This is a genomic window from uncultured Eubacterium sp., from assembly GCF_934295145.1.
GTDB lineage: Bacteria > Bacillota > Clostridia > Lachnospirales > Lachnospiraceae > Eubacterium_I.
In genome coordinates this window covers 57,672-115,342 of the sequence record NZ_CAKRAS010000001.1, presented here as the reverse complement: position 1 = coordinate 115,342, position 57,671 = coordinate 57,672, and the positions used below count along the sequence as shown (strand labels likewise).

Here is a 57,671-nt window from a genome sequence, read left to right as displayed (position 1 = left end):
CTGATTATTTCCTGCCTGTCCGGAATGCTTGCAGGTCTGGTAACCGGCTTCTTGCATACCACTCTTGGTATTCCTGATATCCTTGCCGGAATTTTATCGCAAATTGCTTTATATTCCATCAATCTGAATATTATGGGATGTTCGAATGTCGCTGTCAGCGTCGACCAGTACCCTCTGGTTATATCCTTACGTTACATTCCAAAAACAATCGCAACGATTGCCATCTTCTTAGTTATTATCATTGCGGTATTATACTGGTTTTTCGGTACAGAACTCGGTTTTACGATTCGTTCCACAGGATGCAATCCAAATATGTCCCGTGCGCAGGGTGTCAATACCAACAAGGCAAAACTTGCTGCCCTTATTATTTCCAATGGTCTTGTAGGACTCTGCGGTGGATTATATGCACAATATCAGGGAAATGCAGACGTTAACATGGGACGTGGTGCTATCGTTATTGGTCTTGCTGCTGTTATTATTGGTATGGTTCTGGCAGAATCATTATTTGGGAAAAAATTAAACTTTATCGGAAGAATGGCCTTTGTAATTCTCGGAGCTGTTATCTATTATGTAGTTATCACTTTTGTACTCTGGCTCGGTCTTCCATCCGAAGATATGAAACTTTTCTCAGCAATCGTAGTTGCAGTTTTCCTTGCTGTTCCTTACGTTCGCGGAAAACAAAAATCATCTTTCCGTAAAGCAGGAGGTGCAAAATAATGCTGAATATTCAAAATGTACATAAAACCTTCAACAAAGGTACAATCAACGAAAAAGTTGCATTAAACAACCTCAATCTCACATTGCAAACTGGTGATTTTGTCACTGTCATTGGTGGCAATGGCGCCGGGAAATCAACCATGTTGAATATGATTGCCGGTGTTTACCCGGTAGATAAGGGGCAAATCATTATTGACGGTGTTGACGTTACCAGACAGCCAGATTACAAGCGTGCCACTTATCTTGGACGTGTATTTCAGGATCCGATGATGGGTACAGCTGCAGATATGGAAATTCAGGAAAATCTTGCCATGGCCAGCCGCCGCGGCAAAAAAAGAACACTTCGCTGGGGAATCACCGCTCAGGAAAAAAAGATATATCAGGAAAAACTCGCACAATTTGACTTGGGATTAGAAAAACGCATGTCCTCAAAAGTAGGGCTCCTTTCCGGCGGTCAACGACAGGCAATTACTTTACTGATGGCAACACTTCAGAATCCGAAAGTATTATTATTAGACGAACATACTGCTGCCCTTGACCCGAAAACAGCAGCCAAAGTTCTAAAATTAACCGAGACAATTGTTGCAGAAAATAATCTGACCACCATTATGATCACCCACAATATGCGTGATGCTATTCATTATGGCAACCGGCTTGTCATGATGCATGAAGGACAGATTATCTATGATGTCAGAGGCGAAGAAAAATCCGCTCTTCAGGTCTCTGATCTGATGGAAAAATTTGAGACAGCCAGCGGAGAGGAATTTTCCAATGACCGAATGATTCTCTCATAGATTTTAACCAGATATTTTTCTGAAAATTCAAGTCGAACGCACCAAGTCTTACGTGCGTTCGACTTGAATTGTTTACAATTTAATGTTTTTCAATGCGTCCAGCATTGCATTACTGCCGGTCTCCTGCTTCGCCTCTTTCTGTTGTTTCTTCAGATAATTCTGTACATCCCGTTTGGAAACTCCTGCGCCTTCTTTTTTCCGGCGCTCCTGGAATTTACTCAGACGCTCCTTATATCCACACTTACATACAAAAGAAGCATTTTCACCGCTTCCGATCAGTTCCATTCGTTTATGACACTGCGGACAGCGGGCATTTGTCGTCTTTGCGATAGTCTGCCGGTATCCGCATTCCCGATCCTGGCATACAAGCATCCGACTGTTTTTGCCATTTACAGCAAGCAGACGTTTCCCGCAATTCGGGCAAAGCTTGTTTGTCATATTGTCGTGACGGAAGGTTCCTTCCGCTGTCTTGATCTCTTTTACCAGATCCGTTGAATAGGTCCGAATCTCATTCATAAACTTTCGGTCAGATAGTTTTCCTTCCGCGATCCTAGACAGCTTCATTTCCCACTCTGCCGTCAGCTCCGGCTTGCGCAGATCTTCCGGAACCAGTTCCAGAAGCTGACGCGCCTTCGCTGTCGTATAAATATCTTCACCCTTTTTCTCTAATAAAAAACTGGAAAACAATTTTTCAATAATATCTGCCCTGGTAGCAACTGTTCCAAGTCCACCGGTTTCTCCCAGTGTCTTTGCCATTTCTTTGCTGCCACTTTCCATATAACGTACCGGATTTTCCATTGCAGCGATCAGAGTGCCTTCGGTAAATCGTGCCGGTGGCTTTGTCTTACCTTCTGTAAGACGGATATTGGAGATAGAAAATTCCTGCCCTTTTTGCATTACAGGGAGATTCTGGCGTTTTAATTCCTCTTCTTCCTCATCCTCGGACTGATTTTCATAAACCGCTTTCCATCCCATATGCAACGGACGGGTTCCTCTGGCGTAAAAATGTTCTCCTTCCACTGCTCCGGTCAATACAGATTCTTCGTATTCATACGCCGGATACATAACTGCCAGAAATCTGCGCACTACCATATCGTAGATTTTTCGTTCCTCATTACTCATATGGATATAATTTGGTGCCTGCTCCGTTGGAATGATCGCATGATGGTCGCTGACTTTTGCATCATTGACAAATGCAGGTTTCTTCGGCAGTTCGCGGCGAATCAGTGGAGCCGCAAATTCCCGGTAAACCCCTGCATTGATGGCCTGCAAACGCTCTTTGATCGTTCCCATGACATCTGCCGTCAGATAACGGGAATCCGTGCGCGGATAAGTCAGGACTTTATGATTTTCATACAACCGCTGCATGATATTCAACGTTTCTTTTGCAGAAAATCCAAATTTCTGATTCGCTTCCCGTTGCAGCTGTGTCAGGTCATATAATTGTGGTGCACCCTGCTTTTTCACCTTTGTATCTGCTTTTGTGATCTGCAGTTTCTTTCCGGATAATTTTTTCTGAATATTCGCTATCCGTTCCTTCTGAAAGCTGCGATAACTGCCACTTTTTTCATCTTTCCATGTAAATGTCACGCCCTCTGCCTGCAATTGCAGTCCGTAATATGGTTTTGGAACAAATTTCCGAATTTCTTCTTCCCGCTTTGCAATCATTGCAAGTGTCGGCGTCTGCACACGACCACAGGACAACTGCGCATTGTATTTGCAAGTCAATGCTCTGGTAGCATTTAATCCCACCAGCCAGTCTGCCTCTGCACGGCATACAGCTGCATGATACAGATTATCATATTCTTTTGCATTTTTCAGATGCTCAAATCCCTGGCGGATTGCTTTGTCTGTCACAGAAGAAATCCACAGACGTTTACACGGCTTGTGATTGTCCGCTTTTTTCAAAATCCAGCGGGCAACCAGCTCACCCTCTCGTCCGGCATCGGTGGCAATGACGATATCTGACACATCCTTACGGTAAATCTGTCGTTTCACTGCCTGATACTGCTTCCCCGTCTGTTTGATGACCTCAATATCCATCTTCTCCGGAAGCATTGGCAAATCTTCCATCTTCCAGTCTTTGTATTTTTTATCATAATGCTCCGGATCTGCCAATGTAACCAAATGGCCTAATCCCCAGGTTACGATATACTGACTGCCTTCCAAAGCTCCGTCAATTTTCTTTCCACATTTCAAAACTCTGCCGATATCCCGTCCAACGGAAGGTTTTTCGGCAATGACTAACGTTTTTCCCATATTCTTGCTAATTCTCTTTCTACTTTTTATTCTATTCTTCTTAGCCTTTGTAAAAGGGATATTTAAGAATTATTCTGTGAACAATTTGCCGCATCAATGGCCAATACCAGTAACAATGCCGGAATTTCATGCTTCGGATCATCAAATTCAATGGCATAGGTGTCACCCCAGCTCAGGATTTTTTTATGTACATGAACGACTGCACTGCATGCTTCATACACATCGTAATCCCAGCCCATGAAATCACCTTCTGCACGCCATCCCATGAAATCCACATCATATTTTGGGCGGAACAAAGTAAAACGCTGCTCTATGTGACCCATCAACTGTCCGTTCCATTCGATTTCAAAAGTTGGAAGTAAACAGAATAATTTCTGTTTGATAAATCCGATCTCATTGTGCGCCGCATCGTATACATGCAGGCGATGTCCTAATGAGATAAGTTCGTTTTTTACAAAATACTTCTGATTTCCCTGTTCATCGTAAATATCATATGTATCTGACCAGGAAAATACACGTTGTTTGATTAATAATTGCATATGTACTCCTTCTTATTCTTAACAGTCTCTAAGGGTCTCTTAAGAGATCTTTAGAGATCCTTAGAGAGCTTTAAATTTAGATTCTGTCGTAATTTTACCATTTTCATAATATTTTCACAATATTTGTCCTAAAAGATGAATCATCCAAACGTAAAAATAGCACCCATAACAGCCATACACTGTCACAGGCACTATTTATCCCACTATATTTTCTTAGAAATTATTTCTACTGAATAAACATCGCATCTCCGAAGGAGAAAAATCTGTATCCTTCCTTCACTGCTTCCTCATAAGCCGCCAGCACATGTTCTCTTCCTGCAAGTGCAGAAACAAGCATCAGCAACGTTGACTCCGGCAGATGGAAGTTTGTGATCAGACAATCCAGCACTTTGAATTGATAGCCCGGATAGATGAATATCTCCGTCCATCCGCTGCTTTCTCTCAGCATACCGTTTTCGTCTGCTGCAGACTCAATGGTACGGCAGCTTGTAGTTCCGACGCAGATCACACGATGTCCGTTTTTCTTCGCATTGTTGATCTTGTCAGCGGCTTCCTGTGTCACCATATAGAACTCTGAATGCATATGGTGTTCCAGGATATTGTCCACTTTTACCGGACGGAAAGTACCAAGTCCGACATGCAGGGTTACCTCCGCAATGTCCACGCCCATATCTTTCACCTGCTGAAGCAGTTCCGGTGTAAAATGTAAACCTGCTGTCGGTGCTGCTGCAGAACCGTCATATTTTGCATAAACAGTCTGATAACGGTTCTTGTCCTTTAACTGATGTGTGATATATGGCGGTAACGGCATCTGACCTAACTGATCCAGAATTTCTTCAAAAATCCCTTCATAAGTAAATTTGATCAGACGGTTGCCCTCTTCCACGATATCAATCACTTCACCGACTAAAAGTCCACCACCAAAAATAATCTTTGTGCCGACTTTTGCCTTTTTACCCGGTTTTACCAGTGTTTCCCAGACATCGTTTTCCTTGCGTTTCAGCAGAAGAATCTCAATTTTTGCCTGAGTCCCCTCTTTTTCACCAAACAGACGGGCAGGGATTACTTTTGTATTGTTTAAGACAAGGCAGTCCCCTGGTTTCAGAAATTGTGTGATCTCCCGGAACACATGATGGGAATACTCGCCTGTCTCTTTATCCAGAACCAGCAGTCTGGAGGAAGAACGATCCTCCAGCGGGTCCTGCGCGATCTGCTCCTGCGGCAGATCAAAATAATAATCTGTTACCTTCATTTCGTTTTCGTTCAATACAGACACCAACTTTCTATTGGCGCAGCTCGATACCCAGACGCTCCAGACCGTTCATGATCTTCTTCATGGCAGATGTGATATCTGCTTCTTCTAAGGTACGGTCTTTTGCACGGAAGGTCAGTTTGTAAGCCAGAGATTTGAATCCCGGTTTGATCTGTGCGCCCTCATAAATATCAAATAATTCATAAGACTCAAGAATCTTGCCGCCTCGCTCGTCAAATACCTTCTCAATATCGCCTGCAAGTACATGTTTCGGAACAACCATACTGAGGTCGCGGCTGACTGCCGGATATTTTGCAATGCCTTCGTATTTGCGGTCAAAAGTTGCACGGGAAACGATTTCCGGCATATCAATGACAGCAACGTATACGCGATCTTTAATGGAGTAATTTGCTGCAACAGTCGGATGAACCTCACCGAGGTAGCCGATTACCTGACCATCATAAATAACATTTGCCTGACGTCCAGGATGTAAAAAGGACAGTTCCGACTCCGGATCATACTCCGGTTTCAGATTCATACCTACTTTATACAGAAACTCCTCAATAACACCTTTCATGGTATAGAAATCGCCATCACCGTAGAATCCCAGTGTAAACTGCATGCGCTCTTCCGGAAGCTCTGTTACCGGCTCCTGTTTTGGCAGATAAATATTTCCTAATTCATACAGACGAACATCTTTGTTTCTACGATTGAAGTTGGTAGAAAGAGATGTCAGCATTCCATTTAAGGAAACGGTACGCATAATACTGAAGTCCTCTCCAAGCGGATTGGAAATAGTTACGGTATTACGCAGTGGACTGTCTGCCGGAAGTAATAATTTATCAAATACCTTCGGACTCTCGAAGGAATATGTCATTCCCTGTGAAAATCCACAGAACTGGGCAACTTCTCTTGCTACTGCCTCTACACGAAGTTTAAAGGAAAGTTTACCTGTTGTGGATTCTCCGGATGGAAGTGTGGTCGGAATATTGTCATATCCATAGAATCGTGCCACTTCTTCTGCGATGTCTGCATCACGGAGCAGATCCTGTCTCCAGGATGGAACGATGACTTCCTGTGTCTCCTCATCAAATCCAAGATCGATTTTTTTGAAATATCCAATCATTGTCTCTGCAGAAATATCAGTTCCAAGCAGACCATTGATCCAATCCGGATCAAATGCGATTCTTCTGCCTGTCATTTCTTTCTGGTATACATCAACGATACCGCCAACAACTTCACCTGCACCAAGTTCTTCGATGAGCTGGCAGGCACGGTTCATAGCCTCAATCGCATTGTTCGGATCCAGACCCTTTTCAAATTTGGAGGAAGCGTCAGTACGAAGACCTACTTTTTTGCTGGACAGACGGATGTTTGTTCCATCAAAGCAAGCTGCCTCAAAAAGCATTGTCTGAACATTGTCTGTGATCATGGAGTTTTCGCCACCCATGATACCGGCAAGTCCAATTGCTTTTTCGCCATCACAGATCATTAAAATACTGTCATCTAAGGTACGCTCCTGTCCATCTAAAGTAACAAATTTCTCTCCTTTAGCAGCACGACGTACTCGAATCTCATGGCCGGAGATTGTATCCATATCATAAGCATGCATTGGCTGTCCAAACTCTTCCATGACATAGTTTGTGATATCTACGATATTGTTGATCGGACGGATACCGTGGGAAGCCAGTCTGTGCTGCATCCACTTCGGTGACGGTGCGATCTTAATATTTTTTACTACACGGGCAGTATAACGCGGGCAAAGATCCGCATCTTCTACTGATACTTTAATGTAGTCGTTTACATCCTCTGAATTTCCAGTCTCTGTTACTACTGGCGGAATAAACTCTTTTCCGAAAGTAGCTGCTGCCTCACGGGCAATACCAAGGATGGAAAAGCAATCTACACGGTTAGACGTAATCTCGTACTCTACAACTACGTCATCTAATCCAAGGTAAGAGACTGCACTCGCACCAACCGGAGCATCTTCCGGTAAAATATAAAGTCCGTCCTCAGCCGCATCCGGATACATATCGGTAGTAGATCCAAGTTCTTCGATGGAGCACATCATACCATTGGACTCTATACCTCTTAATTTACCTTTTTTGATTTTGATGCCGCCTTCTACGACTTTTCCATCATGACCGCCGGCAACACGTCCGCCGTCTAATACGACCGGGACTTTTGCGCCTTCAAATACGTTTGGTGCGCCGGTTACAATCTGTGTGGTCTCGCCACCGATATCTACCTGGCAGATTACCAGTTTGTCTGCATCCGGGTGTTTTTCTACTTTTAATACCTGACCGATGACGATTTTTTCCAGATCCTCATCTAATTTTTTATATCCTTCTACTTTTGAACCGGAAAGTGTCATCGCATCCATGTATTCCTGCGGCTCTACTTCTAATTCCGGAACATATGCTTTTATCCAAGATAATGAAGTTGTCATGTTTTTTCTCCTACTAATCTATTATTCAAAAATGGTATTTCGCTTTGCTCGTGCAGTTTCGAAATTCTTTTTCCGTCGAAGTTTTCCAATGCACTTCTTTCGTGCAGATTCGAAAATCTTTTCCCTCAAAATTTTTCCTATGCACTTCTTTCGTGCAGATTCGAAAATCTGCGATTTTCTCATTGTCCGGCATTCGCCGTACAATCAGAGCTTTGACCATAAATACTCATTCAAGCCAGCTTGATTCGTATTTATGTTCCAACCTCTATCTGCACTTCTCAAAGCTAACGCTAAAATTGTTTTAAAAATCTGTCGTCATTCTCGTAAAGGAGACGCATGTCGTCGATTTCATATTTTAACAGTGCGATACGCTCCAGGCCTACACCAAATGCGAATCCGGAATATTCCTTTGGATCAATTCCGCTCATCTCAAGTACGTGCGGGTGAACCATTCCACAGCCGAGGATCTCAATCCATCCTTCACCTTTACAGAAACGGCATCCTTTTCCACCACATTTGAAGCAAGTCACGTCTACTTCTGCACTCGGCTCTGTGAACGGGAAGTGATGCGGACGGAATTTTACTTTTGTCTCCGGTCCGAACAATTCTTTTGCGAACTCCTGCAGGGTTCCTTTCAGATCTGCAAATGTAACACCCTTGTCAATTACCAGACCTTCGATCTGATGGAAAGACGGAGAATGAGTTGCATCTACTTCATCGGCACGGAATACACGTCCCGGTGCGATCATACGGATTGGCAGTTTGCCCTGCTCCATCACTCGAACCTGTACTGGAGATGTCTGTGTACGAAGCACAATCTTGTCATTGATATAGAAAGTATCCTGTTCATCTTTTGCCGGATGATTTGCCGGAATGTTCAGAGCCTCAAAGTTATAGTAATCATACTCTACTTCTGGTCCTTCTACGACTTCATATCCCATACCAACAAAGATACGCTCAACTTCTTCTAAAGCGATAGTATTCGGATGACCATGACCCACGCGGTTTTTCTTTGACGGGAGTGTTACGTCAATGACTTCTTTTTTCAGTTTATGCTCCAACTCCAGAGCTTCCATTTTCTTTTTGGTTTCTTCTAATTTCTGTTCGATGGCTGCTCTTGTCTCATTTACCATCTGACCAACCAGCGGACGCTCCTCCGGGCTGACATCTTTCATTCCTTTTAATACAGCAGTAAGTTCACCTTTTTTTCCAAGGAAAGCAACACGGACATCATTTAATCCGTTTAATCCCTCAGAATTTTCGATAGAAGCAAGTGCTTTTTCTCTGATCTGCTTTAACTTGTCTTTCATCTTTAATCTCCTTCTTTAATATAAATAAGTTCTTCTTATACATACGCCCGTCCTTTACACAAAGTACTTTTCACAGGAAATCCAAGGTAAGTTATCAGCCCATAAAAAAACGTCCCTTCATAAAAAAGGGACGAAAAATTTCCGCGTTACCACCCGGCTTCCCGACATGCATCGGACACTCTGATGCGTAACGTGCATGACCCGTCTGTTCCTACTTGACGTTCCGTTGTTCAAAACAGCAGCTCCAATGGGAAGTTCACCAGATGTCTTTCCTTAAGTGTATTCTCAGCCAATGTACACTCTCTCTGTAATCCGATCATCTGCCTACTAACATCTTCTCAGCTTTTAAAAATATCAAAACTAGCATTTATTCTAGCATAGCTTATTTAAAACATCAAGCGTTTTTATCCTGTTCCCGCTCTTTTTTTCTCTGACGCGCTTCCTGAATCTCCACCAACAAAATTTCAAAAAGGTTGTTGACCTCCGCGCACACCAGAAAAATATACATGCTGATATAAAGCCAGAACATCAATAACAAAATGGTTGTCAGACTTCCATACAGGGAAAATCCATTGAAAAAATTCACATAAACTGATAATCCAAAGGAAAAAACATACCATGCAGCAGAGCATCCTACAGCCCCGATCAACTGACTTTTAAATGTGGCTGTGCGGTTTGGCAGTACTTTATAAATAAACATAAAAAATAAAATCAGCACAAAAAATAAAATGAGCAGACGCAATTTCAAAATAATATCTGTCACAATGGACAAAATCGGTGCATACTGCACCAGCATGTTCTGAATCTTCTGACCAAATACCAGAAATACCATCAGTAAAATAATGACCAGAATCAGCACAAACGTCTCGATCATTGCGCGAAATCGCAGTACAAACCAGTTTCGTGTTTCATCAGTATCATAAACGATATTCAATCCATAACGAAGACTCTGAATGGATTTTGCTGCAGAATAAATCGCAAAAATCACCGCGATCGGCAATATCTTTGCAGAATTGGTATACACTTCATCCACCACGTTGATCAGCATCGGTGTGATCTTGATCTGTCCCGGAACCACCATCTGGATCACAGACAGCACGGTACTCTCACTCACCGGAGTAAATCTCAGCAACGACAGAAATACCAGTAAAAACGGGATTGCTGACATAATGATAAATAACGCCGCCTGTGCCGCATAAGCTCCAATATTATCTTTTTTCAATTTTGCTAAAAAGAAACGTATCAAATGCTTATAATCCATAAGTTCTCCCCTTTTGTATACAAAATTCCAGTCTCTTGTATATTCACATTCCGATAGGATATCAGATTTTTCCAATTTCAGCAAGTTTTTTCTCACAGCCTCTCTTTTTCCGCTCTTAAACTATATTTTCTGCAATACTGGTCTGCTCAAAATTTCATTATCCCACATTTCGGCAAACACACATTTTCCATTATTCACTTTCATCTTTATACAACACCGTCCCCGGGAAAAATTTCTCCAGAATATCCGTATACATCATTCCGCTTTTTGCCATGCCATCTGCACCATACTGGCTCATGCCAATACCGTGGCCAAGCCCTCCGCCATAAATCTCGTAAGTTCCATTTTCTTTTGCATCTATCGAAAAAAAGGCACTCGGAAGCATAGTAAGAGTATCTGCACTGTTTCCATTTTTATCCGTCAGGGAAACACATGCACTCCACAAAATTTTCCGGATTGCATTTTCATTGTAAATATGCGCTGTTCCGCCCGCAAAATCCAGGCACAGATCTATGATGCAACCGGATTCCGCCCGGTTCACTAAGCTTATTCCCGTACAAACTCCAAACGTCGAGGTATCCTGTGTCTGCGTTCCCGCCGCATCCGTCAGATACACTTTTCCATCTCGCTGATCTGCAGCAGTCTGAATACTCTGCAGCAGCTTTCCGTCATCCACTGCTGTCTGCAACACTGCTTTCCATCGAAAAAAACGGCTCTCACTGTCATATGCTGTCACCTGTCCATTCCGCAAAAAAGCATCCATATCTCCCGTTACTGCTGCGCCTGTCACAAGACTCTGTGTTCCAAGATACGCCACCGGCTTCTGCTGCCAGGCTTCCAGACCTACAGTATAGCCACAGGATGTAGAAAAATAATATACCGATGCGATCATCCCCTGATAGGTAAGTATCTGGCCCGCCGTGGCATTTACCGCATCTGTCGCTGTTTGGTTTTCATTTTCCGGCAGATACACCTGACAGGCCGTGGTATCATCCACATCCGCATGATACTGCTCATAGGACGTGCTCAACACCTGTAATGCGGCGTAGGTTCTGGCACAGACTGCCTGTGCTTTTAATGCCTCAGGCGCAAAAGATGCCGGCATTTCGCCTGGAACCACACCATACAGATAGGCTTCCATCCCAAGCTCATTTACCACCCAGTAAACAGACCCGCCCGCGCTCTGATAAATATGTAAGGTACCATTGTAACTTCCTTTTACTGAACCATTCTCATCCGTCAGACATATTTTTCCACCATCCACTGCTTCTGCTGTCACTTCTGATGTCCCATGTTCTGTCATCCATGCTCCGCAGTCAGAAACCACATTTTCCTCAAAAACCTGTTCTGTCTGTCCTGAATTCGCGTGTAGTTTCCAAGTTCCTGTCCCCGTCACAAATACAGCCTGCCGCTCCGGCTTCTGCCCGTGATCCTGCGACAGAAGCACGCGTACCGTTTGTGGAACTGAGATAGTAAGAGTATCTTTTCCCTGTCCGTTATTTTCCTTTTCTCCACTGTTTGCCGCCTCTTCACCTGCTTCGCTTTTTCCCTGCTCCAGTTCACTTTTTATCCCCAGAATCAGATTTTCCTGTACATAGACGATATAGCGTTTTCCATATGTCATCTGACAGCTTTGCAGATCACAGTCATAATTTCCGTTATCCGCCATGATCCGCTGTTCTCCCGGCACTTTTCCCAAATATTGAAGTTCCATTTCCGTCACGGAATCTTTTACCTGAAGCTTCTCTAACAGCAACTCATAACATTGGCACCACGTCTCTCTTGTCAAGTTCTGCTGTGATACCACTTCCTGTGAATCAGCACCATTTACTTTCAGCAGCCCCTCAAATTCCTCCCAGCTGTTCTCCATTCCAAGTTTTTGCAATACCACCTGAACATCTTCACCTGTCAGGGGATCATGAACCTCCGGAAGCACCAGTTTCCTTGTTTCCTCCGGGGTCAGAAAAGCAGCCTGAAGATATCCCGCCAGTTCTGCAGCCGCCACCTGATCCTCCTTCACGTTTTGTACTTTCAACTGTTCCTTTTTTCCTGCACTTATCACAATTACTCCCGCAAAAATAAACATACACGCAAGAAAGATTTTCATCTGCCATTTGCGTCTGCGCTTTTGGCGTATTCTTTGTTCCACGTACCTGCGTCCATAATTCTGCCTTGTCTTTATACCCATACACCGCCTGTCCCTTCTGCAACATCATATGCTAGTGTATGCAAAAAAATCAGGCATGATGCTTTCACATCATGCCTGACATTATCTTTTGTATTTTATTATTTTCTCTTTTGTAAAGTAAATCTTTTTCTTTCGTGATCCCAGAGTGCCGTTCCTGCAATTTTGACTCCTAGCAACGCTAGGGGGGCTTCCGCAACCAGTCTTCTGCCTTCCACTGCGAATTCGGTGGCCTGGCATCCAGCCGGCAATATAAGATTCCCATAAAAGAAAATGTAGGTTCAAAATAGCAGGGTTCTCGTACACCCCAGGAATTGCTTTCGCTATATCTGATTATACTTTACTATGTGCATCTTGACAATAAAAAATTCAAATTTTTTTCAGGAAAGTTCTGGCGCTGTTGCCAGTTTTTCTTTCTTTAAGGAAAACGCATATGGCAACAGTTCTCCCAAAGTTGCGGAACCATATCTGCCATCACAGCTTAACATGATCACTTCAAAATCCGGCTCACAAAATTCTGCCATCACCTGACGGCAGACGCCACAGGGAGAAGTCAGCTCCTTGCTGTCACTGATAATCGCAATGGCTTTAAACTCACGATACCCTTCCGAAACCGCTTTAAATATGGCCGTGCGCTCCGCACAGTTTGTCGGTCCATACGCAGAGTTTTCGATATTGCATCCGGTAAAAATTGTACCGTCTTTACACAGCAGTGCTGCACCAACATGAAATCCCGAATACGGCACATATGCTTTTTCTTTTGCTTCCTGTGCTTTCTGAATCAGTTCTGTCAAATCCATCTTACTTATTCTCCGTCCTGCAGCATTGCGATTGCACTGCTTGTACCAATTCGACTGCAGCCTGCAGCGATATAATCTTCCATATCTTCTTTGGAACGGATACCACCTGCTGCTTTGATCTTTACATTCGGTCCCACATGCTGCTTCATCAAAATTACGTCTTCCAATGTCGCACCACCGGTTCCAAATCCGGTTGAGGTCTTGATAAAATCTGCACCTGCTTCTGTCACTGCTTCGCACATCCGGATTTTTTCTTCCTCTGTCAGATAACAGGTCTCAATGATAACTTTTAAGATTTTATCTCCTGTTGCTTCCTTGAGCAGACGAATCTCCTCTGTTACCTGCGGATACTGCTGATTTTTTACCATACCGAGGTTGATGACCATATCAATCTCATTTGCACCATCTTCCAGTGCCTGGCGAGTCTCCATCAGTTTCGCCTCTGTACTTGCATTTCCCAGTGGGAAACCGACTACCGTGCAAATGTTTAATTCCGGAAAATATTCATGTGCACGCTTTACATAGCTGCTTGGAATACACACAGAAGCCATTCTGAAAAATCGAGCTTCCTGACACAACTGCTGGATTTCTTTCCAGGTTGTGACTGCCTTTAACATAGTGTGATCCACAAATCTGTACAATTCTTCTTTCTTCATGTCTTTACCTCATTTTTACGAATGATTTTATGATAATATATTTTGTAAAAAAAATCTATACAAACTGATATTTTCAGAAATTGTCACAACAAAGAAGCTTTTTCCTGCTGATCCCGAGCAATAATCACCATAACTTATAGATATTATAAGCAAAGCAAGAATTTCCTATCAAACAAGCAAAATCCCGCAGATGTTCAAACCTGCGGGATTTCTTTAGAAAACTGGGTATGTTAATGTTTTGGAATACTTCTTCTTGGTGATAAGATCTGGAATCCAGTCTTTTTATACAAAGTTCCCATAATACCATCCGGCGCAACCATGATAACAACGATTGCGATGATTCCAAGTACGATATTGGACATACCAGGATAGTTGTACATAATCTGTACGATAATTACGTATAATATGGATCCTACGATCGGTCCTTCCATGGTTCCCAATCCACCGATGATAACAGCGAATGTCATAGCGATGGTCCAGTTGATGGAGAAACCTGTGGATGGATTAATGTAAGCGGTCTGCATATACTGAGCACCACCAATCAGACCCATCATAAAGCATGCGATTACATAACATTTTAATTTTGTTTTGTAAAGCTCTACACCCATGGTTTCAGCTGCGGATGCACTGTCACGGATCGCCATAAGTGCCAGACCTGTTTTTGTTCTCAGAAGTCCGAATACAACTAATACAGCAATCACTGCCACAATCAATGCAGTGTAATATAACTGTTTATTGGACAGGGAGAATACTGTGCTGATACTCCAGTCCTGAGCGTAACCTACAAACTTCCAGTTTGAGAAGAAAATATTTAATGCTTCTGCAATGATCCATGTTCCGATTGCGAAGTATACACCGCTCATCTTAAAGATTGCCGGAGAAACTGCAAGTCCGAACAATGCACAGATCACTGCACCAATGATAATTGCAAGATAAATATTTACGCCATAGTTTACAGAAAGGATGGTCAGTGAATAACCACCGATTCCGATGAAGGCCTGCATACCAAGGGATAACATACCGGCATAACCGCCAAGCAGATTCCACATCTGACTCATGGCCATATACAGGCACATCAAAGTAATAATATTCAACAGATACGGTGAACCGGCCTGCGGAATGATTACAAACATAACTGCGATCACCGCAATTAAGATGATCAGGTTCATTTTTTTCTTCATATTCGTCAGCCCCCTTTACTTTCTTACCGCAGAAGCTGCGAACAGTCCGTTTGGTCTCAGTGCCAGGATTACAAGCAGTACAATGTAAGCGATCAGCATCTGTACACCGGATCCAAATACATATCCACCAACAATCTGAGCAACGCCAAGTACGATACCACCGATCAGCGTTCCGAACAAACTTCCCATACCACCGATTACTACAACACCGAATGCGATGATCAGATACTGTGTACCGGAAGACGGGTAGAATACGAATGTGGAACCAACTAATGTTCCTGCTACTGCTGTGATACCCATACAGATTACCATTGCTGCTGCATAAGCCAGTTTTGTATTTACGCCCATAAGTTCTGCTGCCATTGTATCATCAGAGGTTGCACGGATGGCACGGCCAAAGTTTGTTTTCTGCATTACCAGCGACAGTCCGATGATGATAACACAAGCGATGATAAAACTTGTCAGGTAGCTTGCAGAAATGGATAATACATCTGTAGTAATAACGTTTTTGGATGACAGTGAATTATTAATAGACTGGTTGTCTGCACTGAAGATTTTTAACATCAGGTTGGACAGGAAAATAGAAAGTCCGAAAGTTACCAGCAGCGCCGGTGCCTCACCTTTATCCATAACCTTATTAACTAAGAACTGCTGTATCACGAAACCGAGTACACACATAACGATGACAGATACAATAACGGATACGATCAGGTTGCATCCAAGTGCTCTTGTCATAACAAGTGAAATATAAGTACCAAGAATCATTAAATCTCCATGTGCCAGGTTGGTCAGTCCCATAATACCGAAAACCAGAGACATACCGATACCAATCATGGAGTATAATCCTCCCAGGAGGATACCTGTAACAATACATTGAATCATAATTTCTCAACTCCTTTGTCTAACATGATCAGTGAGAAAATGTATTAATACCGAAGTAAGCATCATTTACTTCATCTACACTTAACTCTTTTGATTTACCCTGCATTACGATTTTACCTTCCAGAACCACATATGCATAATCGGAAGAATTCAGGGAACGGTTTACATCCTGCTCTACGATCAGCATGGTCAGTCCAGTGTCTGCAATCTCTTTCAGTTTTTCATAAATGTCATTGATGACAACCGGTGCAAGTCCCAGGGAAATCTCATCACAGAGAAGAATCTTTGGCTGTGTCATAATTCCACGGCCGATGGCAAGCATCTGTCTCTGTCCACCGGAAAGGAAGGTAGACATCTGGTTCGCTTTCTCTTTCAGGATTGGGAACAATTTATATACATTTTCCAGACGCTGCATACGCTCATCTTTCTTTGCAAGGTAAGCGCCCATCAGAAGGTTGTCCTGTACGGTCATTCTCTCAAAACAGTGGCTTCCTTCCGGTGCCATGGAAAGACCAAGGCGTGCGATCTGGTTTGGTTTTTTGCCTGCAATATTCTGTCCGTCAAAAATAATTTCACCTTTTGTCGGTTTATTTAATCCACAGATGGTATTCATAATTGTGGATTTTCCGGCACCGTTCGCTCCGATCAGGGATACGATGGTACCTGGTTCTACATTAATTGATACGTCTTTCAGAGCAAGGAAATCTCCGTAATGAACGTCAATGTGGTTTACTTCTAACAAACTCATTCGTCGTCTCCTCCTCCCATGTATACTCGTTTAACTTCTTTGGAGTTCATAACATCCAGCGGTTTTCCGGTGATGACATCCACACCGTCAGCCAGAAGCATAACACGGTCAGTTCCTTCCAGCATGGTACGGATGATATGCTCGATCCAGATTACGCTGACACCTTTCTGCTTGATCTCTTTTACCAGATTGATGATCAGTCCTACCTCAGACTCTGTCAGACCTCCACCAACCTCATCCAGCAGTAAGATTTTTGGCTCAGTAGCCAGTGCACGTCCGATTTCAAGACGTTTACGGTCTAACAGTCCAAGTTTTCCTGCAAACAGATCTAATTTATCGTCCAGTTTAATAATTTTCGCTACTTCAATGGCTTTCTCTTTTGCCTGTGCTTCGGACATACCCGCTCCGAATACACCGCCGACCATAATATTTTCAAATACAGTCATCTGTTCAAATGGTCTCGGTACCTGGAACGTTCTTCCGATACCGCCGCGGCATCGCTCTGTCACACCTTCGTGCGCGATATCCTTTCCGTCAAAAATCATGGTGCCGCTGGTTGGTTTTAAAATACCGGTCAGGATATTTAACATAACTGTTTTTCCTGCACCGTTTGGTCCGATCACACCAAGTACCTCATTCTCACCAAGTTCAAAATTGATACTTTTTAATACATGGTTGCTTCCGAATGAGATGCCCAGGTCTTTTACCGTTAAGATTGCACTCAAAACCCTATACCTCCCTGTCAAATTTCTCTTGAGAGAAGAATAACCGTCAGAAAGCACATTACGTTTCCGACGGTTACCTCCTTTTATCTAATCAGGACTTTTCCTGATCGTGTTCCGTTACATTACTGAAGCTTGATTACTCCAGAATTCTGAGTTCAGATGTAACCGGGCAATCCGGAACCTGTGTATTTGCAATGATGTTCTGTGTCCATGTTCCGTCATCATTGTATGTCCACTGACCTGTTACAAGGTTCTGAACAGAGTAATGTTTCTCATTGTAGTTTACATTACCGATAATTGTATCAACGTCAAGTTCATCTGCTGCTGCACAAAGTTTTTTTGCATCCAGGGATCCTGCATTTTTCAGTACGTTGTAAAGGATCTCTACGTTTGCATAATCATAACCTGCGGTAGCCGGTGCGTATTTGTCGCCTGTCAGCTCCATCCATTTATCACCGATTTCTTTACATGTCTGTCCGGAGATGGAAGATGTGTATGGATGATTCGGTGTCCACCAAACCTCGGAGCAAAGTCCGTCTGCCAAGCCGTTAGCACCTGCGGAATCAACGTCCTCTTTGAACAGTGTTGCTTTTGCTACAGTACAAACCTTCGGCATATATCCGGAAGATTTCAGCTGTGAATAGAATGTACCAAAGTCAGATGTAAGCATAACACCGACAACTGCATCACAACCTTCTTTTTTCAGGTTGTTGATGATAGATGTATAATCTGTTGCGCCAGATGTGTAAGCACCCGGATCATAAGCTTGGTAACCGTTGGAGTTTGCGAAATCAGAAATTGCGTTGATCATTGTCTGACCCTCTGTATCTGTTGCATGCATTACACCAACTTTGCCGCCTGCGATACCTGCTGCATCCCATGCATCCTTGAAACAGGAAAGCTCGTTCTCTGTATTGAATCCTGCATGGTAGCTGTATTTGTAATCAGATGTTGCCCATGCCTCATCCGGTGTATCAACGGATAAACATACAACGCCTGCTCTCTCACAAGCTGCTGCAACCGGAACAGTTGTATCTGCTGTATGAGATGTGATCATGATATCGATGTTTTTGCTGGAAATCAGGTTGTTTGCTGCCTCAGATGCTTTTGTTGCATTGGACTCGGAATCGGCAACTACCAGTTCTAATTTCTTAGAAGATCCGTCAACTTCAATTCCGCCTGCCTCGTTGATCTGATCCAGTGCGTACTGTGTCATTTCCTGTGTACCTGCACCAAATGCTGCAAGTGCTCCGGTCTCCGGAATAACGATACCAACTTTAATCGTATCTCCTGATGAACCTTTGGATGCGCTGCCGCCGTCGCCGGACCCCCCGTCCCCGCTGCCACATGCTGCTAAGGATCCGATCATCATTACAGACATTACAACTGCTGCAAGTCTTGCTAATCTCTTTTTCATGTTTTTTACCCTCCTCTAAAAGAACTCTCTAGTATCCTTTCGGTGTCTACATTGTATCTGATTTTTGTACAAAAAAAAATCCGAAAAAATTCAGATTTTATTGAATTTATTCGGATTTCTAAAATAAATATTAAATATTTTCATATTCACTTTTAATTTTGCACAAATAACAATGTTTTTCTTTTGTTTTAATGAGCAGTTTCCACACATTCCTGTGCTTCTTTTATAAATTCCTGTGCATTCAGTTCCCCGGCAAACAGTTTCTTTGTCAGATTCTGCCAGCTGTCCCCGGTTTCCTGCGGAAGCTGCGAATACCAGTCCGGGGTGATCTTCTCCGCAGATGCGATCATCTCATTCAGATCCGATACCGGTTTTGCCACATCGCCGGTTTCCGGATAGGTAATATCCATCAGATTCTGATACCCGTATTCCGTCACATTTGTCTCATTCACCTGTTTTGCAAACTCCAGACAGATCGATGCCGCGTCTTCTTTATACTCTGATTTGGCATTAATACAAATTCCCGGCGTCAGAGAATGATTTGTATCCATAAGATACTGGCTATACGTCTCATCATATGCGTCTGCACAGGAAGGAAACTGTCCCACGAGGAATCCTTTTTCTCCCATATTGTGGATCAGATGATAAATGATGGTGGACTGATGTGGAAACAGCACTGCTTCTTTATTAATAAAATCACGAACAGCTTCTGCATCCCCTTTTTCCATATAATTCTCTGGAAAGGCATGATTTTGCACCATCCACTCCACTTTCTGTGCCGCCTCAAGAAATACCGGTGCAGAAAAATCTATGGTTCCATTCTGCCATTTTTCATATGCATACGGATCGATCCGATTCACGATCATGCCATACAGCATTTCCCCGAGATAACTGTCCTTTTCTCCTAATTCCAATGTTGCATAAGAAGTACCATATTCTTCATTATATGCTGCCACCTTTGTCACCAGCGTCTCCAATTCTTCCCAGGTCTGCGGAATCTGCTCGATCTCCAGTTCTTCCATCAGACTCTGATTACCATAAACTACCTCATACCCATCGGATAGACAGGGGATGATATAATGCACACCATCTTTATAAGGCTGAATGTATTCTTCCTTAAAAGGCACCCTGCTGATATAATCATCCACCGGCATGCACGCCCCCGCATCAAACAGATAATCCGGATAAGAACCTCCCCAAACCAGAAAAATATCCGGCAGTTCATTGCACACAAGTGCAACTTTCAGTTTATCTTTCAGCTGTTCTGTCGAATAGGTCTTTACGTTAATCTCGTATCCATACTGCTCTGCCAGTGTATCCCACAGAAATACATAATACGCTCCCGGCACATTTTTATCAAAAAATGTCCAAACCTCAAGTTCTGCCTTCGCCGGATCCTGTTCCGGAACATTTGTCGTCTGGGTGCATCCTGCCAGAAGTCCCAGAAAAAGTATGGCAGTCAGCAATGCTGCCATCACTCTGTATCGTAAATTTCTCATTCGCATTTCCCCTGTTTTTATTTTATTTTACAAAAAAACTCTCGTATTGTAAAATGAATCTATGTAATTCTTGCATCAAAAGGAGAAGTTATGAAAAAAAAGCACAACGGAAAACATTTTCCATTCTTTTATATATTTAACAGACTGTCCGATTCTGTCAGTTTTACGCAGCGGCTGTTTCTGTCATTTATTTTTATCGCGATTCCTGTGATGGCAGCCCTGTTTATCGGATCGTTTTTCTTTCTGCAGACAAGTACCCATCAGTCCATTGAACAGACCCAGGCCATTGAGGTTCAGAAGCTGAACACCCAGCTACTTGCCATTGTCAATGATGTGGAAAACGTCTCCCGGGAAATGGTCTATAATTCGGACGTTCAGGAATTTATGCAGGACGCAGCCGCCGGAGACCCTTACCCGGAAGATCACAGCACCGCCTACTACATAAACGGTTTTATTTCGAACCGCGATTATATCAACAGTATTGTTCTGACCGGTATGAACCACACGCTTTTTTCCACAGAGCTCGCCTACACGAATGTCTCTTCTTTTCAGAACATTCAGGAAAAATGGTGGTTTCCTTTTCTGGAAGAAAACACCGATTCCTATCAGTGGTATCCTTATGCCCTTCTGGATACAAAAACATACCAGTCTCAGGAAAATAATGAAATTCCAAATCAGATTGACACTTTGATGCTGGCCCGGCCGGTTTTCAGTGTGGCGGACTATCGGACGCAGCTCGGATATCTGATGATCTATCTGGATGATGAATATATCCAAAATCTGTGGCGTCAGATTTCCTTCGGAGACACTACAAACGTCTTTCTGATGGACACGGATAATAACATTATTATTTCCAATGTCAGCATGAAAGATTACTCTGGCATTTTACAGGAACATCTGGTTCCGGACGAAAGCGAGATCATTTCTTGGGAAAATGAAAATTACGTCGTTACCTGCAGCGGTCTGAACCACAACCGCTGGAAACTTTGCATGATCACACCATACAGTGAAGTCAACCACAATGCCTCCGTACTTATGGGCGAACTGATACTGATGATTGCCGTAATCATCCTGATCCTGTTTCTGATGTCCCGCTATAGTGCCAACAATATGGCCCGTCCGGTCATCAGTCTGTCAAAACTGATGGACACCTACCACGGATATGATGACAAAACCATTGACGAGCATCAGATTTCCATCTACAAAGCCCGTACAGATGAAATTGGTCAGATGTACCGTTCCTATGAGCAATTAGAAGAGCGTCTGAATACGCTGATCCAGGAAAATTATGTAAAAAACATCGAAAAAAAAGATGCTGAACTTGCTCTGCTGCAAAGCCAGATCAACCCACATTTTTTATATAATACGTTAGATTCAATTAACTGGATTGCCCTGACAAATGGCCAGGATGAGATCAGCGAGATGATCACGGCTCTTTCTGACACTTTCCGTCTGAGTCTGATGAAAAACAACAGTCCTTTTACGGAACTGAATCAGGAAATCCGCTATATCCAAAGCTATCTGGTTCTGCAAAAATTCCGTTATGAAGACCGGCTCACCTATGACTTTGACCTACCGGAACCGCTTCCTTCTATTTTTATTCCGCGGTTTATCCTGCAGCCGATCATCGAAAACGCCCTAAAACACGGTATCGGTCAGTTAGAACGTGGTGGGCGACTGGAAATTTCTATTTCCATCGATGATTACACACGTATCATCATCCTCAATGACGGCACAAACATTAACCTGATGAAAATGCAGCGGCTCCTTGCCTTTGATCCAAATGACCAGACATTGCTGAATTTTGAAAACGAAGGCTACGGTGTTCAGAATATCAACCGCAGGATTAAGCTGATCTGCGGCACTGATTATGGTCTTACCTACACAAAAACCGACAGTCAGACGGTTTGTACCATCCTCCTGCCGGTTCGCACCAGTGGTGTATAATGTTAAGTGAAACTCCAACTGGGGGTTAATTTTTCTTTCGATAACTGGAGAGTGTCTTTCCGGTATGTTTCTTGAAAATCTGTGAAAAATATGCGTAGTCGTTATAACCGACAGCGCTGGATACTTCATACATTTTCATATCCGTACTGGTCAGATACTCTTTTGCTTTCTCAATTCTGAGATTTGTTACATAGTTGATAAAAGTCACACCCAGTTCTTTTTTAAAAATATCACACAGATAATTTTTGCTGATATTGATATTTTCTGCCACATCCAGCAACGAAATATTCTCATGGAAATGTTCATTGATATAATCCAAAGCTGCGCGAATCATCTTGGACGGTGCTGCCACCTCCTGGGCCGCGATCTGTTCTGCCACAGTCAGAAGCTTCTGTTCCACCAGATTTCTCTGAATTTCCATAGACGGATATTCCAGCTTTAACACACGCAAATCCAGTTCCCTCTGTGAAACAATGTGTTGATCCAGATTGAATTTAAACTGCAGCTGATAAACACGCAGCAAGATCAGAAATGTGACACTGCAACTGTAATCCAGTAGCAGAATCGGTATCTTATCCTGCGGCAGTTCGTAAATCTTATGTAAAACCGCCGACAATCCGTTCATCTCTCCAGTGGTGATCATATGAAACAGTATCTCAATTTCCTCATATGGCATATGGATATTGATCTCATCCGTCTTGATCGGGTTTGCCTCAGAATACTCATCAATGTTTGCTCTCTGCATAAAAATCCGGCGAATGCAGTCATTTCTTGCCTGAAACAATTCCCGGATTCCATGATGCATATGGCTGATACCGCACACCAGCTGGATTCCCTGTCGGCGTTTCTCCTCAGCAAGCCGTCTGGCCTCCTGACGGATCATCTTATAATCTGTCGCTTCAATATGGTATACATAAAAATATAAACTCTCATCCGACAGAAAATCTTCCACCAAACCGAAATCTGAAAATTTTTCTTCACTATCCTGAATCAATTTACCGATCTCCGACATGTAATCTCCCTGCAGATAGGCCTGATCAAAATCTACCTTGATCAGCATAAAATCCGTATCAAACACATCCATTGCGTGATGTTTCTGCAACGTATGATACAGTTTTTCATCAAAGATATTGTCTTCTACCAGAGATAAGAAAAAGCGATTTTTCAATTCCGTGTAGCTATTTTGCAAAAGCAATGCCATATCATCCGCCTGCTGCTTCTGAGATTTCTTTTCCGCCAGTTTTGCATGCATTGCATCCAGCATCTGCTGAAAATCATCTTTTTTAATCGGCTTTAACAGATAATCACTGATACCGATTTTCACTGCACTCTGGGCAAAAGCAAAATCTCCGTATCCGGACAAAATGACAATCTCACTTTCCGGCAGCAGTTTCTTTGCTTTTGTAGCAAAATCCAGTCCATTCATCTGCGGCATTTTGATATCCGTAATCATCAGATCCGGCTGCAATTCCGGCAATACCTCCAGCGCTTTTTGTGGATTCTGAAACACGCCTACCACCTGAAAACCGGATTTTTCCAGGTCAAAGACTTTCTGAATTCCCCTTGTTACAATTTCTTCATCATCCAGTAATAATAATCGATACATAGCTTCCCCTGTATTCTCTCAAGAAAGTGTGCTATCACACACTTACGCGTTTAAAATTATCAATAGCACATCAAATGAAAAAATATGTAACTATTCAGAGACAAAGGCGATTTTCCATAATATGTTCATTTGCCAAATGCAAATTGCATATAAAAAGAAAATCACCCTGTTTCCGAATCATTACATATATTTTTTCTTCGCCTTACTTAATTGTGTCAGAAACCATACAATCCCTACCACAAACACTGCAATTCCAATGGCTTTTGCAATCTGTGTTTTCAGAAATGCCTCCACCGCCAGTTCGTATAACCCATAACCGGCGCAGATAAATCCGAAAATCATTGTCTTCGGTGCCATCAGTTCACAAAATTCTTTCGGCTGACGGATACGCACCAGGTCCTGCTGTGATACCAGCCACTGCGGCACCTGATGATCCTGTCTCATTTTCCGTGCAGTCGTAATGGAATAAATGCCATACACGATCAGAATAAAATCAAATACGGTCATAATTCCTGTATTCCCCATAGCTGCTGCTACCATGCTGTATTATTCTCCAATCTTAAGAAACTCTTTGACTACCTTTGGCATCTCATCCACTTCGCATACAGTTTTATGAAGTACTTCTGCACTGCGGATATCCTCGATTGCCTGCGGAACTTTTACGTTTGCGATCTTGGAGAGTTCATCCACCAGTTCAAAATCTGTCATGGAATCATATTTTTCGTCAATGGCATCCATAACACTTCTTGTAAATTTGAACGGGCTTGCAGTAGAAGCGATGACCGTTTTTGTCTCATCCTTTGTCTCTGCTTTATATTTTCCGTATACACCGGCTGCTACTGCAGTATGTGTATCAATGACATAACCTGTCTTCTCATATAATGAAGAGATTACTTCTGCTGTCTCTTGCTCCGTTGTGTAATTGCCGTAGAAGTTCTCTAACTGCGCCTTCATCTCGTCTGTGATGACATATTTTCCATCTTTGGATAATGCTGCCATCAGTTTTGCATTCTCATCTGCGCTCTCACCGGCAATGCGGTAGATCAGACGTTCTAAGTTGCTGGAGATCAGAATGTCCATAGACGGTGAAGAAGTCAGGATAAATTCACGGTTTTTGTCATATTCTCCGGTGCGGAAGAAATCGTATAATACTTTGTTCTCATTGGATGCGCAGATTAGTTTTGCAATCGGAAGTCCCATATTTTTTGCATAAAATGCTGCTAAAATATTACCAAAGTTTCCGGTCGGAACTACTACATTAATCGGCTCACCCTCAGCGATTCTGCCGTTTGCATACATTTTTGCATATGCATATACATAGTAAACGATCTGCGGAACCAGACGTCCGATATTGATGGAGTTTGCGGAGGAGAAACGGTATCCAGCCTGAAGCAGTTCTTCTTTCATCTCCGGATCAGAAAACATCTGTTTTACACCAGTCTGCGCCTGATCAAAGTTTCCGTGGATTCCTACAACGAATGTATTATCACCTTTCTGGGTCACCATCTGTTTTTCCTGGATCGGGCTGACACCGTTTTTCGGATAAAATACAATGATCTTGGTTCCTTCTACATCTGCAAAACCTGCCAGCGCTGCCTTTCCGGTATCTCCGGAAGTAGCGGTCAGAATAACGATATCCTCTTTTACCTCATTTTTGCGGGCTGCTGTGATCAGCAGGTGCGGAAGAATAGATAATGCCATATCTTTGAATGCAATGGTTGCACCGTGGAACAGTTCCAGATAATAAGCGCCGTCTGCTTCTACTAACGGTGCGATCTCCGGTGTATCAAATTTGGAATCATACGCACGATTGATACAGTTTTTCAGTTCTTCCTCTGTAAAATCTGTTAAAAATCTGCTCATAACTGCATATGCAGTCTCCTGATAACTCATTTTTGCCAGTTCCTCCACCGGAATGTCCAATTTCGGAATCTCTGTCGGCACATACAATCCTCCATGCTTTGCCAGTCCGTTTAAAATTGCCTGGGAGGCAGTTACTTTCTCTGATGCATCTCTGGTATTTGCATATAAAATTGCCATAATTTCTTCCTTTCTGTCTGCTGTCTCGCTTTTTCTACTCTCACATAAAATTTTCATCCGGTATTTCCACAATTTTCTCCTGATCATACGCAGAAGCTATTGTTCTGGAAAACACCTGACAGATCACAATTATTTTCGTTTGCTGTTAATATAATTTACCAGGCCTTCACTGTCAATGATTTTCTGCATAAATGGTGGAAAAGCCTGTCCCTGATACTCGGTTCCTTTTGTACGGTCATAGATTTTACCGCTGTCGAAATCGATTTCTACCTCATCGCCTTCCTCGATCTCACGAGATGCTTCCGGGCACTCAATGATCGGAAGTCCGATATTGATGGAATTACGATAAAAAATACGTGCAAATGTCTCTGCGATAATGCAGCTTACACCTGCGGTCTTTAAACATAACGGTGCATGTTCTCTGGAAGAACCGCATCCAAAATTCTTTCTTGCCACGATGATATCACCCGGCTGTACACGCTGTGTAAAAGTCGGATCGATGTCAACCATTGCGTGGGTTGCCAGTTCCTGAGCGTCAAATGAATTCAGATATCTTGCCGGGATGATTACGTCTGTATCTACGTTGTCACCATATTTAAATACATGTCCTTTTGCTGCTTTCATTATTTGTCACCTACTTTCTCAGGATTTGCGATATAACCTGCAATCGCACTTGCTGCTGCCACTTCCGGGGAAGCCAGATAGATCAGGGATTCTACATCACCCATTCTTCCGACAAAGTTACGGTTTGTGGTAGATACACATTTCTCACCCGGAGCCATAACACCCATATGACCGCCCATACATGGTCCGCAGCTTGGTGTATTAAATGCACAGCCTGCATCGATAAAGATATCAACAAGACCTTCTTTGATACATTCTTTGTATACTTCCTGTGTAGCAGGAACAACCATAACACGTACATCCGGATGAACGGTATGTCCTTTTAAGATTGCTGCCGCCTTTCTCATATCGGAAATACGTCCGTTTGTACATGATCCGATCACTACCTGATCGATCTTGATCGGCTCCATAGCCTCTACTTCATCAATTGTCTTTGCATTGCCCGGAAGATGTGGAAATGCAACGGTTGGACGGACTTCAGACAGATCAATCTCAACGACCTGATCATACTGTGCATCTTCATCCGGCTCATAAGCGGTATACTGTTTATCCGAATGAGCGTCCATGTAAGCTCTGGTCTGATCATCTACGATAAAGATACCGTTTTTAGCACCTGCTTCAATTGCCATGTTTGCCATAGTGAAACGGTCATCCATGGTCAGGTTTGCGATACCATCGCCGACAAACTCCATGGATTTGTATAATGCACCATCTACACCGATCTTGCCGATGATGTGGATAATAACGTCTTTTCCGCTGACATACGGACCCGGTTTTCCAGTCAGTACGAATTTAATCGCGGACGGAACCTTGAACCAGAGTTCTCCGGTTGCCATACCTGTTGCGATATCAGTAGTTCCTACACCGGTGGAAAATGCACCAAGTGCACCATATGTACAGGTATGAGAATCTGCACCGATGATACATTCACCGGCTACAACGATTCCATACTCCGGTAAAATTGCATGCTCTACACCACATTTTCCTTGTACCAGATACCATTTCAGTCCCTGCTCTTTTGCAAAATCCTGAATAGATCTGGAGTTGATCGCGGATTTGATATCCTTATTCGGCGTAAAATGATCCGGTACGAGTACTACTTTATCCTTATCAAATACTTTGTCTGCCATCTGTCGAAAAATCGGCAGCGCCATCGGGCCTGTAATATCATTAGCCATAACAACGTCCAGTTTTGCTTCAATTAACTGACCGGCTGTTACAGAATCAAGTCCCGCATGGGCAGCAAGAATTTTCTGTGTCATAGTCATTCCCATTGTATGTTCCTCCTTATGTTTCACAGTAAAATATGATTTATCACTTTACTGTAGTAATTTAACTCATTGAACAATATTCTATCATACACATTTTCAGAATACAAGAGTCAAGCGGATATTCGCAATCCGCTTACGCTACTTGCTCATAACCAAATAGCTGCTATGCATTGGTTAAAAAAAGAGGGCTGCTTTACGCAACCCCCGTCTTTTATTTCTGATTAGTTGTTGATCAGTTTATCCTCGCCATTCCAGCTGTAAAGTTTACGAATTTCAGCACCAACAGCCTCAGACTGATGCTCTGCTGCTAACTTACGCATAGCTTTGAAGTGAACCTGACGTCCTGCAGGAGACATATCCAGTAAGAACTCTTTTGCAAATGTACCATCCTGAATATCGGAAAGGATTTTCTTCATTGCTTTCTTTGTATCTTCTGTAACAATCTTCGGTCCTGTAATGTAATCGCCGTACTCAGCTGTGTTGGAGATAGAATATCTCATTCCAGCGAAACCTGACTGGTAGATTAAGTCTACGATCAGTTTCATCTCGTGGATACACTCGAAGTAAGCGTTTCTCGGATCATATCCAGCCTCAACCAGAGTCTCGAAACCAGCCTGCATTAATGCACAAACACCACCGCAAAGTACTGCCTGCTCACCGAAGAGGTCTGTCTCTGTCTCTGTACGGAATGTTGTCTCAAGAACACCAGCTCTTGCTCCACCGATAGCCAGTGAGTAAGCAAGTGCAAGATCCATAGCTTTTCCTGTAGCATCCTGCTCTACAGCTACCAGACACGGTACACCTTTGCCTGCCTGATACTCGCTTCTTACTGTATGACCCGGTCCTTTCGGAGCGATCATTGTTACATCAACATCTGCTGGTGGTTTGATGCATCCGAAATGAATATTGAAACCATGAGCGAACATCAGCATATTACCTGCCTCAAGGTTCGGCTCAATGTCTTTTTTATACATATCTGCCTGAAGTTCATCATTGATCAGGATCATGATGATATCAGCTTTTTTTGCAGCTTCTGCTGCTGTATATACTTCGAAGCCCTGTGCTTCTGCTTTTGCCCAGGATTTGCTGCCTTTGTAAAGACCGATGATGACATTACATCCGGACTCCTTTGCATTTAATGCATGTGCATGTCCCTGGCTGCCATAGCCAATCACTGCGATTGTTTTACCCTCTAAAAGAGAAAGGTTACAATCTTCCTGGTAATAAATCTTTGCGTTTGCCATTGTCTTATCCTCCATTTGCAAATGATTATTTAATCTATAATAGTAACATCCAAAGAACCTCTGCTAAGTCCGGTAATTCCGGTACGAGCCAGTTCAAGAATGTCATATCCTCTCAACAAATCCAAAAAAGCATCAAGCTTACTTTGGCCACCGGTCAATTCAATCACCATGGAATCATTCGAGACATCCACGATCTTTGCCCGGAAAATATTAGCAACAGAAAGTACTGCCTGACGCTGTGTATCATTGATCTTTATCTTTACAAGGATCAGTTCACGGCATACGGACTCTCCATCCTGAAGTTTTTTAATGTCAATTACATCTTCCAGTTTCGCCAGCTGTTTCTCAATCTGTTCCAGAATCTGTTCATCTCCACTGGAAACTACTGTAATTCTGGTAAATCTCGGATCTGCTGTCACGCCTGCGGAAAAACTGTCAATATTATATCCACGTCGGCTGAACAGTCCGGAAATATGGCTTAAAACACCGGAAGTATTCTCAACTAACAGAGATAACACCTGTTTTCTCATGTGAAAACCACCTTTCTACGTTACTGCACATTCTAGCAACATCTATTTTCTTTGTCAAGGGCAGAGACCCCTTTGTGGAACCATTTTTTTACACTTTTTCCATATTTTTTTATTCAACAGGAATATTTATAAGTGCCCCAAAAGTGTCCAGCTTCCGATACAGTAACTGCCCTGTTTCTTTATCTGGTTGCGTCAGATCCGGTATCATGATGACACGGCAGCCCGCATCATGTGCAGAACGGACTCCGTTTGGCGAATCTTCTACGGCATAACATTCCTCTGGTGTCACACCAAGTGTATGGCAGGCATATGTATAAACATCCGGTGCCGGTTTGCCCCGCTCCACCATGGTTGCACAGATCACCGCATCAAAGTACTTCCGGATTCCGCCAGTACACAGGTTATGCTCTGCCTGTTCCGGTCCGGTCGCTGTCACAACCGCAAGACGATATCCCTGCTCTTTTAAAAGCTGTAAAGTCTCCGGAACCGCCGGTTTCAGCGGAATCTCTCCAGATAAAAATTCCTTCATCCGTTCCTTGCGATACTCCCGGATTGCCCAGTAATCTACCTCCGGTCCAAACCAGCGTTGAAACTGTTCCAATGCAAATGGCCGCCCCAGACTGCGAAGTTTTAATACTTCCTCCTCCGGCAGTTCGTATCCCGCATCGGAGATTGCCTGTTTCCAGGCACGGTTATAATATTTTTCCGTATCAAATAGAGTTCCATCCATATCAAACAAAAACGTTGTCATATTTTTTCCCTTACCTTTTTTCAGACAATTCACAAGTGCAGATGTACATCTTACTGTTGGAATCCAAGATGCATTCCGGTCACTCGTTACTCGCTGATTTTTTCAATCTCCATATTCTTCGGCAAAATCAGGCTGAGAATAATTGCTACTACAAATACAACTGCCACGCAGTTTGCAGAAAATACATCTTTGACGATCTGTGGAAAAATATTCCAGATTTCCACTTCACTGGTGGATGTAAACCCGATGCCGATAGCAAGTGATAATGCTGCAATGGTTACGTTTCTCTGAGAAAATCCAGTTTTTGCCAGCATCTGGATACCACTGATCATGATCGTACCAAACATCATAATGGTACATCCGCCCAGTACGGACTGTGGCAGACTTGCAAAGAAGTTACCGATCGGCGGGAACAGACCTGCAAGGATCATAAAGACAGCACCTGTCATAATCGTAAAGCGGTTGACCACTTTTGTCATATTGACCAGACCAACGTTCTGACTGAAAGAAGTAACCGGCGGACATCCAAATAATCCGGAAATAGAGCTTGCGAAACCATCACAGGCCAAAGCACCGGAAATCTCTTTTTCTGTAATCTCACGGCCAAGGCCACCGGAAACAAGTGCAGTGGAATCGCCAATCGTCTCTGCTGCAGATACCATAAAAATAATGGCAACCGAAATGATCGCACTCAGATTAAATTCCGGGCGATATGGAAGCAGATGTGGCAGTGAGATCAGACCACCATCTAACATGCCGGACAAATCTACCTGTCCCATACATAATGCGATGATATAACCTACAATCAGTCCGACCAATACGGACAGCTGCTTTAAATAACCTTTTGCCACAGCATTAAAAATCAGACAGACAGCCAATGTCACCAGACCAAGCACAAGGTTCTGTACAGATCCGAAATCATCAGTATAACCACCGCCGAAAGAACGGGCACCTACAGTAAACAGGGAGTATCCGATGGCAGTAACTACGGACGCCGAAACCACCGGTGTGATAAACCGCTTCCAGTATTTTGCAAACAGACCCAGGACACCTTCGCAGACACCACCAACCAAAACGGCACCGATCATCGTCGGATATCCATAGGTGCCACCCACGTAACTCAAGATTGTCACAAAGGTAAAACTTACCCCCATAACGATTGGAAGTTTTGCACCGACTTTCCAGACCGGGTACAACTGGATCAATGTCGCAATACCCGCAACAAACATAGCATTCTGTAACAAAACCGCCAGTTCTTTTCCACTCAGACCGGAAGCCAGACCGATCATGGTGATCGGTGTCAGATTCGATACAAACATTGCAAGCACATGCTGCAGGCCAAACGGAATGGCTTTCAGCAACGGTACACGCCCATTCAACCGGTAAATATTTCCGATCGTTGCATTCTCTTTTGATTTCATTTTCATACCTCTTATTTTCTTTTTTACATGCTGTCTTTCGACAGACACAAAGCATTCTCATCATAACATCTCTAGTTTTCTTTTGCAATGACGGTCTGTACTTTCTTGCCAATTCTTTGTCACTGTGCTATGATAAATTGCAATCATTCAGAGCAATATCTGATGAATCTTCTTGAATAATATTCAAGAAGCAGCCCTCGCTAAAGTTCGGTTAATCGAGATGGCTCTGAATTATTACTCAATTTCAAAATTGACATGGAGGTTTTTATGATAGAAAAATGGGATATCACCATTCCGGAACTTACCGGAGATGAGGTGCGAAGTGCATACATCTGTCTGCCAGAGGCATACACACATAACACGAACCGTCGGTTTCCGGTATTGTACATGTTTGACGGTCATAACCTCTTTTTTGACAGTCACGCTACCTACGGAAAATCCTGGGGATTAAAAGAATATATGGAATACACCAATACTCCGCTGATCATCGTAGGCATTGAATGTAACCACAGCCCGGATCACGGACGGCTGCAGGAATATTCCCCTTATGACTTTACTTTACCAAAGGGAGGAAAAATAACCGGTAAGGGCAAGATCACCATGGACTGGCTGACCCGCACTTTCAAACCATACATTGATACACATTACCGGACACTTCCGGATCGGGAGCATACCTTTATCGCAGGAAGTTCCATGGGAGGACTGATGAGTATTTACGCACTTCTGCACTACAATCAGTTTTTTTCCCGCGCAGCGGCGCTCTCCCCATCCCTGTGGATTGCACCAAACGACTCCATGCAGATGATCCGGCGTTCCCACCCACTTCCGGGAAGCATTTTATACATGGATTATGGAAGCCTTGAAATGAAACAACATCGAAAAATGGATCAGGTTTTTGAACAGGCAGCTAATCTGCTTCTGCAAAAAAATATTTATCTTGACTGCCGCATCGTACCGAACGGCGAACATTGTGAGGCAAGCTGGGAAAGACAGATTCCTTTTTTTATGAATACACTGATGTATAATCTGTAACTATCTTTCCTATCATATTATATAGAAGTAACACAGGAGGACTTTTCCATATGAACATACAATATTTCAAAAATTATAGTCCAGCACTTGGCCGGGATATGGAATGCAAATTGTACGGTCACGGCGGACAGCCAATCCTGTTTATCCCCTGTCAGGACGGACGTTTTTTCGACTTTGAGAACTTCCATATGACGGATGTCTGGGCACCATGGATCGACTCTGGAGAGGTCACTATTTTTACGGTGGATACCATTGATACAGAAACCTGGTCCAACACAAATGGCAATCCGCGCTGGCGCATCTGCCGCCATGAAGACTGGTTCCGCTATCTCACCGATGAGATGGTTCCTTTTATCCATGCAAAAATGAAGGAATATCAGTCCGATTATACTGAAAAAGGAATCATTGCTTTTGGATGCAGTCTTGGTGCTACCCACACGGCAAATCTGTATTTCCGCCGCCCGGATCTTTTTCACGGTCTGCTTGCATTAAGCGGTATTTATGATGCCTCCTATGGATTTGGTTCTTACATGGATGATCTGGTCTATATGAACTCACCCGTTCACTATCTGCAAAATTTACCGGCGGATCACCCTTACATGGAATTGTACCGCCACCGCAAAGCAATCATCTGTGTCGGTCAGGGAGCATGGGAAGAACCTGCCAGCACTTATCAGCTTCGGGATATCCTACAGCAAAAGCAGATTCCGGCATGGGTTGATTTCTGGGGATACGACTGTGCGCATGACTGGGACTGGTGGTATAAGCAGGTAACTTATTTTGTACCGCATTTGCTCTATGATCCGGTGTAAATGATGGATTTTCAGCATTTTCTGAATTTATATTTTCAGGATACCGATTTGCACTTGCTAATGATATTTTATCAGATAGAATTTTGTAACTTTTGCTACAAATAATAAATGAATAAGAATACAACAGATAGAGAGTGAAGAACTATGAAAAATGTGATTTTTATTTCTCCGAATTTTCCGGAGAATTACTGGCACTTCTGCCATGAATTAAAAGAAAACGGTATGAATGTCCTGGGCATCGGCGACTGTCCTTATGACGACCTGCGCCCGGAACTTCAGGAAAGCCTGCAGGAATATTATAAAGTAGACAGCTTGGAAAACTATGACGAGGTCTATGGTGCTGTCGGCTACTTTATCTGGCATTACGGCCGCATTGACTGGCTGGAATCCAACAATGAATACTGGCTTGAGCAGGATGCCCGTCTGCGTACAGATTTCAATATTCCGAGCAGTTTTCATAACGAAGACATGCCACGCATCAAATACAAATCCCGCATGAAAGAATATTATCAGCGTGTCGGCATTCCGGTGGCCCGCTACCACATGGTAGACAACTATGAGGGCTGTCTGAATTTCATTCGTGAAGTGGGATACCCGGTTGTCACAAAACCGGATAACGGTGTCGGTGCTTCCCATACGTTCAAAATTTCTTCCGATGAAGAACTTGGCAATTTCTTTGCCAACAAATGGGATGATACCATTTATATTATGGAAGAATTTATCAATGCAGAGATCAACTCCTATGATGCGATCATCGACTCTCATGGTAATCCGATTTTTGAGGCAGGGAATGTCACACCGATGTCTATTATGGACATTGTAAATAACGCCGACAACGCGCTTTTCTACATTGTAAAAGATCTGGCCGATGACACCCGCCATCTCGGCAGAGAAACCGTAAAAAGCTTTGGTGTGCGCAGCCGGTTCGTGCATTTTGAATTTTTCCGCCTGCTTTCCGACCATGAAGGACTCGGCAAAAAAGGAGATCTGATGGCACTGGAAGTCAACATGCGTCCTTCCGGAGGCTTCACTCCGGATATGATCAATTTTGCCCGTGAAACCGATGTATACAAAATCTGGGCGGACATGATTGCCTATGATTCCACACAGAAACCGGTCGGTGCTCATCATTTCTGCGCTTTTGCAGGACTGCGCGATGGCAAGGATTTTGCTATGACACCGGATGATATTATCGAAAAATACACGGATCAACTCCAGATGGTAGAACGTATGCCGGATGCATTGGCAGATGCTATGGGAAATCAGATGTATCTGGCTACTTTTGATACCGAAGAAGAACTCAATGCGTTTTTTGCGGATGTGACCAGATTGAAAGAACCGGATGCTTCTGCTGAGGCAGAGAAAGCAGAAACTACTGACAAATAACTAGAAACAGAAATCCCCCGCTCCTATCGGCAGGGGATTTCTATTTTTTGTATACTCAGTATGTTCAATCTTTATACCTCATCTGCAATCTGACACCGCTTTACCAAATACAAATTTGCAAATAGCAATCCACCATTTAATACTGTAAAATACAATGCCGAAACCCATAACGGAACCAACGGCTGTGCATAAAATTTGTCAAAATGTTCTCCAAAAATAGCATGCGTAAGCGGAAAAATCCATTTCAATAATTTTATATAAGAAACTGCCGTAGCGCCCACCACTGTAATTCCCATGGCAATCAGTAATCCCAGTTTTCTCCGTTCCAGTAGCCGAAACAGACACAAAATCTGAAGCATCACCAGTAAATATGCCAGCATCAGCAGCACACCCATCACCATTACGCGCATCGGCGTACCATGACTCATCGTTCCGGATTCCAAAAACAACCGGTCATTTTGTCCATAGATTTCCGGGAAACATTCATAAATGTCTGTCATAAATTCGCTCCACTGATTCTGCCAGACAGCACCACGCCCAATCCACAGAAAACTTGCCGCAAAGAAGGCTCCCATACAGGTAACTCCCGCCAGCAGTCCAAACAGAAACTGCCCTGCCAGCCAGATTCTGCGCGTTGCACGCATCATAATAAAAATATTTCCCCCGCTTTTATCCGGAAAACCAGACAACAGCACAATAAAGATCAACGGTATCACTAGCATATAAAACTGAAAGGACAACACCAGATCCATCGGCTCCAATATATTGATCGTAAGCCCTGTTTCCTCTGCCACCCGTGCCATATCCGAAAAAATATATTCTCCCAGAAACAGAATGGAAAACAATAAGATCAACATCTTTTTCAGACTGAACCACTTGCGATATTCCATACCTGCAATCCAGACAATTTCACGTATCTTACGCATTTCTTCTCCTCACCTGCCAGTAAAACAACAAGGCAATTCCACCTATCCACAAACTGATGAATATTGCATATCCCCAATAAGAAACTCCAAACTCATACTGAAATGAACGATCATAAAATAAATGATTTGATGGAAAAAGGAACTCTACCAGCCGCACATTAAGTGGTACAGGCAGTCCACCCGCTTCGTACCGTTCATATACCACTCCTACATAACCGGATGCCATTTTTTTACTGAAATATTCCAATAATACCAGACTGCTGATTGCAAAAAAACTTTCTCCCCACAACACCGTCAAAACCAATGCTGTTATCGCTAAAACTGCAGCCAGCAGTCCCGTATGCACGATTGCAAGCAGCAGCCAGCCACTTCTCTGAAGCAAAGTGTCTCCATATACCATGGCGATCATACTTTCGCTTACATCATTGACATACGCATCCAACGGTAAAAATTTAACGGCAATCAGCACAATATAAAGCCCGATTCCACATCCAACACATAAAAATGCTTTCCATGCACTTTCCAGCAGCCAATTTCGTGCAAACTGCTTCTTCGTTCCCCGCAATGCAGTCAGATAAAAATTGCCGCCAAACCATACTTCCGAAAACTCAAAAATGCCCGGAACCACCGCCACAAGTGGTAGCAGCACAATAAACCACTCCATGTTTCGAAATCCGGCTGCCACAGAATAAATACTTGCCATTTCATCCATTTGCAGTAACTGTGCACGGTCAGTACTAAGCCATACTTTCAGCACAGTCTCTTTTACATCCGGATCACCACTCGGAAACGGACTCAAGAAACACAATAACGCCATTGCTACAATACACAGACAGCAAATCCACAGTTTTCGATTATTTATAACTTTAAGTTTTATCATCTGCCAAACTGTCCTCATCCTGTTTTCCCCACTTAAAATCCCATTGTTGTTATTTCTCCGGTTATTGCATCCACATCAAAATAAAGTCTGCTAAATTCCGAAAGTTCCGTATTTTTGATGGAAAAATGATAACTTGGCCGGCACTGAACTGACTGCACATATCCCAATTGTCTTTTTTTCTCATTCTCATACTGAAACTTTGTCTGATATTCCAACTCTACAGAACTAATGTGAAATACTTTATCCGCTGAGACATATTTGCTCAGCAGTTCACAGACATCCTGCAACGGTAAAATTTTCTCATATGCTTCCTTCACACTTACAGACTCGAAATTCTGACAGCAGCTCCAGATAAATCCAAGCCTGTCTTTCTGAAACATCGACACAAAATGATTCGTTCCAAAAGCCTCCGGTTTCAGCACATCATCATCACTTTCGCCTTCTTTCGTCTCCTCCGTCGCATCATCATAATTCAAGGCAAGTCCCTCATAGGAAGTTCCCATATCAAATTCATAATAATAAATCCCATCCGACAGCTGCCGCACATCAATCTGTAACACATGATAATCCAGATATTCCGAACCAACAAAATAGTAATCCTCTTTCATATGCTGTTCCACAAACTGCACCGCATCCGTCAATGCAAGCTCCCCATCAGATAATGGATAGCTGATCCCGGTGATATCATCTTTTGACAGATCATATTTCTGAACAGAATGTCCCAGGTTCATCCCCCGATAACCATAAGGTCTGTTTGAATAATCCTCTTCCTCTCCAGTCAGTGCTGTTGGCACGGAATAATCTCCCAGTTCCAGCATAAAGGTGGAAAAAATCACCAGTTCGGAGCAGGTTCCATCGTTATAGCCCAAATATTGCACCTGCTCCTTCTGTTCATCTGTTGCTTCCAAAATTGGGATAATAAGCCGGTCATTCTGTGCCACATCCCAGTACATCAGTGTCATATGCTGCTTCAGATCCACCGAATCATCCAGTCCTTCATACAACCGAATATTTTCCTCAAACTTTTCCACCTGACGATCAAAAGAATCTGTCGATATTGGAAACTCCATCTCATAAACCTGCTGCACATCCGGGATTTTTATCTGTGCTTCCGAAAAGTCCAGATTTTTATATTCTGATTCAAAATTTTCCGCCTGCTTGCACGCTTCCTTTAATGTTACTAAATTGTCCTGTGAAACCGTCTCTGTTTTTTCCACTTTTTCAGTTTTTCCAGATTCACAACCTGATAATACAGTTACCGCAATCATTGTTCCAAGCATCATACCCCCAAGTAAATGTTTTTTATATCTCATAACACCGCCCCCTTTTCTTCTTCCTTTATTTCCATTCGTTTTTCGCATAATATTGTTCTTGTAATTTATAAAGTTCTCACCATCAAACCAGTATTTTTCCTAAACTAATTCTTTCCCCTGCTTTTATCAGAAAGAGGATTTTCCTTACCTTCCCGCCTGATATTTCTTTTCCGCAAACATACATCCCACGATCAGTCCCACACAGCTTCCTGCCAGATACAGATAGGATCCCCAGATTGGAAACACCTGCGCACTCAGATATTTTTCATAATGAAGCCAGGGAATTGCATTTGCCATCGGAAACAACCACATCCATGTTGCATTTGCTGAGCAGCTTACTGTTCCAAGCACGATCAGTATTCCATCCACCAGAACTCCCACAAACTTTCGGTTACACAATGCCGCAAAGAGTAAAATCATTGCCAGCAGAAAGAAATAGAGAAACAGCATCAATATTGTATGTAGCACTGCGGTAGAAAACATCATCTGCTGATACAGATTTTCCGGAAGTAACTGCAAAATATAATCTCCTGTCCGTTCCGGAAAAGTACTGGAATAATAAGTTACCGCTTCACTGAACCGCATCTGCCAGACACCTTTTCCACTCATCATAATGCAGGAGGATACAAGTAGAAAAACTACCAGAAATACCACCGCTTCCAGTGCAAATAAAATCTGTCCCAAAATCCACGTTTTCTTGGAACAACGCATTTGATACAGAAAATCAATGCCGCCTTTTTGTGGAAAATCAGATAACATCACCAAAAAGAGCGCCGGCAAAATCAACACGATTGCTCCGGAATTCCCCAATGCCACAAATGCTTCCAATATCGTTACCGGCTCCCCCATACGAACCGCACAATCCTGTAACGTCACAATAATCTGCATATGTATAAACACCAGCATCACGCCAAGAATGATCAGACGGCTGCTGCGCATCCAGCGCTGAAATTCTACCCTGCTGATGTGAAATATTGCGTTTATATTTCCCGCGTTTTTTCCTGCTTCACCATTTTTCACCTCAATCCCCCCCTGTCTCATTCTTCCTACTACAATGTATTTATGATTAATATCCCTTACACCCCGTAAGAAATTATCCATCTTGCTGCTATATTATTGATAAAACTTTATTTTTCAAACAGTCCAATAGATTTTTTCTATTTACGGCTTTTATTTTTATCATAATCTAGTCCGTTATTTACGCATTATCGAACGTATAATATACTGCCCCTGAAATCATATCGACATAGACATTCAACACCTGATTTTTTACGGTATTTATCCCGCTGAATTTCCAGAACGGATAATAAACTGCCGTCTTTTCATCAAGTCTCCTATAACTTGCATAACCAATTTTTACTTCCTGCACCTCCAGTTTCAAAAAGGATGCCAGTTTTTTGCTTGCAATATCCAGCGCCTGTTCCACTCCAACCATCTGTGTATCCTGATACAACGTGTGAACCACGTCAGACTCTGACGGTCCTTTATTAAATGTAGATACGCCTGTATCATCAACTACGTTGACATATTTCATCGACTCCATAATTTCATAGCCTTCATAAGAATTTGCAAAATCGGTATCCTGCAGATACAGGTAAGGCATATTTTCATACCATTTTCTAACATTAAAAGTATACATGCAGGTATCCGCATCCAACCGATATATACTTACGTCTGGAATATCAATTTTTACTCCTTCTGCCATCGGAAATGGTGTTCCTTTTTCAAAATATTCTTTTACCTGCTTGGCACTTTCCCCAACCTTATAGTCTCCGGAAATGAGAGGATACACTTCTTCTTTTAACTCCTCCAGGCTTCCTGACCGAAGCAGTTTAAGATCATCTTTTATATAGATATCGTTGATTGGTTTCGGGTTTTCTCCCAGATACGCACTGATTTTTCCATCACTCATCATAAAAAAACCCTCTGCATCAACTGTAGCGTAGCACTGATTCGTATCCAGAAGTAAACCTGCATCTTCCAACGTTTCAATATCAGTATCTGACAAAAGAGGATAACATTCTGGATACTCTTTGCTTTCATCTTTTTCATCTCCCTCGACACGTACTTCTTTTTCCAGATCAATATCATCCTGTTTTCCGATACTTACCAGCCAGTTTTCTAATGTCTCAACCCCTTCCTGCACAGACATTCCATGTGCTGTCGTGTAAAATACAGATAATCTCGAAAGTTCTTCCGGAAACGGATCAAACGTACAATCCTCTGTAAAATAAATGTTCGGATAAGACAAGTTCTGAATCTCCTGTATTTCCTGCTCATAGTGATTTGGATATTCTGTTATATCAATTCTGTTGTCTACGATTTTTTCCAGGTACTTTTCCTCAGAAAAATTTATTTTTTTCGTCTCTGCCTCTGCGCTCTGTGACTGCTGGTTCTTGTCTTCCTGCTGACTTTTCGTATTTCCACATCCACTTAATACAAATAATAAAAGAAGTAATCCTACCGTCAGTCCGCCTAATAATGTCTGTTTGATCGTACCTTTTTCTGTCATAGTAATTCCCCCCGTTCCATCTCATGCACTTCATCACAAAGCACACGAATATCTTCTGCATTGTGACTGGCAATGACAATGATCTTGCGCTCATCTTTCATGGATAGAAGCAGCTTTCGAATTTCTTCCACCCCGTTTTTATCCAGTCCATTCATCGGCTCGTCCAGAATCAATACCGACGGATTTTCCATGATCGCCTGCGCCAGTCCCAGCCTCTGCCGCATTCCCAAACTGTATTTTTTTACCGGAAGTTTCAGATCCGGATCCAGACCGACCGTGAGAATTGCTTCCCGGATTTCCTTTGCAGAAATCTTATTTTTGATTCCGGCAAGTACCTTCAGATTCTGAAATCCGCTGTAATAGGGGATAAATCCAGGCGTTTCAATGATCACACCCGCATCCGGCAAATAATCCACATCTCGCCCGATCACTTTTCCATTAGATTCCACGGTTCCTTCCGTTGGTCTGATAAAACCACACATGCATTTCATCAGCATTGTTTTTCCACTGCCGTTATTTCCTACCAGACCGTAAATGTTGCCTTCTTTTAAGGTCAGTGAAACGTTGTTTAAAATCTGTCTTTTATTCAAAGTCAGAGAAATATTTTTAACCTCGATCATCGTTTTTGCTCCTCCCCAAATCATTTTATTATTTTGCGTTTACTAATTCCTGTTCATCCTCGCTTGAAACTATTTATACCCAAAATAAATTCACCTCAAATCACATTGTATTTTTACAAATATACCATCACTGAACTGTGCTTAACTTCATACTGAGATAAAACACACCGATCAATAATATATAAATTACCAACATCACCACAAATGGAATCAGCCAGGTTACACTTCCCGATATATTCATAATCGACTCCGGTCTCATAGCATCGATCCATGTAGCTTTTTCATATTTTTCCGCCAGCACACAATCTGTCGACATTTTTCCAAGCACCTGCTGATAAATATAATTGATCATAAACGGCAGACAGATCAGCATATACTTGTCCCGGAATACAATTGCCACACCAATTCCAAACAGGCTGCCCGTTATTCCATAAAGGAATGCACCGATCAAGCGTTTCACAACTTCCGCCACAAGTGAACTTCCCATCAGATACATTTCCTGTTCTTCCACTGGCAGTGTACTTAACGCCGGGAAACGAATCACCATAAGTAACCCGAACACCGCATAACCGATCAGGAAAATAATTCCACCTGCCAACGCTCCACCGCAAACCTTGGAAATGCAATATCGCAATTTTCCGGATCGCATCAGTGCAAATCGGATCTGACCATTCTGCCTCTCCCCGGACAATGAGATCATATATCCCACTGTCAGAAGCATTGGTGCAAATACAAGCAGCCAGCCTCCGATACCTGCCCGCCACAATTCAAATGCAGTATGCGGAGTGTTAGTAACTTCTGGCCTTATCATCAGTGAAAAAATAGATATCTGACTGCCGCCAGCGTTCATGTCTCCCGTTGCAGTCAGGCACAAAGCAATGATTCCTACCACCCCTAACAGTAAGTATGGCAGATGCAAAATTTTCTGTACTTCTATCCGTATGTTTCGCATCATAACGTCTCACCCCCAAATTTGCCGACAAAATTTGTTTCATACCTTCCTTTCTTGTTTTCATTATATAAAATCAATTTGTATTCTTTATGTACTATGAGCAGTTTTTTAATTTTCTCAATTTAAGCGCAAAAAAAACAGCTCCTATATCATTCCACATAAGAACTGCTTTTCCTTTACTTATTCATTTTTTACTCCAACTCACAGTCAGTATTTTCACAAAGTCTGACATACCATTTCCGCTAAAATTGCATCGATCATATGTAATCCATCCGCAATCTGTTCCTCTGTCAGTCCACCATACCCCAGAAGCAAAATCGGATATTCGCGCTTTGGATTCTGACTGATATAATACTCTGACAGTCCATACACACGAATCTGCTGTTTTGCGCATGCTTCGATCACTTGCTGTTCGGAAAGTTTTGTATCTACCTCTACCAGAAGATGCAGGCCGGAGTTTTCTCCCATAATATCCCGCACCCAGGAATATTTTTTCAATTCTGCAAGCATAAAGTCATGCTTACTCTTATAAATTGCCCGCATACGATTCAGATTTTTTTCAAAATATCCTTCTTTCATAAACTGGCAAATGGCCTGCTGCATCAGATTTGGCACAGTGCATGCATAAAATCCGCAACACACCCGATAACGTTCCAGCAATTGTTCCGGAAGCACCATGTAGCTGACACGGATTGACGAAGCAATGCTTTTCGAAAACGTACCAAGGTAAATCACACGGCCGGAACGGTCAATTCCCTGCAAAGCCGGAATCGGTTTTCCCTTATATCGAAACTCACTGTCGTAATCATCTTCGATAATATAGCGTTCCGGTTCTTCCACCGCCCAGTTTAACAGCTCCAGTCTGCGTTTCATCGGCATAACAATTCCCAATGGGAACTGATGGGATGGCATTACATAAGCGATGCTGGCCTTTGTTTTTCTTAAAAGATCCACACGCATTCCTGACTCATCCAATGCCACTTCCCGCACAGAAAGCCCTGCATTTTTAAAGGTGCGGTAAGCACGCAGATAAGTCGGCGACTCCATGGCCACACAATGCGACACTCCCAGCATCTGGATCAACATCAGCTGCAAATATTCATTTCCGGCACCGATAATGATCTGCTCCGGGGTACACCGTACATTTCGTGCATGATACAGATAGTCACAGATTGTTTCTTTCAGATTATTTTCTCCAAAAGCACTTCCACTGCTCATAATCTGTTCCCCCTGATCCAACAACAGATTTTTCATGATTTTACTAAGACCGCTATATGGAAAGTTTTCCATGGAAAGTTCATTTAACGAAAAATCAATCTGATAAGAAGTCTTTTCCGCTTTCCGCAGGACATCACTTTTTTTCCAATCCGAATGAACAGTCTCTGCTTCTTCCATTGCAAATGTCTTTGCATCACCAGTTCGAATATCCGTCAGATCATACAGTTCCCGTACATCGCAGGCAAAATAACCGCGATATGGTTCTGCATGTATATAGCCCTCAGAAACCAGCTGATCATAGGCAAGCTCCACTGTACTGCGGCTCACCTGCAGATAATCCGCCTCAAACCGGGTAGAAGGCAGTTTTTCCCCCTGTAAAATACGGCCCTGCAAGATTGCTTCCCGCAGGGCTTCGTAAATTTGTTCATATAAAGGTTGTTTTTTTTCTGTATCAAGCGTGATCGCTAATTCTTTCATTTTCTCCTAAGCCTGTGTCGGCAGTTTGTATGAGCTCTTTAAGGATACGATACGGTTGAATACCGGATGCTCCGGTGTGGAATCTTTTGCATCTACGCAGAAGAAACCATTTCTTACAAACTGGAAGCTGTCATATTTTTCTGCTTTCAGTAAGGATGGCTCCACATAGCAGTTTTCCAGTACAGTAAGAGAATTCGGGTTCAGGTTCAGACTTCCGTCCTCATTGTATACACCTTTCTCCTCGTCGATGATATTCTCATACAGACGAACCTGTGCTTTTACTGCATCTGCTGCGGATACCCAGTGGATCGTTCCACGTACTTTTCTTCCATCCGGGCTATTTCCTCCGCGGCTCTCCGGATCATAAGTACAATGTACTACGGTCACTTTTCCATCTTCGTCTTTCTCAAATCCGGTACAGGTTACAAAATATGCGTTCATCAGACGTACTTCATTGCCTGGGAACAGACGACGGTATTTTTTCGGAGGCTCTTCCATGAAATCCTCACGCTCGATATAAACCTCACGTCCAAACGGAACCACACGTTTGCCAAGTTCCGGGTTTTCCATGTTGTTGTCTACTTCCAGTTCCTCGGTCTCTCCTTCCGGATAGTTATCAATCACCAGTTTGATTGGATCCAGTACTGCCATGGCACGGGATGCTTTTAATTTCAGATCTTCACGGATACAATACTCAAGCATTGCATAATCCACGGAACTGTTGCTCTTGGAAATACCACACAGCTCTACGAATTTTTTGATGGAGGACGGTGTAAAGCCTCTTCTTCTCAGTGCTGCAATAGAAACCAGACGCGGATCATCCCATCCGTCTACAATGCCGTCTTCTACCAATTTCTTGATGTAACGTTTTCCGGTTACCACATTAGTCAGATACAGTTTTGCAAACTCGATCTGTTTTGGTGGATGCGGATACTCAAGTTCTCTTACTACCCAGTCATACAGAGGACGGTGATCCTCAAATTCCAGCGTACAGATAGAATGAGTAACACCTTCGATCGCATCTTCGATCGGATGCGCAAAATCATACATCGGGTAGATGCACCATTTATCGCCGGTACGATGATGTGTCATATGAGCCACACGATAGATGACCGGGTCACGCATGTTGATGTTCGGGGAAGCCATGTCGATTTTTGCACGCAGAACTTTCTCGCCATCCTGATACATGCCATTTTTCATATTTTCAAATAATTCCAGGTTTTCTTCTACGCTTCTGTCACGATATGGGCTGTTTTTCCCCGGCTCTGTCAGTGTTCCGCGGTATTCACGGATTTCCTCTGCAGACAGATCGCAGACGAAAGCTTTTCCTTTTTTGATGAGTTTTACAGCCGCTTCATACATCTGTTCAAAATAATCGGATGCGAAGAACAGTCTGTCCTCCCAGTCTGCACCAAGCCACTCAATATCTGCCTTGATAGACTCAACAAATTCAACTTTTTCTTTTGTCGGATTGGTATCATCAAAACGCATGTTGAATTTTCCATGATATTCCTGAGCAAGTCCATAATTTAAAAGAATGGATTTTGCATGTCCAATGTGAAGATATCCGTTCGGTTCCGGTGGAAAACGGGTACATACAGTCTCACATCTGCCCTCCTCTATATCCTTGTCAATAATCTGCTCAATAAAATTTCTGGAAATTGTTTCATTTTCCATAATCAAACCTCTCTCTCCTGTATTTTAAGTAAGGATCTTGCTGTTATAGTTCCCATAAAAGTGCCATTAAAGCTAAAATATGATCACATTCAACATTTTAACCTTTAACTTTAATTAACAGAAATCCTGTTATTTTACATGTTCATGGGTAAACAGATGATCCTGACAATATTCATAATTTCCATTGCATTTGGAACAGAAACGGAACTCCAGATTCGGATCATCCAGTTCTGTCCGTCCACAAATCGCACATTTGTGGCGTGTGACACCTTTCGGTTGCTGCACCTGACGGTGATACGTTCGTTTCCTGTGGATTTCCTTTGGTGAAACACTGCGGTAATTGCGTGTCATAAAGAAGAAAATCAGGAAATTCAGGACAGAGGCAATAATGGCCACTCTGCCTCCCCAGCTGGAGATGATCATTTCATAAATAATCAGTGCCGCATAAATGCCTGCCATCCACTTCATTTTAATCGGAATGATAAAATAAAGCATGATCCGCATGTCCGGGTAACACATCGCAAATGCGAGGAAAATTGTCATGTTAATGTAATAGGTGCTGAAGCTGGATCCCATGGAAATCGGTGTATTCACGCCGTAGATCACAAACAGGAACAATGCGCCAATCACGGTAAAAATCATACCGCCGAAAATATATAAATTAAATCGGAAAGCTCCCCAGGTACGCTCCAGTGCGGTACCAAGCTGATAATACAGTATAATCATAATAATGGCAAAAATAAAGTTGCCGGTTGGTGGTGGAATCAGTACCCATGACACCAGTCTCCAGACCTGTCCATAATGGAAGATCAAAAACGGCTCCAATGTCAGGAAGCTGTATGCCTGCGGGGCCAGAAATTCAATCAGATATCCTGCCACATAGAAAAGAATGATGTATTTCATCAGTCCCTGAATGGCAAATCTGCCAAACTTGCGTTCCATTTTATTCAAAAAATGCATTCTGTTTCCTACTTTCGTTTTATTTTTAGCACTTTTCCCGCTGATTCATTTGCCTTTCGCAAGCGTTCCATACAAATATTTGCGAGAAAAAGATGGCTATCTTATGATTATATAGAGCGGCTATCACTTTGTCAACTTGGCAAACTTTGAAATTTTGGTGTCCGATCCACTTGCCACAGCCATTTTCGTCATCCCATTGTTTCTTCTTGAAACATACAGACAATACAGATATCGTCACACTCTGACCGGTAAATCGAACACCTTGCTACCATGCATATCTACTACTTATGATTCAGCCTGCATGATCTTTTTTCCAACCGGAATGCACAATTCGTCTCCGATCTGCAGATTATATACGTTCACATACGGGTTTGCCAGTAATATATCTGTCACACTCACATGATGATACTGCGAAATTTTATATAAAGTATCCCCCTCTTTTACCACATGAATCAGCCCCGGACAGCTGTGCATCATACGAGATTCTCCACATTCGGATTCAAAATAAGGATTCATAACGATTTCCTTTTTCTTTTAGGATATGCGTTTTTCTTAAAATCGCAACGCTTATTTTATTGGTTTCGGACTTTAAATAGGAATCCTTCTCCATTTGTTAAAATATTATAAAAAGATTGTATTTTGCTATTTCCTGTCGTATAATGAATTTCGCTTGTAATTAGGCAGGCGTTATACATATAATATGAAACTTCTGAAATCCGTTTTTACTGAAAATCAACGATTTCAGACAATCAATCAACATATATAGGTGGTAAAATGGATAATTTTAAATTACACAAACTTGGAATTGATATCGGATCAACTACGGTAAAGATTGCAATTTTGGATGATCAGAATACGTTAGTTTTTTCCGATTATGAGCGTCATTTCGCAAATATCCGCGAAACGCTTACTGATCTGCTTCATAAAGCATATGAAAAACTTGGACAGATCCAGCTTAGTCCTATGATTACCGGTTCCGGTGGTCTGACACTGGCAAAACACCTCGGTGTACCTTTCGTACAGGAGGTCATCGCTGTATCTACCGCTCTGCAGGACGCAGCTCCACAGACAGACGTAGCTATCGAGCTTGGTGGTGAGGATGCCAAAATCATTTATTTTGAAGGCGGCAATGTCGAGCAGCGAATGAACGGTATCTGTGCCGGTGGTACCGGTTCCTTTATTGACCAGATGGCTTCCCTGATCCAGACAGATGCCAGCGGTCTGAACGAATATGCGAAAAATTATAAAGCAATCTACCCGATTGCTGCCCGCTGCGGTGTATTTGCAAAAACAGATATCCAGCCGTTGATCAACGAAGGTGCAACCCGTGAAGACCTGTCTGCTTCTATTTTCCAGGCAGTTGTAAACCAGACCATCAGTGGTCTTGCCTGTGGTAAACCGATCCGTGGTCATGTAGCTTTCCTTGGCGGTCCACTTCATTTCTTATCCGAACTGAAAGAAGCATTTATCCGCACATTGAAACTGGATGAGGAGCATACCATTGTTCCGGAAAACTCCCACCTTTTTGCAGCTATCGGTTCTGCTTTAAATTACAAGGAAGAAAACCAGGTATCTTTAGAAGATCTTCTTGGCAAATTAAAGGGTGAGATCCACATGGAATTTGAAGTAGAACGTATGGATCCGCTGTTTGCAGATCAGGCCGCTTACGATGAATTTACTGCTCGCCACAATGGCGCATGTGTAAAAAAAGGTGATATTTCTACATACAGTGGCAACTGCTACCTCGGTATCGATGCCGGTTCCACTACAACAAAAGTCGCTCTGGTTGCAGAAGATGGTACGTTACTCTACTCCTTCTACAGCAGCAACAACGGAAGTCCACTGGCTACTTCCATTATTGCCATCAAAGAGATCTACGAACAGCTTCCGGCCGATGCTCACATCGTATCTTCCTGCTCTACCGGTTATGGCGAGGCTCTGGTAAAAGCAGCCCTGATGCTGGATGAAGGTGAAGTAGAGACTGTTGCGCACTACACCGCTGCAGCCTTCTTTGACCCGAAAGTTGACTGTATCCTTGACATCGGTGGTCAGGATATGAAATGTATCAAAATTAAAAATAACACCGTTGACAGCGTTCAATTAAATGAAGCATGTTCCTCCGGATGTGGTTCCTTTATTGAGACTTTTGCAAAATCTCTGAACTATTCTGTACAGGATTTCGCAAAAGAAGCATTATTTGCAAAAAATCCGATCGACCTTGGAACACGTTGTACCGTATTTATGAACTCCAAAGTAAAACAGGCGCAGAAAGAAGGCGCATCTGTTGCTGATATTTCCGCAGGTCTGGCTTACTCTGTTATCAAAAATGCATTATTTAAAGTAATCAAGCTGTCCGATCCGACAGAACTTGGTCAGAACATTGTTGTTCAGGGTGGTACGTTCTACAACGATGCTGTCCTGCGAAGCTTTGAGACCATTTCCGGATGCAAAGCAATCCGTCCGGACATCGCCGGTATTATGGGTGCTTTCGGTGCTGCACTGATTGCCCGTGACCGTTATGAAGGCAAAGAGACAACTATGCTCTCCATCGAGCAGATCAACGATCTGAAATTTGAGACAAAACTGGCCCGCTGTGGTGGATGTACCAATAACTGCCTGCTGACCATCAATAAATTCTCCGGAAACCGTCAGTACATTACCGGAAACAGATGTGAGAAAGGTATTGGCAAAGAGAAAAATAAAGAACAGATTCCAAACCTGTTTGAATATAAGCTGCATCGTATCTTTGACTATGAACCTCTGAGTGAGGAAGAAGCAACCCGCGGAACGCTCGGTATGCCAAGAGTCCTGAACATTTACGAAAACTATCCGTTCTGGGCAACATTTTTCAAGGCACTGAAATTCCGTCTCGTACTTTCTCCGGCTTCCACCAGAAAGATTTACGAGCTTGGTATCGAATCCATCCCGAGTGAGTCTGAGTGTTATCCGGCAAAACTTGCGCACGGACATATTACATGGCTGATCAAAGAAGGCATCAACTCCATCTTTTACCCATGTATTCCGTATGAACGTAAAGAGTTCCCGGATGCAGGCAATAACTACAACTGCCCGATTGTTACTTCTTATGCAGAAAATATCAAAAACAACGTAGATGACATTACATCCGGAAAAGTAAAATTCTACAACCCATTTATGTCCTTCGCAGATGAAGAAACTTTAACAAAGCGTCTCGAAGAAGTCATGAAAGAAGATTTTGATATTCCGGCTTCTGAAGTAAAAGCTGCCGTACACGCTGCATGGCAGGAACTTGCCAATGCCCGCAATGATATGCGCAAAAAAGGCGAAGAAACAATTCAGTGGTTAAAAGATAACAACCGCCGTGGTATCGTCCTTGCCGGCCGTCCATATCATATTGACCCGGAGATCAACCACGGTATTCCGGAACTGATCACATCCTATGGATTTGCAGTTCTGACCGAGGATTCCATCTCTCATCTGCATCAGGTAGAGCGCCCGCTGATCGTACTTGACCAATGGATGTACCACTCCAGACTGTATGCAGCTGCAAACTATGTAAAGACAACTGACTTTTTGGATATGATTCAGCTGAACTCCTTTGGCTGTGGACTGGATGCTGTTACCACCGATCAGGTCAGCGATATTCTGACTCATTCCGGCAAAATTTACACCTGCCTGAAGATCGATGAGGTAAATAACCTTGGTGCTGCTCGTATCCGTATCCGTTCTCTCATCGCTGCCATCCGCACCAGAGAGAAAAATCCGAAAGAGCGTAAGATTGTTCCATCCAGCTATCAGCGTGCCGTCTTTACAGAGGAAATGAGAAAGACGTATACGATCCTGGCTCCGCAGATGGCCCCGATCCATTTTGAGCTGTTAGAGCCTGCATTTAAGGCTTCCGGCTATAATCTGGTCGTTCTCGGAAATGACAACAAAGCTGCTGTCGATGCAGGATTAAAATATGTAAACAACGACGCCTGCTATCCGTCCCTGATCACCGTTGGTATGTTCATGGATGCGGTAACTTCCGGCAAATATGATGTAGACCATCTGGCCATCATCATGTCACAGACCGGTGGTGGCTGCCGTGCATCCAACTATGTCGGATTCATCCGTCGTGCACTGGAAAAAGCAGGATATCCGCAGATTCCGGTTATTTCACTGAACTTAAGCAGTCTGGAATCCAACCCAGGATTCAAACTGAATGCTTCTCTGATCCAGAAAGGTATGTATTGTCTCGTATTCGGTGATATCCTGATGCGCTGTATTTACGCTACCAGACCGTATGAAGCAGTTCCGGGTTCCACAAATGAACTGCACAAGAAATGGGTACAGAAAATTACAGACTTTGTATCTACTGATAAGCTCGTCAGTCATAAAAAGTATAAACAGTACTGTCGTGAGATGGTGCATGATTTTGATGTACTTCCAAGACTTGATATTCAGAAACCGAAGGTAGGTATCGTAGGAGAGATTCTGGTTAAATTCATGCCGATGGCAAATAACTACCTTGCTGATCTGCTGGAGTCCGAAGGTGCTGAGGCAGTCATCCCGGATCTGCTGGACTTCTTCCTCTACTGCTTCTACAATAACAACTTCAAGACAGACGTCCTTGGATTTAAGAAATCCACTAAGACAAAATCAAATCTTGGTATCTGGGCGATTGAAAAACTGCGTGGAGTTGCGCATAAAGCACTGGAAGAAAGTAAGCATTTCACACCGCCGGCAAATATTTACGAAACTGCAAAAAATGCAGAATCCATCGTATCTCACGGTAACCAGACCGGTGAGGGATGGTTCCTGACCGGTGAGATGGTGGAGCTGATCAACTCTGGTGTCAACAACATTGTATGCTGTCAGCCGTTTGCCTGCCTGCCGAACCATATCGTAGGTAAGGGTGTTATCAAAGAGCTGCGACATCAGTATCCGATGTCCAATATCGTGGCTATCGACTTTGATCCGGGTGCCAGTGAGGTAAATCAGTTGAACCGTATTAAACTGATGCTGTCTACGGCACAGAAAAACTTGAAAAAATTGAACGCTTAGAAAAATTTCTTTTGTGGCTAAAATTTAATATTTGAAATGAAATCGAGAAATCCTTCTACGACCGCTAGCCGTTCGCTCCCCTCATTTCACTGCGGTTTCATCGCGCTCACTCCCACCTTCGATAAAAGCTGGTCGGTTCCCGTTCGCGCAAAACCTTGTGAAACTCAGTCGCTTACTGAATCGCTTGTCGCAGAAGGATTTCTCGATTTCTATTTACACAGTGATATAGCCCCTTACTGCCTACCGCTTAGTGCTCTACACACTTGAAACGGGAGAATGCTTATTCTGCGTTCAAGTACGTAAATGGCGCGCCTGGTGATTTTTTCTTGGCATGCGATTATTAGCAGACAAGACAAAATCACCGGGTGCGCCTTCATAAAATTATATTTATTATTTAATTATTTCAGCAGATTTTCGCTTACGCGCTCCAGTTCTGCACGAATCTGAATATGCTGTGGACATGCTTCCTCGCATTTTCCACATTTTACGCACTCGTTTGCACGTTTCAGTCCGTGACCACCTACCAGCCAGTTTTCCTGATGTAACGCCATGTCTTTATCGCCGTACAATGTCAGATAATTCATTGCCGTGAAGGAACCGGAAATACCAATCTGCATCGGACAGACTTTTGCACAGTAGTTACAGGTTGTACACGGAATCAGCGGAATCTTGTTCAGTTCTTCCTGTGCCTGTTTTAACGTCTGCATCTGTGCATCATTCAGTCCTTTAAAATCTTTCATGTAGGACAGGTTATCTTGCATCTGCTCTACGTTGCTCATACCGGATAATACGGTGATTACGCCTTCCAGGTTTGCTGCAAAACGAACAGCCCAGGATGCAACGGATGACTCCGGCTCTGCATCTTTTAATACTTTTACTACGGATTCCGGCGGAGTTGCCAGCATGCCGCCTTTTACAGGCTCCATGATGATGACCGGTTTGCCATATTTTCTTGCTACTTCATTGCAGCCTCTTGACTGAATGGCCGGGTTCTCCCAGTCTGCATAATTAATCTGAAGCTGTACAAATTCCATTTCAGGATGTTCTTTTAAAATTGCTTCCAGTTCTTCCGGTGTGGAATGGAAGGAAAATCCTACGTGTTTGATCAGGCCTGCTGCCTTTTTCTCTGCTACCCAGTTCCACATATCAAATTTGTCAAAATATTCGGTTCTTGCCTCACCCAGATTGTGCAGCAGATAAAAATCAAAATAGCCTGCACCAGTCTGTTTTAAAGAGGTGTCAAACTGTGCATATGCTTCTTCTTTTGTCTTGCAGTTGATCCATGCCGCATTTTTTGTCGCAAGCTGGTAGCTTTCACGCGGATAGCGCTCTACCAAAGCCTGACGAATTGCATCCTCGGAACCAGCATACGCCCATGCGGTATCAAAATAAGTAAATCCTGCATCCATAAACAGGTCTACCATCTCTTTGGTCTGCTCCACATCAATGACACCGTCGGTCTGTGGCAGACGCATCAGGCCAAATCCAAGTTTTCGAATGTCTTCACCTAAATAACTCATGTTCTCGTTTCCTCCTACAATCCTTCTTTTATACACAAAGCTTCTCTTTCATCTATAACAAACATATCTGCCTAGCTATAAATCATACAGCAAACACCATTTTTTGCATGAACTTCAAACATCATTTATATCAGATATGGTTGTAACAATTTTATCAGATAATTTTTGCAGTATTCCTGGGTGCGTTCCCGAAAACTGTACGCACCGTCGCTCATACACCAGCAAAGCATTTCACCATACAGAGCATCCACCAGCATTTTAGAAAAATCTTCCACCGAAAAATCTTTTTTCAGCAATCCATGTTCTATGCCATAGAGAAATAATTCCTGCATGTCTTTCAGATCCGCATGCAGCTTATTTTTGTCAAAAGAATCGGTCACCAGATTGGGATTTACCACATTTTTCACCCATTCCTGCGCCATCTGCACGCTTCCCTGCTCGATATAACCGGAAAAATTCACCATGTAAAATTCCAGTTTTTCCAGAAATGTACCCTCCAATGACTTTGCCTGTTCCAAAATTTCCCCGAACATGCCTCGACTAAGCGCTAATACAACATCTTCTTTTTTCTTAAAATACGTATAAAAAGTACCCTTGGAAACACCGGCAGTTTCTGTGATCTGTTCCACCGAAGTGTCAGTTAATCCTTTTTCACAGATTAGTTTTTGCGCTGCCTTCATCAGTTTTTGTTTTGTTTCCAAAGCTGCCAGTTGGCGGTTGTTCATAGTGATTTCCTCGCTTGTGATTGCTTTACTGTACTTATTATATCGTTTCATTGACTGGCAGTCAATGAATTTCAAAACAGAATACAAAAAAATATCCGCATCTTTTGACACGGACATTTTCTATATGACATTATGTTATGCTTTTTTATTCTTTCCTGTATAATCTTCTGCTATATTCTTTTCCACATCATCCTGTGTAGAATTCTGTGTATTTATATTTACTGTTTTTCCGGAAACATCAGCAGCCACTTCCTTCAGTTTTTGAATACGATTCTCCACCGAATCAGCAATCGCCATTATACGTCGTTCATCCATAAATTCCTGCGCCTGTTCATCTGATAAAACTTCACATATCATTTCTTTCACATCCATCAGGTTTTCAAATGGGATCCAATCATATGAGGTTACCAGCTTTAGCTGTTCCTCATGATGTCGTTTAAACGGTTTGCAGACAATACCGCGCTCTGCACGGATTTCTCCTGCCATCTTGTCATATCCAAGAGAAGAACCACTGTCAAAAATCGGTGCGCTGCCAATCCACTCCAACGTTTTTGCATTTCGAATCAGCCCAAAATTATTCAAATGACGGTCTTCATTTGCAATCAGATAATCGACAACAATCATGTGATCCAAATCAGATACCACATCAATCCCTGTACCTTCACAGCAATTTACAAAATGCTGATACACCGATGTACTGTTGTCTTTTTTCTGTGTCTGCATCAGACGCCATGCACTGACAAGCTCTGTATCTTTTGTGATAAACTCCTCGCAGATACTATACGGAACACCTTCACTCCAGATTACCTCGTATGGAATATGATTTACCCCAAGTCTCTGCATCACTTCAGACGCAATCACCTCATTAAATGGCTGCTGTCGGAACGGATTGCTTCCGCCTTTTATCAGGCAGCGCTTTCCATTGATAATCTTCCAACGCTTTTTTAAGCAGCCATCGGATGTATTATCTGGAGAACTGAAATCAAAATCCGGTTCCTTTTTCGGACTTCCAAACAATACATCACCCATATCATCCGAAAAATCATTGTCAAAAAAGTTTACCTGTTCCCATGTCAGCATTGTATTTTCCGGTTTTATCCAATACTGATCAGACAAACTCAATCCAAAACACCGCACCAGAAGCATTTTGGTATCTGCAAGCTCCAATGTTTCCAACGCTTCCCTGACACCTGATCGACTCGCCGGAATCGAACGGTCTGCCCACCAATGGTTAAATGCCGCTCGATCCACTACACCTTTTTTCACAGAAACTCCCACTGGTAAATGCTCCGGTTGATATACCTTATTTATTTTTCTGATAAATCCGCTGGCATCATCTAATTCCAGTTCTGCCACTGGCAGATTCTGATGCATAAATGTACAATTCATCTGCAAATACTCCATCTTCTTGTCCACTACTTATATAGACAAACAGTATCTTTCATTTGATGTTGTTATAGTATCATTCAAAATTAGGTGCGTCAATCTGTCACTGCAGAATAACTGCCCGTATCTTCTGATATGGACAATTTTTTCTTGTTTAATTACCACAACTTCAACAGCCGTATTGCCTTCCCCGCCAGCTTATACGTCACATTTTCCAGTTCTTTTGACGCATTTTTCAACTCTTTGCGGATAGGAATCCCCTGCGGGCAGTGCTGCTCACATTTGCCACAACCAATACACTGGGAAGCGCTGGTCGGCGTCTGCCGAAAAATTGTACACTGCATATATCCCTTTCGGGCCGTCTTTTTATTTTCACTGTAGATCAGATTATAAAAACTGAACGTGCCCGGGATATCCACATTTTTCGGACATGGCATACAATAACCGCAGCCGGTACAGCCTACTTTCATGCTATGATTAATCGCATCCTTTAATTCATTGACAAACGCTGTCTCTTCCTCTGTAAAGGCTCCCGCTTTCGTCTCCGATGCGATCCGGCAATTTTCCCGCACCATCTCAATGGAATTCATGCCGGATAGCACCGTTGTGACTTCCGGCTGATTCCAGAGCCAGCGAAATGCCCATTCTGCTGCACTGCGTCCGGATGGATGCGCTGCTACCTTCTGTTTTGCTTCTTCTGGCAGCAAATTCACCAGCTTGCCGCCCCGCAGCGGTTCCATAATCATCACCGGAAGCCCCTTTGCCGTGGCATACTGTAATCCTTTTCGTCCCGCCTGACTGTTTTCATCCAGATAATTGTATTGGATCATACAAAAATCCCAGTCGTAGGCATCCACCAGTTCACAGAAATCTTTGGTATTTCCATGATAGGAAAAACCAATTCGGTGAATTTCCCCGGAAGCTTTTTTCTTTGCGATCCAGTCCTCAATGCCAAGGCCTTTTAATTTTTCCCATGTTTCCAGATTGGTCAACATGTGCATCAGGTAAAAATCAATGTAATTCGTCCGTAATCTGCGCAGCTGCTCCTGAAACGTCTTTTCCAGACCTGCTGCGGACTTGATCAGATAATGCGGCAGTTTATCTGCAATGTAAATCTGTTCCCTGCAGTGATTTTTTTCAAAAATCTTTCCCATGGCTTCTTCGCTGCCACTGTAAATGTAAGCAGTATCAAAATAGTTGACCCCGAGCTTCATGGCCTCCAGAATCTCAGCTTCTGCCTTTTCCAGATTGATCTTTCCGTTTTCTTTTGTAAAACGCATGCATCCAAAGGCAAGCATGGAAACTGGATTTTTTTCTTTGTCATATCGATATTGCATATTCGTGCTCCTAACTTACTTCTTCCGATTCCCATAATACGGAATCGCAATTTTTCGCAGCAACCGTTCAAATCCATTCCAGGAAAGTCCCAGTGTCAGTCCCACTGAAATCAGCAGCTGCCAGCCAATCTTATTAAATATCCAGTCATTAAACGGCGTATACATCAGAATCAAAATTACGACCGTATGTAACAGATAAACACTCAGCGTATTTTTTCCAATCGTCTCTATCACCGGAATCCGTTTCGTCGGCACCCATACAATCAGAATCCAGATCCACAAAAAGGCGATAATCCATGCCAGAATTCGTGTATACCAGGTATATACACCGCCATCAAAGCTTTCTGTTCCCCAGAATAACTTTCTTGTACTCACTCTGCTGATCAAAATAAACCCTGCAATAATTCCAACTGCAAGAAACGCTGTTGCAATTTTTGCCTCTTTCGGATTTCTCTGTTTCCCATAATGAAGAAAAAATCCGCCATCTTTTTCATAATATCCGGCAAGAAAAAACGGTAAAAAGTTCATAATTCTGGACATTGCCATAAAGTTTTCCGTATCCGGATTGTAACCGATCACAATGCCACGCACCATTGATAAAAGCAGATAAGCCACCCGGTGCCGCTTGTTTTTCGTGTCAAATACCGGCAGCAAAAGCTGGTAAATAATCATTGCCATCAAATACCACAGCGTCCAGCGTGGTGTAAAAAACTGCATGTCGATTTTCACCGGATGTCCCCACATGATACTGTCCAATATGAAATCCAGCAAAAAACGAAGCAGCTGAAATACAATGTACAGTGGA

47 protein-coding genes, 1 other RNA gene and 1 other annotated feature (2 of these 49 cut by a window edge) are annotated in these 57,671 nt (G+C 42.9%); of the genes, 7 read left to right on the top strand and 41 right to left on the bottom strand.

The features are described 5' to 3' along the window. Together Q0I54_RS00470 and Q0I54_RS00465 are read left to right on the top strand one after the other, a co-directional pair. Positions 1 to 717 carry the 3' portion of an ABC transporter permease gene (locus tag Q0I54_RS00470; protein ID WP_288620069.1) on the top strand. The gene continues 207 nt to the left of window position 1, outside the view, so the window shows 717 of its 924 coding nt (coding positions 208–924); the start codon falls outside the window, past its left edge; the stop codon is at positions 715 to 717. After that, positions 717 to 1,511 (top strand): ABC transporter ATP-binding protein, encoded by a 795-nt coding sequence (locus Q0I54_RS00465; protein WP_177974582.1) that lies wholly within the window; start codon positions 717 to 719, stop codon positions 1,509 to 1,511. Before Q0I54_RS00470 ends, Q0I54_RS00465 begins: the two co-directional genes overlap by 1 nt. Positions 1,512 to 1,583: 72 nt before the next feature. Here the strand turns inward: Q0I54_RS00465 and Q0I54_RS00460 are convergent, their stop codons facing one another. The 16 genes from Q0I54_RS00460 to Q0I54_RS00385 all read right to left on the bottom strand — a co-directional run bounded on the left by Q0I54_RS00460 (position 1,584) and on the right by Q0I54_RS00385 (position 20,674). Next, positions 1,584 to 3,770, bottom strand: coding sequence for a DNA topoisomerase III (locus Q0I54_RS00460; RefSeq protein ID WP_296115553.1), 2,187 nt, complete (start codon positions 3,768 to 3,770; stop codon positions 1,584 to 1,586). Positions 3,771 to 3,832: 62 nt separating this feature from the next. Then, complete coding sequence (locus Q0I54_RS00455) at positions 3,833 to 4,309, bottom strand: LURP-one-related/scramblase family protein (protein ID WP_296115552.1); 477 nt, start codon at positions 4,307 to 4,309, stop codon at positions 3,833 to 3,835. Between the two features lie 226 nt (positions 4,310 to 4,535). Next, positions 4,536 to 5,561: a tRNA preQ1(34) S-adenosylmethionine ribosyltransferase-isomerase QueA gene (gene queA / locus Q0I54_RS00450; protein WP_296115569.1), complete on the bottom strand. Its 1,026-nt coding sequence runs from the start codon at positions 5,559 to 5,561 to the stop codon at positions 4,536 to 4,538. Between the two features lie 31 nt (positions 5,562 to 5,592). Next, a complete protein-coding gene (pheT, locus tag Q0I54_RS00445; RefSeq protein ID WP_296115550.1) occupies positions 5,593 to 8,010 on the bottom strand; it encodes a phenylalanine--tRNA ligase subunit beta in 2,418 nt (805 codons plus the stop codon). 290 nt (positions 8,011 to 8,300) lie between these two features. After that, complete coding sequence (gene pheS / locus Q0I54_RS00440; protein WP_296115549.1) at positions 8,301 to 9,320, bottom strand: phenylalanine--tRNA ligase subunit alpha; 1,020 nt, start codon at positions 9,318 to 9,320, stop codon at positions 8,301 to 8,303. Positions 9,321 to 9,443: 123 nt separating this feature from the next. Further along, positions 9,444 to 9,669 (bottom strand) — a binding site (T-box leader). Between the two features lie 45 nt (positions 9,670 to 9,714). Continuing rightward, positions 9,715 to 10,581 (bottom strand): YihY/virulence factor BrkB family protein, encoded by an 867-nt coding sequence (locus tag Q0I54_RS00435; protein WP_296115548.1) that lies wholly within the window; start codon positions 10,579 to 10,581, stop codon positions 9,715 to 9,717. A gap of 190 nt (positions 10,582 to 10,771) precedes the next feature. Next, a complete protein-coding gene (locus tag Q0I54_RS00430; protein ID WP_296115546.1) occupies positions 10,772 to 12,643 on the bottom strand; it encodes a SpoIID/LytB domain-containing protein in 1,872 nt (623 codons plus the stop codon). Positions 12,644 to 12,903: 260 nt separating this feature from the next. Then, positions 12,904 to 13,083, bottom strand: a non-coding RNA gene (gene ssrS / locus Q0I54_RS00425) — 6S RNA. Positions 13,084 to 13,146: 63 nt separating this feature from the next. Continuing rightward, entirely contained in the window at positions 13,147 to 13,566 is a 420-nt protein-coding gene (locus Q0I54_RS00420; RefSeq protein ID WP_296115545.1) for a cytidine deaminase, read from the bottom strand. Positions 13,567 to 13,571: 5 nt separating this feature from the next. Continuing rightward, the gene (deoC, locus tag Q0I54_RS00415; protein ID WP_296115543.1) at positions 13,572 to 14,222 is read right to left on the bottom strand and encodes a deoxyribose-phosphate aldolase; all 651 of its coding nucleotides are present in this window, start codon (positions 14,220 to 14,222) and stop codon (positions 13,572 to 13,574) included. 230 nt (positions 14,223 to 14,452) lie between these two features. Beyond that, positions 14,453 to 15,403: a branched-chain amino acid ABC transporter permease gene (locus tag Q0I54_RS00410; protein WP_296115541.1), complete on the bottom strand. Its 951-nt coding sequence runs from the start codon at positions 15,401 to 15,403 to the stop codon at positions 14,453 to 14,455. A 15-nt stretch (positions 15,404 to 15,418) separates the two neighbouring features. Beyond that, positions 15,419 to 16,285: a branched-chain amino acid ABC transporter permease gene (locus tag Q0I54_RS00405; RefSeq protein WP_296115540.1), complete on the bottom strand. Its 867-nt coding sequence runs from the start codon at positions 16,283 to 16,285 to the stop codon at positions 15,419 to 15,421. Positions 16,286 to 16,313: 28 nt separating this feature from the next. After that, positions 16,314 to 17,033, bottom strand: a complete 720-nt coding sequence (locus tag Q0I54_RS00400) for an ABC transporter ATP-binding protein (RefSeq protein WP_296115538.1) — start codon at positions 17,031 to 17,033, stop codon at positions 16,314 to 16,316. Beyond that, positions 17,030 to 17,758, bottom strand: a complete 729-nt coding sequence (locus Q0I54_RS00395) for an ABC transporter ATP-binding protein (RefSeq protein ID WP_296115536.1) — start codon at positions 17,756 to 17,758, stop codon at positions 17,030 to 17,032. The genes Q0I54_RS00400 and Q0I54_RS00395 overlap by 4 nt, the downstream gene beginning before the upstream one ends. Before the next feature lie 136 nt (positions 17,759 to 17,894). Then, positions 17,895 to 19,175, bottom strand: coding sequence for an ABC transporter substrate-binding protein (locus Q0I54_RS00390; protein ID WP_296115534.1), 1,281 nt, complete (start codon positions 19,173 to 19,175; stop codon positions 17,895 to 17,897). Positions 19,176 to 19,363: 188 nt separating this feature from the next. After that, positions 19,364 to 20,674, bottom strand: coding sequence for an ABC transporter substrate-binding protein (locus Q0I54_RS00385; protein ID WP_296115532.1), 1,311 nt, complete (start codon positions 20,672 to 20,674; stop codon positions 19,364 to 19,366). A gap of 90 nt (positions 20,675 to 20,764) precedes the next feature. Between Q0I54_RS00385 and Q0I54_RS00380 the strand changes: the two genes are divergently transcribed. Further along, on the top strand, positions 20,765 to 22,621 hold the full coding sequence (locus Q0I54_RS00380; protein WP_296115530.1) for a sensor histidine kinase: 1,857 nt from the start codon (positions 20,765 to 20,767) through the stop codon (positions 22,619 to 22,621). A 25-nt stretch (positions 22,622 to 22,646) separates the two neighbouring features. Here the strand turns inward: Q0I54_RS00380 and Q0I54_RS00375 are convergent, their stop codons facing one another. The 9 genes from Q0I54_RS00375 to Q0I54_RS00335 all read right to left on the bottom strand — a co-directional run bounded on the left by Q0I54_RS00375 (position 22,647) and on the right by Q0I54_RS00335 (position 32,108). Beyond that, entirely contained in the window at positions 22,647 to 24,227 is a 1,581-nt protein-coding gene (locus tag Q0I54_RS00375) for a response regulator (protein WP_296115529.1), read from the bottom strand. 180 nt (positions 24,228 to 24,407) lie between these two features. Next, positions 24,408 to 24,767: a hypothetical protein gene (locus Q0I54_RS00370; RefSeq protein WP_296115526.1), complete on the bottom strand. Its 360-nt coding sequence runs from the start codon at positions 24,765 to 24,767 to the stop codon at positions 24,408 to 24,410. A gap of 6 nt (positions 24,768 to 24,773) precedes the next feature. Further along, positions 24,774 to 26,267, bottom strand: a complete 1,494-nt coding sequence (gene thrC / locus Q0I54_RS00365; protein WP_296115524.1) for a threonine synthase — start codon at positions 26,265 to 26,267, stop codon at positions 24,774 to 24,776. 129 nt (positions 26,268 to 26,396) lie between these two features. Then, a complete protein-coding gene (locus Q0I54_RS00360) occupies positions 26,397 to 26,891 on the bottom strand; it encodes a 3-isopropylmalate dehydratase small subunit (RefSeq protein WP_118701966.1) in 495 nt (164 codons plus the stop codon). Next, positions 26,891 to 28,165, bottom strand: a complete 1,275-nt coding sequence (gene leuC, locus Q0I54_RS00355; protein WP_288775198.1) for a 3-isopropylmalate dehydratase large subunit — start codon at positions 28,163 to 28,165, stop codon at positions 26,891 to 26,893. Before leuC ends, Q0I54_RS00360 begins: the two co-directional genes overlap by 1 nt. 218 nt (positions 28,166 to 28,383) lie before the next feature. Further along, complete coding sequence (gene ilvC, locus Q0I54_RS00350; RefSeq protein WP_021738991.1) at positions 28,384 to 29,421, bottom strand: ketol-acid reductoisomerase; 1,038 nt, start codon at positions 29,419 to 29,421, stop codon at positions 28,384 to 28,386. A 14-nt stretch (positions 29,422 to 29,435) separates the two neighbouring features. Next, positions 29,436 to 29,936, bottom strand: coding sequence for an acetolactate synthase small subunit (ilvN, locus tag Q0I54_RS00345; RefSeq protein WP_177974306.1), 501 nt, complete (start codon positions 29,934 to 29,936; stop codon positions 29,436 to 29,438). Positions 29,937 to 30,045: 109 nt separating this feature from the next. Beyond that, positions 30,046 to 30,687 carry an HAD family phosphatase gene (locus tag Q0I54_RS00340; protein WP_296115517.1) on the bottom strand — a complete coding sequence of 214 codons (642 nt, stop codon included), beginning with the start codon at positions 30,685 to 30,687 and terminating at the stop codon, positions 30,046 to 30,048. An 86-nt stretch (positions 30,688 to 30,773) separates the two neighbouring features. After that, positions 30,774 to 32,108 (bottom strand): uracil-xanthine permease family protein, encoded by a 1,335-nt coding sequence (locus Q0I54_RS00335; RefSeq protein ID WP_118701964.1) that lies wholly within the window; start codon positions 32,106 to 32,108, stop codon positions 30,774 to 30,776. Positions 32,109 to 32,375: 267 nt separating this feature from the next. Between Q0I54_RS00335 and Q0I54_RS00330 the strand changes: the two genes are divergently transcribed. The 3 genes from Q0I54_RS00330 (at position 32,376) to Q0I54_RS00320 (ending at position 35,338) form a co-directional block, all read left to right on the top strand. Further along, positions 32,376 to 33,140 carry an alpha/beta hydrolase gene (locus tag Q0I54_RS00330; RefSeq protein WP_296115515.1) on the top strand — a complete coding sequence of 255 codons (765 nt, stop codon included), beginning with the start codon at positions 32,376 to 32,378 and terminating at the stop codon, positions 33,138 to 33,140. Positions 33,141 to 33,190: 50 nt separating this feature from the next. Continuing rightward, positions 33,191 to 33,952 (top strand): esterase family protein, encoded by a 762-nt coding sequence (locus tag Q0I54_RS00325; protein ID WP_296115513.1) that lies wholly within the window; start codon positions 33,191 to 33,193, stop codon positions 33,950 to 33,952. 144 nt (positions 33,953 to 34,096) lie between these two features. Next, positions 34,097 to 35,338 (top strand): acetyl-CoA carboxylase biotin carboxylase subunit family protein, encoded by a 1,242-nt coding sequence (locus Q0I54_RS00320; protein ID WP_296115511.1) that lies wholly within the window; start codon positions 34,097 to 34,099, stop codon positions 35,336 to 35,338. Between the two features lie 71 nt (positions 35,339 to 35,409). On the opposite strand, the gene Q0I54_RS00315 is transcribed toward Q0I54_RS00320, so the two are convergent. The 11 genes from Q0I54_RS00315 to Q0I54_RS00265 all read right to left on the bottom strand — a co-directional run bounded on the left by Q0I54_RS00315 (position 35,410) and on the right by Q0I54_RS00265 (position 47,389). Next, positions 35,410 to 36,264, bottom strand: coding sequence for a hypothetical protein (locus tag Q0I54_RS00315; RefSeq protein WP_296115510.1), 855 nt, complete (start codon positions 36,262 to 36,264; stop codon positions 35,410 to 35,412). Next, positions 36,257 to 37,144, bottom strand: coding sequence for a hypothetical protein (locus tag Q0I54_RS00310; protein WP_296115509.1), 888 nt, complete (start codon positions 37,142 to 37,144; stop codon positions 36,257 to 36,259). The genes Q0I54_RS00315 and Q0I54_RS00310 overlap by 8 nt, the downstream gene beginning before the upstream one ends. Before the next feature lie 32 nt (positions 37,145 to 37,176). After that, entirely contained in the window at positions 37,177 to 38,457 is a 1,281-nt protein-coding gene (locus Q0I54_RS00305) for a hypothetical protein (RefSeq protein WP_296115508.1), read from the bottom strand. 144 nt (positions 38,458 to 38,601) lie between these two features. After that, on the bottom strand, positions 38,602 to 39,477 hold the full coding sequence (locus Q0I54_RS00300; protein ID WP_296115506.1) for a hypothetical protein: 876 nt from the start codon (positions 39,475 to 39,477) through the stop codon (positions 38,602 to 38,604). Positions 39,478 to 39,655: 178 nt separating this feature from the next. After that, positions 39,656 to 40,969, bottom strand: coding sequence for a hypothetical protein (locus Q0I54_RS00295; RefSeq protein ID WP_296115505.1), 1,314 nt, complete (start codon positions 40,967 to 40,969; stop codon positions 39,656 to 39,658). Next, positions 40,966 to 41,589: an ATP-binding cassette domain-containing protein gene (locus tag Q0I54_RS00290; RefSeq protein WP_296115504.1), complete on the bottom strand. Its 624-nt coding sequence runs from the start codon at positions 41,587 to 41,589 to the stop codon at positions 40,966 to 40,968. Before Q0I54_RS00290 ends, Q0I54_RS00295 begins: the two co-directional genes overlap by 4 nt. Before the next feature lie 127 nt (positions 41,590 to 41,716). Next, complete coding sequence (locus Q0I54_RS00285) at positions 41,717 to 42,544, bottom strand: hypothetical protein (RefSeq protein WP_296115502.1); 828 nt, start codon at positions 42,542 to 42,544, stop codon at positions 41,717 to 41,719. 213 nt (positions 42,545 to 42,757) lie between these two features. Continuing rightward, the gene (locus Q0I54_RS00280) at positions 42,758 to 44,236 is read right to left on the bottom strand and encodes a PLP-dependent aminotransferase family protein (RefSeq protein WP_296115501.1); all 1,479 of its coding nucleotides are present in this window, start codon (positions 44,234 to 44,236) and stop codon (positions 42,758 to 42,760) included. Between the two features lie 6 nt (positions 44,237 to 44,242). Continuing rightward, the gene (locus Q0I54_RS00275) at positions 44,243 to 45,913 is read right to left on the bottom strand and encodes a glutamine--tRNA ligase/YqeY domain fusion protein (protein WP_296115499.1); all 1,671 of its coding nucleotides are present in this window, start codon (positions 45,911 to 45,913) and stop codon (positions 44,243 to 44,245) included. A 129-nt stretch (positions 45,914 to 46,042) separates the two neighbouring features. After that, the gene (locus Q0I54_RS00270; protein ID WP_367270760.1) at positions 46,043 to 46,855 is read right to left on the bottom strand and encodes a hypothetical protein; all 813 of its coding nucleotides are present in this window, start codon (positions 46,853 to 46,855) and stop codon (positions 46,043 to 46,045) included. A gap of 303 nt (positions 46,856 to 47,158) precedes the next feature. Further along, positions 47,159 to 47,389: a LysM domain-containing protein gene (locus Q0I54_RS00265; protein ID WP_296115496.1), complete on the bottom strand. Its 231-nt coding sequence runs from the start codon at positions 47,387 to 47,389 to the stop codon at positions 47,159 to 47,161. A 258-nt stretch (positions 47,390 to 47,647) separates the two neighbouring features. Here Q0I54_RS00265 and Q0I54_RS00260 point away from each other — a divergent pair, with 258 nt between their 5' ends. Continuing rightward, positions 47,648 to 51,898 (top strand): 2-hydroxyacyl-CoA dehydratase, encoded by a 4,251-nt coding sequence (locus tag Q0I54_RS00260; protein ID WP_296115495.1) that lies wholly within the window; start codon positions 47,648 to 47,650, stop codon positions 51,896 to 51,898. Positions 51,899 to 52,296: 398 nt separating this feature from the next. Here Q0I54_RS00260 and Q0I54_RS00255 read toward each other — a convergent pair whose 3' ends face one another. The 5 genes from Q0I54_RS00255 to Q0I54_RS00235 form a co-directional block, all read right to left on the bottom strand. After that, the gene (locus tag Q0I54_RS00255; RefSeq protein WP_296115494.1) at positions 52,297 to 53,418 is read right to left on the bottom strand and encodes an aldo/keto reductase; all 1,122 of its coding nucleotides are present in this window, start codon (positions 53,416 to 53,418) and stop codon (positions 52,297 to 52,299) included. Positions 53,419 to 53,543: 125 nt separating this feature from the next. Then, entirely contained in the window at positions 53,544 to 54,143 is a 600-nt protein-coding gene (locus Q0I54_RS00250) for a TetR/AcrR family transcriptional regulator (protein WP_296115492.1), read from the bottom strand. 135 nt (positions 54,144 to 54,278) lie between these two features. Next, positions 54,279 to 55,532 carry a HipA domain-containing protein gene (locus Q0I54_RS00245; RefSeq protein ID WP_296115490.1) on the bottom strand — a complete coding sequence of 418 codons (1,254 nt, stop codon included), beginning with the start codon at positions 55,530 to 55,532 and terminating at the stop codon, positions 54,279 to 54,281. Between the two features lie 155 nt (positions 55,533 to 55,687). Then, a complete protein-coding gene (locus Q0I54_RS00240; RefSeq protein WP_296115487.1) occupies positions 55,688 to 56,866 on the bottom strand; it encodes an aldo/keto reductase in 1,179 nt (392 codons plus the stop codon). A 15-nt stretch (positions 56,867 to 56,881) separates the two neighbouring features. Beyond that, a protein-coding gene (locus Q0I54_RS00235) for an acyltransferase family protein (protein ID WP_367270759.1) crosses the window boundary here: on the bottom strand, positions 56,882 to 57,671 show its 3' portion. 209 nt of this gene lie beyond the right edge of the window; only the last 790 of its 999 coding nucleotides appear in the window; its start codon lies beyond the right edge, outside the window; its stop codon occupies positions 56,882 to 56,884.

Coding starts and splice junctions, on each gene's coding strand:
- Q0I54_RS00465 (WP_177974582.1), top strand. CDS start 717: ATGCTGAATATTCAAAATGTACATAAAACCTTCAACAAAGGTACAATC.
- Q0I54_RS00460 (WP_296115553.1), bottom strand. CDS start 3,770: ATGGGAAAAACGTTAGTCATTGCCGAAAAACCTTCCGTTGGACGGGAT.
- Q0I54_RS00455 (WP_296115552.1), bottom strand. CDS start 4,309: ATGCAATTATTAATCAAACAACGTGTATTTTCCTGGTCAGATACATAT.
- queA (WP_296115569.1), bottom strand. CDS start 5,561: ATGAAGGTAACAGATTATTATTTTGATCTGCCGCAGGAGCAGATCGCG.
- pheT (WP_296115550.1), bottom strand. CDS start 8,010: ATGACAACTTCATTATCTTGGATAAAAGCATATGTTCCGGAATTAGAA.
- pheS (WP_296115549.1), bottom strand. CDS start 9,320: ATGAAAGACAAGTTAAAGCAGATCAGAGAAAAAGCACTTGCTTCTATC.
- Q0I54_RS00435 (WP_296115548.1), bottom strand. CDS start 10,581: ATGGATTATAAGCATTTGATACGTTTCTTTTTAGCAAAATTGAAAAAA.
- Q0I54_RS00420 (WP_296115545.1), bottom strand. CDS start 13,566: ATGGATTTGACAGAACTGATTCAGAAAGCACAGGAAGCAAAAGAAAAA.
- deoC (WP_296115543.1), bottom strand. CDS start 14,222: ATGAAGAAAGAAGAATTGTACAGATTTGTGGATCACACTATGTTAAAG.
- Q0I54_RS00410 (WP_296115541.1), bottom strand. CDS start 15,403: ATGAAGAAAAAAATGAACCTGATCATCTTAATTGCGGTGATCGCAGTT.
- Q0I54_RS00405 (WP_296115540.1), bottom strand. CDS start 16,285: ATGATTCAATGTATTGTTACAGGTATCCTCCTGGGAGGATTATACTCC.
- Q0I54_RS00400 (WP_296115538.1), bottom strand. CDS start 17,033: ATGAGTTTGTTAGAAGTAAACCACATTGACGTTCATTACGGAGATTTC.
- Q0I54_RS00390 (WP_296115534.1), bottom strand. CDS start 19,175: ATGAAAAAGAGATTAGCAAGACTTGCAGCAGTTGTAATGTCTGTAATG.
- Q0I54_RS00385 (WP_296115532.1), bottom strand. CDS start 20,674: ATGAGAAATTTACGATACAGAGTGATGGCAGCATTGCTGACTGCCATA.
- Q0I54_RS00380 (WP_296115530.1), top strand. CDS start 20,765: ATGAAAAAAAAGCACAACGGAAAACATTTTCCATTCTTTTATATATTT.
- Q0I54_RS00375 (WP_296115529.1), bottom strand. CDS start 24,227: ATGTATCGATTATTATTACTGGATGATGAAGAAATTGTAACAAGGGGA.
- Q0I54_RS00370 (WP_296115526.1), bottom strand. CDS start 24,767: ATGGTAGCAGCAGCTATGGGGAATACAGGAATTATGACCGTATTTGAT.
- thrC (WP_296115524.1), bottom strand. CDS start 26,267: ATGGCAATTTTATATGCAAATACCAGAGATGCATCAGAGAAAGTAACT.
- Q0I54_RS00360 (WP_118701966.1), bottom strand. CDS start 26,891: ATGAAAGCAGCAAAAGGACATGTATTTAAATATGGTGACAACGTAGAT.
- leuC (WP_288775198.1), bottom strand. CDS start 28,165: ATGGGAATGACTATGACACAGAAAATTCTTGCTGCCCATGCGGGACTT.
- ilvC (WP_021738991.1), bottom strand. CDS start 29,421: ATGGAGGATAAGACAATGGCAAACGCAAAGATTTATTACCAGGAAGAT.
- ilvN (WP_177974306.1), bottom strand. CDS start 29,936: ATGAGAAAACAGGTGTTATCTCTGTTAGTTGAGAATACTTCCGGTGTT.
- Q0I54_RS00340 (WP_296115517.1), bottom strand. CDS start 30,687: ATGACAACGTTTTTGTTTGATATGGATGGAACTCTATTTGATACGGAA.
- Q0I54_RS00335 (WP_118701964.1), bottom strand. CDS start 32,108: ATGAAATCAAAAGAGAATGCAACGATCGGAAATATTTACCGGTTGAAT.
- Q0I54_RS00330 (WP_296115515.1), top strand. CDS start 32,376: ATGATAGAAAAATGGGATATCACCATTCCGGAACTTACCGGAGATGAG.
- Q0I54_RS00325 (WP_296115513.1), top strand. CDS start 33,191: ATGAACATACAATATTTCAAAAATTATAGTCCAGCACTTGGCCGGGAT.
- Q0I54_RS00320 (WP_296115511.1), top strand. CDS start 34,097: ATGAAAAATGTGATTTTTATTTCTCCGAATTTTCCGGAGAATTACTGG.
- Q0I54_RS00315 (WP_296115510.1), bottom strand. CDS start 36,264: ATGCGTAAGATACGTGAAATTGTCTGGATTGCAGGTATGGAATATCGC.
- Q0I54_RS00310 (WP_296115509.1), bottom strand. CDS start 37,144: ATGATAAAACTTAAAGTTATAAATAATCGAAAACTGTGGATTTGCTGT.
- Q0I54_RS00305 (WP_296115508.1), bottom strand. CDS start 38,457: ATGAGATATAAAAAACATTTACTTGGGGGTATGATGCTTGGAACAATG.
- Q0I54_RS00295 (WP_296115505.1), bottom strand. CDS start 40,969: ATGACAGAAAAAGGTACGATCAAACAGACATTATTAGGCGGACTGACG.
- Q0I54_RS00290 (WP_296115504.1), bottom strand. CDS start 41,589: ATGATCGAGGTTAAAAATATTTCTCTGACTTTGAATAAAAGACAGATT.
- Q0I54_RS00285 (WP_296115502.1), bottom strand. CDS start 42,544: ATGATGCGAAACATACGGATAGAAGTACAGAAAATTTTGCATCTGCCA.
- Q0I54_RS00280 (WP_296115501.1), bottom strand. CDS start 44,236: ATGAAAGAATTAGCGATCACGCTTGATACAGAAAAAAAACAACCTTTA.
- Q0I54_RS00275 (WP_296115499.1), bottom strand. CDS start 45,913: ATGGAAAATGAAACAATTTCCAGAAATTTTATTGAGCAGATTATTGAC.
- Q0I54_RS00270 (WP_367270760.1), bottom strand. CDS start 46,855: ATGGAACGCAAGTTTGGCAGATTTGCCATTCAGGGACTGATGAAATAC.
- Q0I54_RS00265 (WP_296115496.1), bottom strand. CDS start 47,389: ATGAATCCTTATTTTGAATCCGAATGTGGAGAATCTCGTATGATGCAC.
- Q0I54_RS00260 (WP_296115495.1), top strand. CDS start 47,648: ATGGATAATTTTAAATTACACAAACTTGGAATTGATATCGGATCAACT.
- Q0I54_RS00255 (WP_296115494.1), bottom strand. CDS start 53,418: ATGAGTTATTTAGGTGAAGACATTCGAAAACTTGGATTTGGCCTGATG.
- Q0I54_RS00250 (WP_296115492.1), bottom strand. CDS start 54,143: ATGAACAACCGCCAACTGGCAGCTTTGGAAACAAAACAAAAACTGATG.
- Q0I54_RS00245 (WP_296115490.1), bottom strand. CDS start 55,532: ATGAATTGTACATTTATGCATCAGAATCTGCCAGTGGCAGAACTGGAA.
- Q0I54_RS00240 (WP_296115487.1), bottom strand. CDS start 56,866: ATGCAATATCGATATGACAAAGAAAAAAATCCAGTTTCCATGCTTGCC.